Below are 53,994 nucleotides of genomic sequence, written 5' to 3' on the forward strand. Positions count from 1 at the left end.
GAGTCACCGCGGGTTGCCGATACAGGTGATCGTCAAAGCCGACCTCAACGATCTGATCCGCGAAGCCGGGTTCGCCACCACCGCCACCGGCACCCTGATCCCCATCCCCGACCTCATCGACCTCGCCGCCGACGCCCAACACTGGCTGGCCGTGTTCAAAGACGCCACCGCGATACCGCTGTACTTCGGACGCGGCAAACGCCTGGCCACCCGCGAACAACGACTGGTGTCCTTCGCCCGACCCGACGGCGAGGTCTGCTCCACACCCGACTGCGACCTATCCGCAGCACACGTGGAAATGCATCACGCCCAACTCGATTGGGGCCTCGGCGGACTCACCGACATCACCGACCTCGCACCCGCGTGTCCGAAACACAATCGGATGGTCGGAGGGCAACCCGGCCAATACACCACCCGCATGGTCCGCGAGGGCCCCGACGCGGGCCGTTGCGCCTGGCGGCTCAACGCCGAACCCGGCGCGCCTCCGAATCCCGAACGCATCAACCGGCGACCCGACATACCCCGACGCTTCGCCGAGCACCTTGAACAGGTGCGCACCGAAATCCACGGACCCGACCCGGCGTCCGGCGATCAGCCACGCCTGCACCTGCGCCAAGTCATCGACCTGCGCAACGCCTCCGACGCCGAAGCCACCCTCGCCTCGATCCTCCTCGCAACCTTGTGCCCACGACCTGCGGGTACTTGGACCTCAATGATCCCGGAGTAGCTGCGGACGAACATCTCCCGCAGTACCGTGAGGCACATGCCAGCCTATTGGGTCATGTTCGTCGTCGCGCTGATCTCGTGCATCATCATCGGGGTCGGATTCATGGTCGGAATCCCCGGCAACAAGGACTGATTTCCGGTCCCTGATTCCGCGGCCGCGCCCGAGTGCGCGCCGTGATGATCGCGCGCGCAGATAAGTCTCCGCTTCATCGCCACTTCGGGCACACCGGCGCTACTCCCAAGCAGCGCTGTGCCGGAAGTGGCGATTCTACGTGTGTAGCGGGGTGTCGCACCTCACACTTCCCTGTTACTCTCTCGATACTTCAGGTCATCTGACCTGAACATGTGGTCGATACTCTCGCGCCACCAGGAGATCGGGGGATCACATGAGCACACACCTCTCACGCCGGAACTTCCTCGGCGGAACGCTGGCGGTGACCGGCGCGGTGGCGGGGGCTTCGCTCGTCGGTTCCGGACGGGCATCGGCGGCACCGTCGGGGATCGTCGACGTCATCGTCGTCGGAGCAGGACTGTCCGGACTCGCTGCTGCGAAGGCTCTCAAAGCCGCGGGAGCCTCGGTCACCGTGCTGGAAGCCCGGGAACGCGCGGGCGGCCGCGTGCACAACATCGCCTCGCCCAGGCTGGGTGCCACGCTCGACGCCGGGGCCGAATTCATCGGTCCGACACAGGGTCACATCGCCGGACTGGCGCGCGAGTACGACGTCCGAACCCTGCGCACCTACAACGCCGGCGACAGCATCTTCGTCAGCCGCACCGGCACGACGCGCGTACCCGCCGCCCTGCCGGTACCGGCCGTCGCCGACCTCGGACAGGCGGGTGCCGCCCTGGCCCGGGCGCAGGCCGATGCACTGGCCGGATTCCCCGTCGGCGAACCGTGGAAACACCCGAACGCCGCCTACCTGGACTCGATCACGTGGGGGCAGTACACCCACCAGATCGCCGACACCCAGACGGCGCGCGACCTGGTGCAGATCGCGATGTCGGCGCCACTGTCCGTCCGGCCCGACGAGGTGTCCGCGCTCTACTACCTCAACTACATCGCGGCATCCGGTGACGAACAGAATCCCGGGACCCTCGTCCGACTCCTGAGCACCGACGGCGGGGCGCAGGAGCGGCTCTTCGAAGGGGGCGCCGCACTCATCCCGCTGCGGATGGCCCGCGAGCTCGCCGCGAACGTGGTCTACCACGCGCCCGTCCGGTCGATCTCGTATTCCGACGGCATCGCGACCGTCACCGGCGACGCCGGAACCCACCGCGCCCGCCGTGTCATCGTCGCCATGTCCCCCGCCATCGCCGGCCAGATCGACTACCGCCCAGGGCTTCCCGCCGCACGCATCGGGATCCACCGCGGCTACCGGATGGGTGCGGTCAGCAAGTTCGCGGCGATCTACCGTCGACCGTGCTGGCGGGACAAAGGTCTGTCCGGGCAGGTCTACGGGTCCGGACGCCCCATCGATGTCACCTTCGAGAGCTACGCCGACAACCAGCACATCCTGATGGGCTTCATCTCGGCCGACGCGATGCGACGCCTCGACCACGCACCCGAATCCACGCTGGTCAGGGAGTGCATCGCCAACTTCGTCGAGTACTTCGGTCCCGAGGCACGGGATTTCATCGACCACGGTGTGTTCAAGTGGGACCTCGAACCGTGGTCGCGCGGCGGCCCGGTCGCCGTCAGCCGACCGGGGACACTAACCAGATACGGCCCCGCACTCCGCGAGCCCGTCGGCCCCATCCACTGGGCCGGGACGGAGACCTCGGACCACTGGACCGGTTACATGGACGGCGCGGTGCGCTCGGGCCGTCGTGCGGCACGCGAGATCCTCGATGACCTCAGATGACCCAACTGCGGTGACGGTGCCACGACCATGAGGATGCCTGTCGAGGAACGGCGAGAACTACTGCTGGAGTCCGCATTTCGGGTGATCGCCCGACGCGGGGTCGACGGCGCGACCACGCGAGCGATCTGCGCGGAGGCCGGCGTCACGCTGTCGACCTTCCATTACGTGTTCGCCACCCGTGACGAACTCCTCGCCGCACTCGTCGAGCACGGAACCGAGAAGGAGCTCAGCGCCGTGGGTGCGGCGCTCGGCGAGGGCACCCAGGACATCTTGCCGGGACGGGCCGGCGTGCTGGCGATTCTCCAGACCGCGCTCTCTGCCTACATCGACGGAGTGCAGGCCGACCCCGACCGTGAGCAGGCGATGATCTCGCTCAACCAGTACGCCAGGCAGACCGACGGTCTGAGCGACCTCGGCGCACAGATGTACCTCCGGTATTACGAGGCGATCGCCGGAGCACTCGACGGCGTCGCCACGGTCACCGGCACCGGCTGGGACCGGCCCACCACCGAACTGGCACCGCTCATCCTCGCCGCCACCGACGGAATCACCCTGTCGTACCTCAACATCCGCGACCGCACCGTCTGCGACCTCATCGCCGACGCCACGGTCACCAACCTGTCGACTCACATCGTCGACGCCCCAGAGAACGCCGGAAAGGGACCCACTACGTGAACGTGACACGGAGACAACTGATCGCCGGTGCGGCGGTGACCGCCGCGGGCGCCGGCCTGGCGCTGAACACGGGCCGGGCCGGTAAGGCGTCGGCGGCTCCGGCCGATTCGACGGACTACCTCGTCGGCTGCGGCATCGGCGACGTCACGGGTGCCGTCGCCGGACAGGGCATGATGGGCTACTCCAACCCCGAGCAGGTCGCGGCCGGACTTCTCCAACGATGCTGGGCGCGTGCCTACATCATCGTCGACCAGGCGACCGGCAAGCGCGTGGTCTTCCTGACCGCCGACATCGCCTGCCTTTTCCAGTCGCACCACATGGGGCTGATGGAGAAGCTGAGCAAGCGTTTCGGCTCGATCTACACCGAGGCGAACGTCAACCTCAACGCGCAGCATTCGCACGCCTCCTGCGGCGGAACCGCCTGGGACCACGCGTATTCGCTCGCCGCCTTCGGCTTCAAGAAGAACTCCTACGACGCCGAGGTCAACGGTATGTTCGCCGCCATCGTGCGGGCGCACGAGAACCTGGCCCCCGGTACGATCACCATCGGCCGCGAGGAACTACACAACGCCAGCGCGAACCGGTCCAAGGTCGCCTTCGACGCCAACCCGTCGTCGGAGAAGAAGCTGTTCCCCAATGCGATCGATCCGCAGGTCACCGTCCTGCGCCTGCGGCACACCAGCGGCAAGGACGTCGGGGCCATCACCTGGTTCTCGACCCATGGCACCTCGCTGGCCGACCACAACGTGCTGATCGCCGGCGACAACAAGGGGTACGCCAGCTACCTGTGGGAGCGCACCCGACCGGGCTTCGTCGCGGCTTTCCCACAGACGAACTCGGGTGACATGACGCCGAACCTCTCCCTCAAGTGGTTCACGCCGAGTGGGCCGACCACGGACAACAAGCGCAACTGCGAACTGATCGGTGAGCGCCAGTACATCGCCGGGCGACGCGCCTTCGACGCCAGCCGTCCGATGACGCGCGGCGGCGTCGACTCGGTCACCCGCTATGTCGACATGTCCGCGGTGCGGGTGTCCGGAACCTTCACACCCGACGGGAAACCGGCGTCGACGACGCCGGCGATGATGGGTGCAGCCGCCGCGGCGACCAGCAGCGAGGACAACTACGAGCAGCCGCTCCCCCTCCTCGTCGAGGGCATGACCAACCCTCTCGTCACCGCGCTCGGCGGTGACAAGACACCGCCGATCGCCCCGTGGGTGCGGGACATGCAGGCGCCCAAGCTGATTCTCTTCCCGCTCGGACTCATGCCGCCGTCGGGCTGGATTCCGTCCGTGGTCCCGCTGCAGATCATGCGGATCGGCGAGCTCGTGCTCGTCGCGGTCCCGGCCGAGGTGACCGTCGTCGCCGGACTCCGGCTGCGGCGGGTCGTCGCCGATGAACTGCGCGTCGACATCGACAACGTGCTCGTCCAGGGTTACGCGAACGCCTACACCCAGTACGTCACCACCCCGGAGGAATACGACCTCCAGCAGTACGAGGGCGGCGAAACCCAGTACGGCCGTTACACACTGCCGGCGTACATGCAGGAGTTCGCGAAGCTCGCCGGTGCCATGGCATCGGGTAGGGGTCTCGATCGCGGTCCGGCGCCGGTCGACAAGTCCGGCCTACAGCCGGATCTGGTCCCGCCGGTGCCCGCCGACCGGCCCATCGCCGGTCACGCCTACGGCGACGTGCTGAAGCAGCCCGGCGGGTCCCACCGTCCGGAGCAGACCGTGACCGTCGACTTCGTCGGCGCCCATCCCAACAACGACTTCCGCCATGGCGGAACGTATCTGGAGGTCCAGCGGCGCGACGGCGGGACCTGGAAGACGGTTGCCGACGACAACGACTGGTCCACCGAGTTCCGCTGGGCACGTCCGGCCGGCAGCACCGACACCTCGCGCATCACGATCACGTGGCGACCGCCCGCCGGGACATCGGGAACGTACCGGATCAAGTACAACGGCAACAGCCGTGACGGGGGCGGACGCGTCCGGGAGATCAGCGGTACATCGCGGACGTTCGAGGTCGGCTGAGCATCGGTCAGCGGATGCGCGCCCGCATCAATGAGACGTTGTAGTCGGTCCAGGTCGACATGGTGAAGTACAGATCCTCACCGCTCGACCACGGGTGCATGAAGCCACCGTAGAGCTGGGCGTATTTCGACGAGTGGACCAGTTCTGAGGGCTCGGACCAGAGTCCTTGTGGCTCACGGGCCTTGCGCAACATGATCGCCCCGCGGAAGGCATCGAGGTAGGTCAGCTGCCAGCGCTGCGACTTCTCGTCGTACCGGGCCGACACCTCGCCCGCGGGGCCGGCGAAGATCACCGAGGCGACATTGCCGTCCCGGGCCGGAACCCATCTTCCGTCGCGCCAGTACTGGTAGGCGGTCTTGTTCAGCACGTGATCGCGGTGGACCCGCGCCAGGCCCACGGAGCCGATCCGCGAGTTGGGCGTACCGAACATGTACACGTACTCGCCCTGCGGCACCATCGACGACACCTGGAACTGGCTCACGCCGAAGATGTTGTCCCATCGGGCGTACGGGTCCTTCGTCCACGTCGACCCGCCGTCGTCGGAGTAGGCGAGCCCACCGTGGTTGGTGAGCCACACCCCCGGGATCTCGCCCCACGTCCGCACCGACATGTAGGTCATGAACTGCCGGTCACCGACCGCGAAACCGGACGTCGGGATGACGGTCATCTCGTAGCGGTCGATGCGCCGTGCGCTGAGGAGTTCCGCGGCGTGGCATCGGCTGTCCTGGATCATCGTGTCGATGCTCATCCCGTCGGACAGCTTCTTGTCGCTCGAGAACCCGAGCACGTTGGAGCGCCAGTCCCGACCGTTGGCTCCCGGCGGACGGAACCCCTTGCCGAACGTGTCACCGAAGACGACGGCGACCTTGCCCGGCGTCGACTCCCACATGATCCCGAGGTCGGTGCCGTGGATCTGCCAGCGCTTGTCGGTGCGGCTCGTGGAACCCTTGCCGGTGAGCGTGCTGACGAGATCGACGTCGGACACGCGCGGACGCGCCGGCCTGGATGCGACCGGACCGGCGTCGACGCCGGGGGCGATGGCCGCGGGCGGTGGCGGGACCGGCGGCGGATTCGGGTTGGGCACCGGGACCGGGATGTCCTTCGGCGCCGGATCGAAGGTGATCTTCGGGAACTCGATGCTCAGGGCGGGCCCGCCGGTGCCGGGCTTCGGCTTGGGCGGGTCGGTGATGTCCGGGCACGGATCCGAGCACGGATCCTTCGGCGGTTTCTCCGACGGGATGCGCACCACCGGCTTCTCCGGGGCCGGCTCGGGCACCGGCACGATTCGCGGATACGGGAGCGGGATGCTGAACCGGTCGGGCAAGCGCGGGATCAGATCACGCGGATCGACCGGGCCCATCTTCGGCTTCGGTGGCAGGTCCGCCTCGCACCCCGAGCTCGGCAACACGATCGACGGTGCTGCGTGAACCACTGCAACCGAACCCCCGAGCGCGGTGCCGGCAACCGCCACCGCACAGGCCGGGACGATCCACCGGAGCCCTCCGCTCCTCAGCAGGCCCATGCGAGATCCCGGCGAGCGGGCCCCGGACAGACGAATCATGGATCAGGAGTCGTCCGCGTTGCCCTTGCGCCACTCCGACCACGGGATGTTCCAGTCACCGAGCCCGTCGGTGCCCGAGAGGGTGCCGCCCGTGGTGTTCTTGACGACCACCGGGTCGCCGCGCAACGTGTTGTTCATGACCCACAGCGCGTTCTCCGGGCTGAGGTTGAGGCAGCCGTGGCTGGTGTTGGTGTTGCCCTGGGCCCACACCGACCACGGCGCCGAGTGGAAGAAGATGCCGCTGTAGGACATCCGCGTCGCATAGTCGACGGGTGTGCGGTAGCCGTTGGACGAGGTGATCGGCACACCGTAGGTCGACGAGTCCATGATGATGTGGTCGTGCTTGTCGGCGATCAGGTAGACACCGTTGTCGGTCTCGTCACCCGGCTTGCCCATCGACGTCGGCATGCTCTTGATGACCTGGCCGTCACGCTCGAAGACAACCTGCTTGGTGTTGTCGTCGGCGGTGATGATCATCCTGCGGCCCACCGTGAAGTTGGTGCGTACGTTCTCCTGGCCGTACAGGCCGTCGCCGAGGTCGATGCCGTAGGTGTTGACGGCGACCCGCACCTTGGTACCGGGCTTCCAGTACTCCTTGGGACGCCACCGGACCTCGCTGTCGCTGATCCAGTAGAACGCGCCCTCGACCGGCGGATCGGTGGTGACCCGGATGGCCTTCTGCGCGGCGCGACGGTTCGGGATCGGCTCGTCGAACTTCACCGCGATCGGCTGACCGACGCCGACGGTCTCACCCGGGTTGGGGGTCAGGTAGGCCTGCGTCAGGTTGTTGGGGCTGCTGGTCGTGAAGGTGACCTTCTTGGTGACCGCGCCGCCGATGCCGACCGCGTCGGTCTCCAGCGTGTAGGTGCGGTTGTAGCCGAGCGCCTCGTTGCTGACCCAGACGGTGTCGTTGTCGCTGAAGGAGCCCTTGAGCGGGGTCCCGTCCGACTTGGTGATGAGCACGCGACTGAGAGTGCCCTCGCTCGTGGTGACCTTGATCGGGGCACCCGGCTGCACGCCGACCGTGTTGTCACTCAGCGGCTGATTGTTCAGTTCGGTGATGTCCACAGCGGGCTTGAGCAGGTCGTCGAAGAGGCTCGAGCTGGTCACGTTGTCGGAGTACGACGCCTCCTGTGAGCACGACGTCACGAGCGCGATGATCGCGAGCAGCACACCACTGATGATCAGCGGCATCCGTCGAGAAGAACGACCGATCCCCATCTCTCTCCCACCTGTCTCGACCGACTCCGATGACCGGACGGCCGAATGCGTCCCGAATCTCGCACCAGTGTACGAGAACCCGCCTGCAGAACTCCGTCTGTGTCGTCCGTTCGGCGGCGTGTCCTGCACGGTCCGGGCGACGATGCCCGGGAAATACTCGGCACGCCACAGACCCCGACGTCCCGCCGACCCGGGATACCACAAAACGCCCCGCAGCTTCTGCGAGGCGTCTTGTGAGACTCTGTGCGCCATCAGGGACTCGAACCCCGAACCCGCTGATTAAGAGTCAGCTGCTCTGCCAATTGAGCTAATGGCGCTTGCCGGTTTCGCCTCCGGTTTGCCTCCCGGCGGCGAGAAGGAACATTACAGGACACCGTCGCCAGTTGTGAAATCGCCTGGTCGGAACGGGTTTGTACGTGTCGTCGAGACTCTTGTTCCCGGCGGGCCGGCAGCGGCGTGGATCAGCTCGCGATCTTGCGGACCACAAAGACGAGCACGAGCGCGCCCACACCGGCGATCGAGTACATCACCGCGGGCTTCTGCAGCGTCGCCAGCGCTTTGGATTTGGCGTCGTCGGCGAGGCGCTGCGGGTTGGCACGTTCGGCGAGCGCGTCGAGCGTGTTGGCAAGGTCCTCACGGGCCCTGGCGATGTCCTGCTCGATACGTTCGGTGTCTCCGGCCACGTTGCATCCTTCCGGCGCTTCTCGCTCTGTCACGCGTCGTCACTGCTCACGCGTTGTCATTGACTTCCAGATCGCCGCCAGACGGCGGCGATTCGATGCTACGACATCCCCGCCTCGTGACATGTGACCATGCACTAGCCTGGCTCTCATGGCAGAGGTCACTCCCCCCGCGGAGGCACAGCGTTTGTCCGTCGGTGATCGCGCTCCCGCGTTCACCCTGCCCGATGCGAACGGGAATCCGGTGTCGTTGTCCGATTACGCCGGCCAGAAGGTCATCGTCTACTTCTACCCGGCGGCGTCGACGCCCGGTTGCACCAAGCAGGCGTGCGATTTTCGCGACAACCTCGCCGAGCTCGACGATGCGGGCCTCACGGTGCTCGGCATCTCCCCCGACAAGCCGGCCAAGCTGGCCAAGTTCGTCGAGGCGGAGGGACTCACCTTCCCGCTGCTGAGCGACCCCGAGAAAAAGGTGCTGACCGAGTGGGGTGCCTTCGGCGAGAAGAAGATGTATGGCAAGACCGTCACCGGTGTCATCCGCTCCACGTTCCTCGTCGACACCGACGGGACCATCGCCCTCGCTCAGTACAACGTCCGGGCGACCGGGCACGTCGCCAAGCTGCGCCGCGACCTGTCCGTGTGAGACATCGCGATGACCGAGTCCGCCCAGCCGCTGGTGCCGCGTAAGCGGCCCACCCAGGAACGCAGCAAGCGCAAGTTCCAGGCGATGCTCGAGGCGGCCCGCGAACTGCTGATCGACGTCGGATTCGAATCCCTGACCTGCGAGGAGATCGCGACCCGCGCCGAGGTCCCGATCGGCACGCTGTACCAGTACTTCGCGAACAAATACGTCATCGTCTGCGAGCTCGACCGGCAGGACACCGTCGACGTGCGCGAGGAGCTGACCGCGTTCGCCAGCGAGGTGCCCTCGCTCGAGTGGCCCAGTCTTCTCGAGAAGTTCCTCGACCACCTCGCGGCGCTGTGGCGCACCGATCCGTCGCGGCGTGCGGTGTGGCTGGCGGTCCAGTCGACCCCGGCCACCCGCGCGACGGCGTCGGAGAACGAACGCGTCCTCGCCGAGCAGGTCGCACGAATAATCGCGCCGCTCACGCCTTCTCAGCGTGAACGGCGCGAGATGATGTCGCAGGTGCTGGTGCACACGGCGTACTCGTTGCTCAGTTTCTCGGTGCAGGACGGCCACGACCACGACGAGACCGTTGCCGAGCTCAAGCGCATGCTCGCCGGCTATCTGCTGCTCGAGGAGTCGACGGCGGTCTGAACCCCGGGTCGTCGCGTTCTGCGGGGCGCTATCGGCCCTCGAGGATCGCAACCGCCGCAGCCGTGTCCCCGTCGTGGGTCAACGACACGTGGACGACGGTGTCGCGCAGATGATTACCGATCTCACCGGACAACCGGATCGCCGGCCGGCCCCAGGTGTCGGTGACCACCTCGATGTCGCTGTGCCGGATCAGCGGCAACAGCGGGGAACGCGAGAACCGGCTCACCGACCACGCCTTCACCACGGCCTCCTTGGCCGCCCAGCGCGCGGCGAGATGCCGTGCATCGTCGCCGGTTCCGGCAGCCGAGTCCCGACGCTCGCCGACCGTGAACCGGTCGGCGAACGTCGTACCCGGCTGCCGGAGCTGCTCGGCGAATTCCGGGATCGACACGATGTCGATGCCCACTCCGAGAACGCTCATCTCCCCCGGCTTCGCCTCACTTCCCGAATCCGCTGCGGTCAACGGTTTTCCGGCACCCGACCGGAACCGTACACATCCGCCTCGTCGAGACGCACCGACGGATCGAGCAGCATGCCCGCCTCGGCGTCGTGCTCGTCGACCGACTCGTCGAAGCGGCGGTTCGGCGGACGCTGGTAGGCAGGCTCGCCCCCGCAGATCGACTGCAGGAAGCGCTGGCTGCCCAGACGTGCACGCTCGTCGGCGCGCTGCCGGTAGGTCTCCCGCTCCTCGGGTGCCAGGGAGGCGATGAACGCCTCCGGATGGACGACCGCGATGAGCCCGGACACGTGCCCGAAGCCGAGGCTGGTCAAGAGACCGGCCTTGAGCGGGAACCGCTCGCCCAGCTGCAGGGTCTCGCGCGGCCAGACCAGGTGCGGGTACTCCTTCATCTTCTCGTCGACGCAGTCCAGGCTGCGGTTCGGCGGGATGATGCCGTCACGGAGCATCTGGCACAGACCGATCAGCTGGAAGGCGGCGGCGCCACCCTTGGCGTGACCGGTGAGCGACTTCTGCGACACCACGAACAGCGGGGCGCCCGTACCGCGTCCGATCGCCTCGGCGAGCCGTTCGTGCAGCTCGGACTCGTTGGGATCGTTGGCCTTCGTCGACGTGTCGTGCTTGGAGACCAGCGCGACGTCATCGGCGCCGACCCCGAGCACGCTCAGGGCGTTGGCCAGCGGCGAGGACAGTGCGCCGCGGGCGGCGCCCAGCGCACCGAGTCCCGGAGCCGGGATCGAGGTGTGCACGCCGTCGCCGAAGCTCTGCGCCCACGCCACCACGCCGAGGACCGGCAGACCCATCTGCGCCGCGACATCGCCGCGGGCGAGCAGGATCGTGCCACCACCGGCCGACTCGACGAACCCGCCCCGTCGACGGTCGTTGGCTCGCGAGAACCGGCGGTCGTCGATGCCGCGTGCGGTCATCTTCGCCGAATCGGCGGTCGCCGACATCGCGCCGAAGCCGACGATGCCCTCGATGCCGAGATCGTCGAATCCGCCGGCCACCGCGAAGAGCGCCTTGCCGAGACGGATCTTGTCGACGCCCTCCTCGACCGACACCGCCGCCGTGGCGCACGCCGCGACCGGGTGGATCATCGCGCCGTAGCTGCCCACGTAGGACTGGACGACGTGTGCCGCAACGATGTTCGGCAGCGCCTCCTGCAGGATGTCGTTGGCGTTCGCCTCACCGAGCAGGGTGTTGACGTACAGGTCTCGCATCGACGCCATGCCGCCCATACCGGTGCCCTGGGTGTTGGCCACGAGGCCGGGGTGCACCCACCGCATCAGTTCACTCGGTGTGAAGCCGGACGACAGGAACGCGTCGACGGTGGCGACCAGGTTCCACAACGCGACCCGGTCGATTGCCTCGACCATGTCGGGGCTGACGCCCCAGCGGGTCGGGTCGAAACCGGTCGGGATCTGACCGCCGACGGTGCGGGTCAGCGAGAACTTGCGCGGCACACGGATCTCCGTGCCGGCCAGGCGGGTGACCTGCCAGTCGCCGTCGGGGTTCTGCGTCACCCGGGTCTTCTCGGGGTCGGCACTGGCGAACGCACGGGCCTCGGCCTCCGAGTTGACGGTGAAGGTCAGGTCCTCGTCGAGGAACACCGAGGTGAGCAGCGGCGAGGTGTTGTCGACCATCGCGCCGTCGTCGGCGTAGCGGCGGATGCCGCACCGCGAGACGACCTCGTCGTGGTAGCGCTCGGCGATCTCGCTCTCCGGCACCGGATCACCGGACTCGGTGTCGTACCAGCCCGGCTTCGGAGCCGAATCCCAGTGGATCAGACCGGTGTTCCAGGCCAGCTCGAGAACACCTGCCGCCGAGAGCTTCTCGTCGACCTCCATCTCGAAGCGGGTCCGTGCCGAACCGTACGGTCCGAGCTCGCCGGCACCCACGATGACCACCAGGTCCTCGGGACGCGCGTCGATCGACGGCCATTCCGGACGCATGCCGCGCGGTGCGCGGGCAGGTGCCGGGAGCGCGGCGACGGTGGTCGACGCCGGTGCCTCGTCGGCGTCCTCGGCGGCCTCGGCAGCGGCTGCAGCAGTGGCCGCGAGCGCCTTGAGGTCGGTCGAGGCGTCGAGCCCGCCGGTGAAGTCGGCCAGGACGGGCGCGTCGACCGCGGACGCACGCTGCTCGGGCGTGCACAGCGTCAGCAGGTTGGCGGCCATCTCCTCGGTGCTCCAGGTGCGGACACCGGCGGCTTCGACCGCGTCGACCATGCCGTCGTTGTGGCCCATCAGCCCGGTGCCGCGCACCCAGCCGATGAGAGCGTGGGCCAGGGTGGTCTTCGACCCCCACGACTCCTCCGCCGACCAGCGCGTCACGAGCGCGTCGAGGGCGGCCTTGCTCTCGCCGTAGGCGCCGTCGCCACCGAACATGCCGCGGTTCGGGGAACCGGGCAGGACCACGTGGAGGCGGGCCGCGATGTCGTGGTCGGAGTGGACCTCCGCCAGACCGGCGATGAGCCGCTCGACCGACCAGAGCAGGACCTTCATCTCGAGCTCGGCGCGAGCACCGGCGTCGGTGAGATCTCCGGCCACCCGCGGGGCGGCGAACGGGAACAGCATCGTCGGCTTCATGGCCGGCTTCACCACCGCGGTCGTGCCGCCGAGGTTCTCGGTCTGTTCCGTCGCGACCCACTCGACCAGGTCGTCGACGTCGTTGTACGACGCCATGTTCGCCGGGGCGATCCACAGCGCGGCACCGGTGCGGGCGTTCTCGCGGTAGAGCTTCTTGTAGAAGGCCAGACGTTCGGAGGTCAGTCGCGAGGTCGTCGCGATGACGGTCGCGCCACCGGCGAGGAGGCCCGCCACCACACCCGCGGCGATCGACCCCTTGCTGGCGCCGGTGACGACGGCGATCTCGCGGCTGTAGATGCCCTTCTCCGGGTTCTCGGCAGCGTGCGCGATCGCCCCGAAGACGCGGCCGTGCACGGCGTTTCCGCTCGCGAGGGCCTTGCCCTGCCACCAGGTGGCGTGTTCGGCGACGGTGTCCCCGGCTCCGACGAACCCGCCGACGACCTTCTCGAAGTCGGCGTCGAGCTCGTGCTCGTCGGTCAGCCAGAGACGGACGAGATCCTCACGGGCGGTTGCCCACCGGTCGTCGATCAGGACGATCTTGGCGTCGTCGAACGCCGGTGCGACGGTGCGCGCCCAGTCCGATCCGAGTTCGGCACTGACGAGTTCGGCGAGCTCGGCGTTGGGGTCGGCCGCGGCCTCGGCGAGGTCGGCGACCTCGGCGAGTCCCAGCTTCTCCAACACCGTGTAGGCCGCCGAGGCCAGCGCTCCCGAGCGACCGGTGATCTGCTCGGTGAACTCACCGAGAGCGGCCGCGTCAACCGTTGCGCCGCCGCCGGATTCGCCGGCGGGCTTGCTCACCGCGATACCCTTTTCGGCACCCACGGCGGTGACCGCCTTGTCGATCAGCGTGTCGAGCGCGTCCGCGTTGGCGACCGGGCCGTCGAGCAGGTTGCCCAGTGCCTCGCCGCGGACCGAGGCACCGTCCCGGGTACCGAGGGCGAGCGCCACGGTCGCGTGCAGGCCCCAGCCGGGTCCGAGCTGCCACACGTTGGCGACCCGGTCGGTGATGTAGTTCTGGCGCTTGCCCACTGGGCCGAGGACCTTGCGGATCTGGTCGCTGACGGCGTCGGTCAGGACCGGACCCAGCGGCCGGTAGCCGCGCGCCAGGGTCTCCACGGTCGATGCCAGTGCGACCATGTCGGCCTCGGCCGCACCGTCGATGGCGCCGAGTCCGAGCTCGCCGCCGATGTCGAGCAGGAGCTGGTTGCGACGCGAGGACACACCGTCACACAGCGCCTCGATGGTGTCGGCCGCACCGATCTGGTCGACGCGCATCTTGGTCCACAGCGCGATCACGGACTTCACCGCATCCGATGGGGTGAAGGCGATGTCGTCGGGACGCGGGCCGCCGGCGGGGGCGGCCGGAGCTGCCGCCGGAGCCGGTGCCGCCGCGGCGGGCGCCGCCTCCGCCAGAGCGTCGGCCGACGCTGCGGGGGCGTCGATCTCGTCCTCGTCCGGCTCGTGGCCGGCGTCCTTGGCCAGGATCACGTCGGAGTCGCGTTCGACGTTCACGACCTCGGTGGTGGCCGAGGCGTAGTCGTCGAGCTTGAGGGTGTTGTTCGCCAGACCGGTCAGGGTGGGGGCACCCTTCAAACCGATCTCGACGAAGCGCTGCACGCCGAGACCGTTGCGCTCCGGACCGCTGAACAACAGGTCCTGGGTCTCGATCCAGCGCACCGGGCTCGCGAACTGCCAGGCGAGCAGCTCGATCAGGAGGACACGGGCCAGCTCGGCGGGCTTCGCGGTCCAGGAGTCCCAGTCGGCGAGAACGGCGTTCAGCGGATCGGACGGCACGAGTGCCGCGATCTCCTCGACGAAATCGCGTCCGAGGTTGAACAGGCGCGGCACCAGGTTCGGGATGTAGCGACCGATCAGGATGTCGATGTCGATGTCGGTGGGCAGCAGTTCCTCGAGCTTGCCGCGGAACTCCGGCACACCCGCGCGCAGCACGCTGGAGTGGAACGGGACGTCGATACCCGGGATGACGATGAAGGCCCGCTTGCCGCCGAACTCAGCACGGCGACGGTCGATCTCGGCCTCGAGGTGTTCCAGGCCGCGGACCGTTCCGGCGATCGCGTACTGCGAACCGAGCAGGTTGAGGTTGACGACCTCGAGGAACTCCCCGATCTCCTCGCCGAGGCCGGCCACGAAGCCGGTCACGTCGGCATCGGCGAGTCCGAACTGGCTCGGCCGGATCGCGGCCATGCGGTAGTCGCTGCGGCCCTGCTCATCTCGGGGAACGAGATGGTGCATGGCCTCGCCGCGCTGGAACACGACCTCGAGGACGGCCTCGAGCGGCAGGACTCCGGCACAGGCCGCGAGTGCGTTGTACTCACCGACCGAGTGACCACAGGTGATGGCGCCCTCGACGAACCCGCCGGCTTCCTTGAGCTCGGCGATCTGCGCGACACCGAGGGTCGCCATGGCGACCTGGGTGAACTGCGTCAGGTACAGCACGCCGTCGGGATGGTTGTAGGTGGTGCCGTTGGCGACCAGGGTCGTCGGGTTGTCCCGCACGACGGCCAGGATCGAGAAGCCGAGTGCCTGGCGGGTGTGCTTGTCGGCGCGGTCCCAGATCTTGCGGGCGGCCTTCGAGCGCGACCGTGCGTCGAGGCCCATGCCCTTGCTCTGGATGCCCTGGCCCGGGAACGCGTAGACGGTCCGCGGGGCGGCCAGCAGGCCGGTGGCGCTCATGACCAGGTTGTCCCCGACCTTGGCGCTGACCTCGACGACCTCGCGGCCGTTGTCGAGACCGACGCGGTCGACGCGCACGGTGATGGTGTCGCCGAGGCGCACCATGCCCAGATAACGTGCCGTCCATCCGATCAGCGGACGCGCCGACGGCGTCGGGTTCTTCGAGTCGGTGGCGGTGACGACCTGCTGAGCGGCGGCCGACAGCCACATGCCGTGCACGATCGGCTCACCGAGTCCGGCCAGCTTGGCGGCCGAGGCGTCGGTGTGGATCGGGTTGCGGTCACCGGAGACGACGGCGAAACCGTGCATCCGGTTCGGCGCGGTGATGGTGGCCGAGCGGAGCAGTTTGCGGGTGGCCGACTGCTCGGCCGTCGGTGCACCGCCCGCCCGGAGTGGGTCGGTGAGCTCGGCCGCACCGAGGCGTCCGCGGATCGCGAACCGCTCCTCGAGGGTGGCGATCGGTCCGGCCGGTCCGGCGATCTCGACCGAGACCTCGACGACACGCCCCACCTCGGAGTCGCGCACCGCTCCGGTCCGCGCGGTGATCGTCAGTTCGGCGGTCTCCGTGGGGATTTCACCGGTGAGGGCGATCGCATGGTCGAGGTGGACCAGGTCGAGCAGGCCCTCGACGACCGGTGCGCCGGTCTCCGTGCGGGCCGCACCGATGACACTGAACACGCTCGGCCAGCAGGCGCCGACCAGGGTGTCGGGGACGGCGAAGCCGAAGGGTTCCGTCGGCGTGGTCGGGCGCAGGTTCGCGGGCAGGGAGAAGCCGGTCACCGACGCGTGGTCGGCCACCGAGTCCGGCTGCCAGGTGATGGAGGTGGTCGCGGTGCCGTCGGTCACCTCGGCGAGGTCGCCGCCCGCGGCGACGGTGAGGATCTCGGTCATCGCGCCGGCGGCGTCGTCGAGTCCGACGACGGGCGAGCCCCCGTCCCGCACACCGAGGCCGGCGAGCAGCGGGATACGCACAGCCGCACCGGAGATCGGGACCACGAGATCGAAGCGGGTCACGCCGTGCTCCGAACCGACCTGCTCGATCACCGCACCGGTGGGCTCGTGCTCGGCACGTTCGGGGGCGACCACCGACCAGGCGTCGCGGTCACCGAGGAGCGCGACCGGGCTCGGGACGATCCGCCCCGCCCAGCTCACGTCATCGGACTCCAGGACCGCGGTCAGGACACCGGCGTCGGGGACCAGTCCCGCGCGATGTCGGGAGGCGACCTGCGCCGAACGCACCCCTGCGGTCAGCAGATCGGTGACGACTCGGGCCTCGAAGCGGTCCAGCAGTTCGCCGACCGGCTCGTCGACGCGGGTGATGCCGGCGACGGCGACCGGGCCCGGGATGACGCAGACGGCATCGGCGCCGTAGCGCGCGTCGTGGGCCTGCCACAGCGAGTCGCTACGCCACCAGCGGCGCACGTCCTTGTCGATGACCGGCACGAAGTTGACCGGCTTGCCCGGGGTGCGGCAGAGCTCGAGGAAGAACGCGACGTCGGCGGGATGCAGGATGTCGGTGTCGATCTCGCGGTAGACGCTGCCCAGCGCGTCGATCGCGGCGTGCGGATCGTCGGTGGCGGACAGGTCGGCGAACATCGTCGGGATCGGGCCCGAGTCCTGCGGGTGCATGCGGGCCTCGGTGCGCTGCAGCATCTCGACGAAACGCTGCTGCCAGGTGATGTCGGCCCACGGATGCTGATCGCCGTGTGCATCGCCGACCGCGAGGGTGGCGTAGCGTTCGAGCCATTCGCGGTAGGTCATCGTGGCGACGTCGCCGAAGTACGGCTTGGCGGTGTCCGCCATCGCCGCGATGATCTCGTCGCGGCGGGCGGCGACGGCCTCGGCGTCACCGGCGACCTCGTCGAGCAGACGGCCACAACGCGAGGCGGTGTTGTCGACCTCGTGGATGTCGGCGCCGAGCTGCGAACGGCCGGAAGCCATTCCGGCGGTGGCGTGGCCCGCTCCGATCCACTCGTCGATACCGGCGGTCTCGACCAGCAGCTGCTTGACCTCGGGCGTGGTGGTGGCCTCCTTGGTGGCCATCGCCGCGGTGCCGACGAGGATGCCGTCGAGCGGCATCAGCGGGTAGCCGTAACCGGTCGACCAGACGCCGGTCAGGTATTCGCTGGCCCGCTCCGGGGTGCCGATGCCACCGCCGACGCAGATGACGACGTTGGGCCGGGCACGGAGTTCGCCGTAGGTGGCCAGCAGCAGGTCGTCGAGGTCCTCCCACGAGTGGTGGCCACCGGCGCGGCCGCCCTCGATCTGGACGATGATCGGGTGGTGCGGGACCTCCGCGGCGATCCGGACGACCGAGCGGATCTGCTCCACGGTGCCCGGCTTGAAGGCGACGAAGCGGAGTCCGGCCTCGACGAACTCATCGACCAGGGCGACCGCATCCTCGAGCTCGGGGATGCCGGCCGAGACGATGACGCCGTCGAGCGGTGCGCCCTGGGCGCGGGCCTTCTGCACCAGGCGCTTGCCGCCGAGCTGCAGCTTCCACAGGTAGGGGTCGAGGAACAGCGCGTTGAACTGTGCCTCCCGGCCCGGCTCGAGCAGATCGGTGAGGGTGGCGATGTTGCGGGCGAAGATGTCCTCGGTGACCTGCCCACCGCCGGCGAGCTCGGCCCAGTGGCCGGCGTTGGCGGCGGCGGCGACGATCGCCGGGTCGACGGTGGTCGGGGTCATGCCCGCGAGCAGCATCGGCGAACGACCGGTGAGACGCGTGAACGCGGTCTCGACGACGGTGCGACCGTCGGGCAGCTCGACGAGGGTGGGGGTGAACTGCGACCACGGGGCGGCGACCTCGGGAACGCCGCCCGGGCTGAAGAGGTTGCGCTGCCCGACGCGCAGCGCCGCGGGGACGAGGCCGACGCCCTGACCGCGGACGAGCGAGGAGGTGAGACGGGTCGCGATGTCGGCGGGACCGAAGTCGAGGATCCACTTGGCGCCGCCGGCGACGACCTCGTCGACGGAGGAGACCCAGTCGACGTGCGCGACGAGGATGTCGTGGGCGTGGCGGGTGGCGAGCTCGCGGTCGATGCCGCAGCGGTCGGCCCACTCACCGACGAGTTCGACGGCCTCGGCCATGTTGGGGTGATGGAAGGCGACCGACACCTGCAGGTGGTCGAACTTCGGGGCGAACGGCGCGCCGCCGGTCAGCTTGCGCTTGCGCTCGTCTGCCTCGGCGGCGGCGATGCGCTCGCAGAGGGCGACGAAGCCGGCGAGGTGACGGGGGGCGCCGGAGAGCACGAGTGCATTGCGGCTGTTCTTGATCGACACCACGGGCGCCGTGGCCAGGTCGCTCTCGGCCAGACCGGCGCGGTACTGGTCGAGGATCTCGTCGACGCGCGCCGGGGTGACGTTGTTGACCGCGAGCATCGGCGCGCCGTCGGTGGTGACACCGAGTCCGCGGCGGCGCGCGATCAGTGAACCTGCGGCGCCGATGAGGTGGGCGACGGCGAGCAGCAGGCCCTGTCCGGCCTCCGCGGCGCTTCCCTCGGCTCCGACCGCGTCGGTGGCCAGGGAGCCTTGCGAATGTCCGATGACGGCGTTGGGCGGGAGGGTGGCGGTGTCGAGCCCCTGCTTGCGCAGCGCCTCGATGGCGGCGAGCTGGGTCAGCAGCACTCCCGGACCCGAGAGCGTGAAGTCGGCGAGTGCGGCCTCGGTCGGCACCTCTTCGCCTGCGTCGTGTGCGTGAACCCACGCGAGCGGGTGGAAGCCCTCGGCGCGGGCGACGACGAGGTCGTCGGCGACCGGCGCGACGAGCTGTTCCGCGGCCTCCACGATGGCGGCGATCCGGTGTTCGAGGTCGGCGTCTACGACCAGCTCGGCCAGCGTCGGCAGCCACGCGCCGCCCTGACCGCCGAAACTGATCGCGTAGGGCTCACCCTGGGCGAGCCGGTCGATGAGGGTGGTGGTGGGGCGCTCGGCGTTGGCGGCGCCCTGCGAGCCGGTACGGAACTGGTCGACGGTCACGAGTACTCCTCTGTGGTGGTCGGTCTCGGTGGTCGGCGGAGTGTTGGGTGCAGGCGGGAGCGCCGGCGAATTCCTCGTCGATGAGAACGGGGTCGTCCACGACACCGGGGGCATCGCAGGCGACAACGACCTCGGCAGCCCTGCCTGATCGGAACTAACGGGTACAACGGATGGACACGCCTGCCACACATGGACATTGACAATCCCCGGCTCGTTGAGGAGTCGTCTGGGACGTGAACGTGACACCCATGATGACACACGAAAGTGAGGGATTCCTCATGTTTCCGGGTGACCTACCGGTATACCCATCAGTAACCCCGTGGGTAACTTGAAACACCATGTCAACGACCATCCGAAGGGTTGCGAAACCGCCAGGCCAGGCAACGTACCCGGCGGCGGGTCGACGGCCGAGCGCGCGCTCGGTCAACCGTTATGAAACCGTGATGTGATCCGGGCCACGCCGGCGTTCCGTCGGTGAGTCTGCGTCCGTCGCGAGGTGCCCCGGCACACATCGCCCGTGCCCTAGAGTCGGGCGCATGAGCAGTTGCATCTTCTGCGCCATCGTCGCGGGCACGGCTCCGGGCCGGATCGTCTACTCCGACGACGATGTCGTCGGTTTCCTCGACATCCGGCCGATCACACGCGGGCACACCCTGCTGGTCCCCCGCGTCCACTCGTCCGGCCTCGACGACCTCGACCCGTCCCTCGGGGCGGCCCTCTTCGCCGCCGGCCAGCGGGTCGGGTCGGCCATGAGGTCCGGACCGATGGCCGCGGACGGGGTCAACCTGGCCCTCAACGACGGCCGGGCCGCCTTCCAGACCGTCCTCCACACCCATCTGCACGTCGTGCCCCGCCGCGACGGCGACAAGCTCAGCTTCGCCAAGGGGCTCGTCGTGCGCCGCGACCCGAACCCCGACGAGACCGCCGACCTCGTCCGCGCATCCCTCGAGGCCACGGGATGACCGGCCTGATCATCCCCGAGGCGGTGATCGATCTCGTCCGGGACGCCGAGTGGATCACCGTCTTCAGCGGGGCCGGCATGTCCGCCGAGAGCGGGATCGCGACCTTCCGCGACGCGCAGACCGGACTGTGGGAGACCTTCGATCCGGCCGAACTCGCCACCCCGGAGGCGTGGGAACGAGACCCCGCCCTCGTCTGGGGCTGGTACCGCTGGCGCGCCCGCGAGGTCCTTGCCGCCGAACCGAACGCCGGACACCGCGCACTCGCCGAACTCGGCGCCTCCCGCACCGTCATGGTCGTCACCCAGAACGTCGACGACCTGCACGAGCGCGCCGGAAGCGACGTGGTCAGCCACCTCCACGGAAGCCTCTTCGCGCCGCGCTGCTCGGTGTGCCACACCCCCTACGACGGCCCGGACGCACGGCCCTCACCGACCGATCCCGACACCGAACACGTGCAACCCCGGGTGACGCCGCCGACCTGTCCGCGCTGCGGCGGCGACGTCCGCCCCGGTGTCGTCTGGTTCGGCGAGGCACTGCCGACCGACGACTGGCAGCGCGCCGATCAGGCGTTCCGCGCGGGTGAGGTGGTGATCGTCGTCGGCACGAGCGGCATCGTCTACCCGGCCGCGTCACTACCCGAACGTGCTGTACGCGAAGGCATCCCGGTCATCGAGTTCAATCCCGCCGAATCGTCGGTGTCCGAGTTGGTCACCCACAGTCTGCGGGTCCCGGCCGCCGCGGGGCTGCCGGCCCTGCTCCGCGCGCTGGACTGACGACCCGCGTCACTTCCCGCGTTCAATCACCCACGGTCAGGTCGATCGGGGTCCACGTCGGCGCGTCCTCCGCGGCCGGCCGCTCGGTGAGCGAACCGGGCTTGCAGCCGCGCGCCTCGAGGGCCGCGGCCACCGCGTCGATCACCCGGTCCGGATCGAGTTCGAACTCCGACTCGCGGACCCGCGCGAATTCCCATCCGCAGCGCCGCAATTCACGCTCGCGCTCCAGATCCGAACGGGCCTGACGCCCGGTCCCCGGGAACGCGTCGGGATCGCATTCGACGGCCATCCGCGCGTCGGCGCCGAGTACCACCAGGTCGATGATGCGGTTGTTGACGGTCACCTTCGGGGTGACGTGATAGCCGAGTGCCGCGAGGCGGTTGAACACCCGCTGTTCGAGCAGGTTGTCGAAGGGTTCGACACGACGATCGTCGGGCACGTCGGTCGGCATCGGGCTGATCGCGAGACCCTCGTGGGCGGTGAAGTACGACAGCAACGAGTACCGGAGATCGTTGTGCCGCAGGTCGTCCAGGCCGATCGAGTGGAACAGCCAGACCTGGTCCATGGCCCGGGTGGCCGCGACGTTGATCCGTCGCTGCGACTCGGCGCGGGTCAGTGCCGAGATCGCCGATGGGTCGGAGACCACCATCGACAGGAAGACGACGTGGCGCTCGTCGCCCTGGAAGTCGGGCGGGGTGCCCACCCGGATGCGCCGGGTGCGCCACGCCTGCGCGTCGAGTCCCTCACGCAGGGCCCGTTCGAGCGCCTCGACCTGCTTGGTGCCCTGCAGTGCGATCACGCCGAAATCCCGGTCGTCGTAGGCAGGATCGCCCAGACACCGCCGGAGGGCCTCGACGATCGCCTCCACCTCGGCGTCGTTGACCAGTCCGGATCCGCTTCCGGTGGCCTGACCGTCGACGGCGACTGTCCGCAACGGCTCGAGTCGGTCCGAACCGTACTGCCGCACCGGGATCAACGGCGCGTTGCCGTAGAACTGCTGCGACGAGAACTCGATGATCTCCGGCATCGACCGGAAATGCTCGCGCAGCCCGACCACGTTGCCGAACCGGCTGCGGAGCAACGAGAACAGACTCGACCGCGGGGTGAGTCCGTCACGAAGGTAGGTCGGCAGATCCGGGAGCGCCGCATCGAGTTCGGCGAAGGCGTCGTCGAGCGTGGTGCCCGCGAGTCCCACCGGCGCACACTGCTTGTCGTCGCCGACGACGATGATCCGAGGCGCGAGCCACAGCAGGAAGGAACTCGTGATGTCGGCCTGCGACGCCTCGTCGACGATGACGACGTCGAAGGAGTGCCGCCGCGGCGGAAGCGTCTCCGCCACCTGGCTGATCGACATGATCCAGGCCGGGATCGCGTTCTGCGCCACCGACATCGCCTCGCGCGCCGCACGCCGGAAGCGGTTCGCGTGCTTACCCGATCCCTTGCCGAGGTTGATCATGTGGTCGCGGTAGGACTGCAGCGCCTGGATCTCGCCGGTCGTGGTGCGCACCAGCAACTCCCGCCAGGCACGTGCCGAGGCGAGCCGGGTGGTCAACTGGGCGATGTCGACCTCGATGGCATCCAGGTCGGCCTGTATCCGGGCTTCGGAATGCGGATCGCTGCGCTCGGACACCCAGGTGTGGGCGTACCTCCACGCCCAGGCGGCGGACATCTCCCGCGCACGATCCGACCAGACCGGATCGGAGGGCGTCGCCCACATCGTCCGGGCCAGTTCCGGGGCGCGACTCTTCAGACGCAGTTCGAGCAGATCGAGGGCGGTCTCGGCGTTCGCCTGCTCCTGGGCCCGGAGGAATGCCCTGCGCGCCGAACGGATCGCGTCGGCATCGGCGCTACCGAGCGCGGCGAGCAGCGCGTCCCCCTCGGGCGAGGGACCTTTCTCCAGCTCGGCGGCGAGCCCGTAGGCGCAGTCGGCGAGCTCACGTTCGGCCAGGGCGGCGTCGTTGGCGGCCGCGATCGACCCGGCCTGCTTGGCCACCTCGGCGATCTCGGCGACGCTGCGGGGTCGCGGGCCGCCGGGGCTGATGGCCTCGAGTTCGTGGACGAGGCGGTCACGGCCGGTGACCAGCCGTGAGATCCACGCCAGCTGGGAGTCGAGCCGGACGAGCTGATCGACCTGCGCGGACCGGGACCCGGAGGCGTCGACGGGTACATGGAGATCGGCCAGGATGCGATGGACCTGATGGACGGCGTCGACGACCGTCAGGTGGTCGGCGACCCGCCGCAACGATGCCTCGTCGGTCGGGACACGACCGTCGACCGTCGCCCGCACCGGCGATTCCTCGACCGCTCGCTGCTGCGGAGATCGACGTAGCCGGCCCCGCCACTGGCCGCCGTCCGCCAGATGGTCGGCCGCCGCGTCGAACAACGCCGCATCGCCCGGTCGGTCTCCGTCGACGAGGACCGTGTGTGCGCCCAGCTCGCGGTCGCGCCGAGCGGCTTCGGCGATCACCGGGGACAGGGTCGTCACCCGCGACCACAGGTGGGCTGCGCGGCCTGCCAGCAGACGGTCGGCCATGTCGACCATCGGAGCGGGGAACGACGACACCTCACCGGCGGCCACACCCAGCTCCTCGCAGAGCTGCTTGATGGAGAGCAGTCGTTCGCTGTCGACGCCGTCGAGAGACGGGAGCAACGATTCTGCGCCGTGATGGGGTTCGTGCGGGCGGGCGGCGATCCGCGCGCAGATGGTGTCCATCTCGGTGGGCTCCGGCAGACGGCCGGCGAGGTCGGGGAACCGCTGGGTCAGCCGCCCGGTGTCGCCGCCGGTCACCTTCAGCAGTTCGACGAGCCGGGAGAACTCCGCGGAGTCGAGCGGCGGGACCGCACCGTCGAGTCCCGGTGGCATCCAGTCATAGCGCTCGGCGTCGCGCTTGACCTGGCGGACGATCTCCGCCGGGGTGCCGCGGTAGTCCCCCGCCACCCACTCGTGGACCTCGGTCTCACCCGCCCGGAGATCCCAGAGCGCACGCATGATCTGGTCGCGCTGGTGCAGGGCGTGGTCGCGGCGGGCCTCGAGGTCGGCGATCTCGGCGTCGGCGACGGACATCGAGAACGCCGACTTGCGTGCGGCGAGGTTCTCGACCACCGACACGATGGTCTCGGCACGGTCCTGGGAGATGTCGGCGATCGACACCGTGAGTTCCCGCAGCGCGGGCGGGAGCATGTCCCGCAGCACGTGGAGCGCGTGCGCCTTCTCACTGACGACCAGCACGCGCTGACCCTTCGCCAGCAGCGCCGACGTCACGTTGGCGATGGTGTGCGTCTTGCCCGTCCCGGGCGGTCCCTCGACCACCACGCCGCTGTCGTTGCCCAGCCGGACCAGCACGTCCCGCTGCTCGACGTTCGACGGCAGCGGGAAGAGCGCGTCGGCGATGAGACGTTGGGGCGAGAGCACATCGGGGTCGTCCAGGGCGGCGAGCCGGTCCTCGGCGTCGATCGGCTTGACGAGCTGGGCCAGACCGACGGGCACGCTCGAGTCCTCGTCGCGCAGGTCGTCGATGATCTCGTCGTAGAAGGCGAGCGAGTTCTCGACGCCGCGGCGCCGCAGGACGATCGCCGGCCGCATGTCGAGCGCGAGGGTGGCGCGGTCCGCGTCGATCTCGATCTCGCCCAGCCACTCACCCACGAGGTCGGTGACCTTCTTCGCGACCACGGACGGCTGCTCGGCGAGTCTGGTCCGGGTCTTCACCGCTCCCGCGAGTTCCAGTCCGTCGACCGCGGCGAGGAGATGGGTGTCGTGCATCGTCGGCGCGGATCCCGCGCCGAGTGACAGCCGGATGGCGCCGGACCCGTCGCGGTCGGCGACCACGGCCTGGGTGAGCAGATGCTCGCGGACCAGGGGTTCGGCGCCGGCATCGTCGTGGACCGTGACCAGAGCGTTGGCCAGGACGAGTTCGAGCGTCTCGGGACTCGCGGACAGTTCGTCGACGAGGCGTGCGACATCGGCGTGGACCGCGTCGGCGGAACCGATCTCGACGACGACCTGACCCGGTGCGGCCGCGGGCCGTACCGGGACCGGCGTCGAGGCGCCGACCCAGACGTGGCCGGCGTGGTCGTCGATGTCCCGGACATCCCCGGAGCGCGAGCGGACGACGTCCCGCAGGAACGCCATCAGCCGGGTGACCTGGTCTCGCAGCGTCTCGCGAGTGTCATCCTGCATCCGATGGGTTCCTCTCGTAGCCGGCGTTCCTACGCTACCAAGCCGCTGGTCAGAGGAACGGTGGTGGAACCTCTCAGGTGGTCGAGCGGAGTGCCCGGTACCCGCCGTCGACGTAGCGGACGTTGGTGTACCCCAGGTCGGCGATCTGCTCGGCGATCCGCGGCGCCTCCGAACTCACCGACACCACGGCGATCTCCGTGTCTCGCGCGATCTTTTTGCGTCGCGCCTCACCGGCGTCCCGGATGACCGGGAAGGTTCCGGTCGGGGTGGGACTCAGGAGGTCGGGAAGCTCGCTGGGTTCGACCACGAAGGCACCGGGAAGACTGCCCTGGTGGCGCACCACCTGCGGGCGGGCATCCACCATGACCGCGTTCCCTGCGCGGCTGTGGTCAATTGCTTCGGCTGCTGAAATTGCACTCACCACTGACACTGGTGACTCACCAATCCTGTGCTCACTCGTAATCGTCTGTCACATCCACCGGCGTATCCGCCGATCGGGATGGACACCTTGAAGACCCCCGCTTCAAGGTTACGGAATGATCTCGGTTTGACAAGTTCCGTCACTGTCATTGCGGAACGCTGAGCGAAAACCCCCGCTCAGCTCAGCGCGGTATCAGGACCGGCGACCGCGACCCGCGACCCGCGGCGACGGCCGCTTGCCCCAGTTGTCACGCCCACCCTGCGGTCCACCGCGCTTGCCGCCGCGGGTGCGCGGGGAGCCGAGGTCCTTCCGGATGTCGATCGGGTTCTTACCGATCTTGGTGTGGCGGAGCGACGACAGGGTCTCGTTGTCGAGGTCGTCGGGCAGCTCGACGAGACTGAAGTCGTCGCGGATGCTGATGTTGCCGAAGTCCGCGCGGGTCAGGCCGCCCTCGTTCGCGATCGCGCCGACGATCGCACCCGGGGACACCTTGTGCTTGCGGCCGACCGCGATGCGGTAGGTGGCGAAGTTCGCACCGGGCCGGCGCGGGGTGCGCTCCCGTTCACGGTTCGCCCGCTTCTCCGACTCCGGCGGATCGGGCGACAGGAGGAATCCGCCGTCGCGTGTCTCGAGGGCCAGCGCGGCAGCGATGTCGGCCATCGCCACGTCGTTGTCGCGGGCATAGTTCTCGATGAGTCCGCGGAACAGGTCCAGATTGTCCGAGGAGAGGTTCTGGGTGATCGACTCACCGAACTTCGCGACGCGCTGCGCGTTGACGTCGTCGACGCTGGGCAGGCCGATCTCGGTCAGTTCCTGACGCGTCGCCCGTTCGATGGCGCGCAGCAGGTGGCGCTCACGCGGCGAGACGAAGAGCAGCGCGTTGCCCGAACGTCCGGCGCGGCCGGTGCGTCCGATGCGGTGCACATACGACTCGGTGTCGTGCGGGATGTCGTAGTTGACGACGTGCGAGATGCGGTCGACGTCGAGACCACGGGCTGCCACGTCGGTGGCCACGAGGATGTCGATCGAGCCGTTCTTGAGCTGGTTTATGGTCCGCTCGCGCTGCGCCTGAGCGAGGTCGCCGTTGATAGCGACCGCCGACAGTCCGCGCGAACGGAGCTTCTCCGCGAGTTCCTCGGTCGCCTGCTTGGTGCGGACGAACACGATCATCGCGTCGAATTCCTCGACCTCGAGGAATCGGGTCAGCGCGTCGAGTTTGCGCTGGTGGGACACCTGCAGATAGCGCTGCGTGATGTTCTGCGCGGTCGCCGTCTTGGACTTGACGGTGATCTCCTGCGGCGACTTCAGGTAGCGCTGGGCGAGCCGGCGGATCGAGCTGGGCATGGTCGCGGAGAACAGAGCGACCTGCTTGGTGTCCGGAGTCTCGGCGAGGATGCGCTCGACGTCCTCGGCGAAGCCCATCGTGAGCATCTCGTCGGCCTCGTCGAGCACGAGGAACTCGAGTCCGGAGATGTCGAGGGTCTTCTTGTCGAGGTGGTCGATGACACGACCGGGCGTGCCGACGATCACCTGCGCGCCGCGCCGCAGGCCCGCGAGCTGCACACCGTAGGACTGTCCGCCGTAGATCGGCAGGACCTTCACCTCGGGCATGTGCGCGGAGTAGCGACCGAAGGCCTCGGACACCTGCAGAGCCAGTTCACGCGTGGGCGCGAGGATCAGTGCCTGGGGCGTGCGGGCGGAGGTGTCGAGCCGCGAGAGGATCGGGATCGCGAAGGCGGCGGTCTTGCCGGTGCCGGTCTGCGCCAGGCCGACGACGTCGCGGCCGTCCATCAGCGGCGGGATCGTCGCCGCCTGGATCGGCGAGGGGGTCTCGTAGCCGACGTCGGTGATCGCGGCGCGGACTCGCGGCTCGATGCCGAGATCGTCGAACGAACCACCAGGGGCGTCTTGTGCGGAGGTGTCAGCCGGCGCGCTGTGCTCGCCTTGTTCGGAAGTGCTCATGCGCGGGTCTCATTCATCGGACTCAACTGTAATCGCACCACCCCGGAATGTCGGCATCGTGCCACGATCGCGTCACATAGCGCAGCTGAACAGCGAGTAAGGCACTATTGGCGGCACGTGTGATGCATCACACCGATACTGGTACTGTCAGTGCCACTCAAACGGCGTAGTGCCCGGTCACCGCGGAACTGACGCCGGAAATGTCCAGATATAGTTGCCGTCACAGGAGTGCCATGCAGCAGCAGTACGCCACCCCGTCTGATCTCACGATCGACGAGAAGGCGAACCTCGTCGACTCGATCCTTCGTTATCGGACCGAGCGGCCCACGATGCCTCTCTTCCGCAAGCGCTCCCACAATCAGTGGATCAACGTCACCGCGAAGCACTTCGCCGACGAGGTCGACGCGGTCGCCAAGGGACTCGTCGCGTCGGGCATCGAGCCCGGCGACCGCGTGGCGATCCTGTCGTCGACGCGGTACGAGTGGACCGTTCTCGACTACGCCATCTGGCGCGCGGGCGCGTGCACCGTCGCCATCTACGAGACCTCGGCCCCCGATCAGGTGCAATGGATCCTCGAGGACTCCGGAGCCAAGCTCCTCTTCGTCGAGGACCAAGGCCATTACACCAAGCACATCCGGGTGATCGACGAGACGCCGACACTCAAGGAAACCCTGGTCATCGACGAGCACGCGCTGCCGACGATCACCAAGCGCGGCGCGAAGACGGCCGACGACGAACTCGACCGCCGCTACGCGAATTCGCTGTCGTCCGATGCCGCGACCCTCATCTACACCTCGGGCACCACCGGTCGTCCGAAGGGTGTCCTGCTCACCCACGCCAACTTCATGGCCGAGTGCGCCGCCACCCGCGACGCCGTCGGCGCCGGTCTGGCGGAGGGCAAGACCACTCTGCTGTTCCTCCCGCTCGCCCACGTCTTCGCACGCGTCATCGCGGTGGCCAGCGTGGAGAACGGGGTCATCCTGGGCCACACCAACGACATCGCCAATCTCGTCAACGATTTCGCGGTCTTCAAGCCGCACTACGTGCTGTCGGTGCCGCGCGTGTTCGAGAAGGTCTACAACTCGGCCAAGCAGAAGGCCTACGACGGCGGCAAGGGCTCCATCTTCGAGAAGGCAACCGACACCGCCATCGAGTACAGCAAGGCCACCGAGGACGGCAAGGTCGGCCTCGGCCTGAAGCTCCGCCACGCCTTGTTCGACAAGCTCGTCTACGGCAAGCTCCGTGCAGCTCTCGGCGGCCAGTGTGAGGGTGCGATCTCCGGTGGTGCACCGCTCGGCGCCCGCCTCGGCCACTTCTTCCGCGGCGTCGGCATCCCGGTCTACGAGGGCTACGGCCTGTCGGAGACCACGGCCGCGGTCACCGCGAACAACGAGGAACACCAGAAGGTCGGCTCGGTGGGCCGCCCGGTTCCCGGTGTGACGGTCGCCATCGCCGACGACGGCGAGATCCTCCTCAAGGGGCCGGTCGTCTTCGGCGGCTACTGGCGCAACGAGGCCGCGAGCGCCGACGCGATCCGCGACGGCTGGTTCCACACCGGTGACATCGGCACCCTCGACGACGGCTACCTCTTCATCACCGGCCGCAAGAAGGAGCTGATCGTCACCGCGGGCGGCAAGAACGTCTCCCCTGCTCAGCTCGAGGACTCGATCCGCGCCCATCCGATGATCAGCCAGTGCCTGGTGGTCGGCGACAACAAGCCGTTCATCGCCGCACTGATCACCATCGACCCGGAGGCCGTGCCGGGCTGGCTGGAGCGTCACCATCTGCCCGCCGACACCCCGCTGTCGGAGCTGATCGAGAATCCGGACCTGAAGGCCGAGATCGACGCCGCGGTGAAGGACGCCAACAGCAAGGTCTCCAACGCCGAGGCGATCAAGAAGTTCACCATCCTCGACACCGACTTCTCGATCGAGACCGGTGAGCTGACGCCGACGCTGAAGCTCAAGCGCAACGTCATCCACGACGCGCACAAGCAGGCGATCGCCGACCTCTACACGTAGGCGCCCGCGTCGGATACACGCAGGCGTCCACTCGTCAGCGATTTCCGTCACGACTCACCGCGGCCCGGGATGACTCCGGGCCGCGGTGAGTTCTATCTTCAGATCAATGTCTCAAGAACGAGGGTCTGGGAACCGAGATCTCGCCATCGACGCCACCCGCGGGGTGGCGATCTGGAGCATGGTCACCGCACACTTCGCCACCGACGCCCCGCTGGCGTCTCCCACGCACGCGTTTCCCTACGTCGACGGCATGTCGGCATTCGTCATGCTCTCGGGCATCGTGCTGGGCCTCGTGTACCAGCGCTGGGCGACGCGCCACGGGTTGCGGTACGCCTACGTCCGGCTGGCCAAACGGATCGCGGTCCTCTATGTGTGTCAGCTGGTCATCGCGCTGGTCGCCGTCGCGGCAGCACTCGCGGGGCACCGCTGGCTGACGCTCCTGCTCCCGGTCGACGGCTGGATCGACGGCATCTGGCTCTCGGTGACGATGCAGTACCTGCCGAGCGGCGGGAACATCCTGCTCCTCTACATGGTGCTGATGGTCTCGGCGTTCGCCCTGTTCCCTCTCCTCCAGCGTGGCTGGTGGGCGTGGACCGTCGCCGTTTCCCTGGCGTTGTACGTACTCTCGCTCGTCTGGTCCCCGGACTGGTTCTACGTCAGCGCCTACCAGGCGGCCCCCCACATCCAGAACGTGGCGGGATGGCAGATCATGTTCATCCCGTCGGTGGTGATCGGCTGGAACTGGTCCCGCTGGCGTGTCCCGGAGTTCATCGACCGCTGGCTCGTCGTCATCGTCGCGGTCGCGGTGACGGTCGCGCTGTTCTTCCACTACGGAGTCGACGTCGGGCCATGGGCGCACCTCGAGCCCACCATCGCCGACAAGCTGGACTTCCGGCCCGCGCGTGCCATCGGCGCCTATCTGGCGATCCCGGCCATCTACGGAGTCTTCCGGCTGCTGCTCCGGTGGTGGCATCACGACTGGCTGCGTCCGCTGGTGATGACCGGGACCCGGAGCCTCGACTCGTACGTCATCCAGGCGATCGCGCTGGTCGTCGTACCCATTCACATCGCTCACCGCCCGTGGGACACGATCACGATGCAGGCCGTCGCGCTACTGGTCTTCGGCATCTGCTGGGCGTGGGCCGAGTTCCGGTACTTCACCCACATCGACAAACTGCACAAGGTCCCCGGACGAGTCGTGCGTGGCGTCCTGCCACACCGTGACGCAGCCGAGCCGGGTCCCGTCACCGACGACGCCCCTGGTGTCGAGACCTATCTCGAACCCGGAGTGCCGGCCGACGATCAGCCGCAACCGACAGGAGCACATGCATGACCAGCGAGACCATCCCCGGTGACATGACACGCAGCGTGCATTCCGGGAACGACTCGTCGGGTCCGTCGGTCCGCACGCCCATCACGATGGCGAACTCGTATCACCTGCCGCCCGAACCGGAACAGATGAGCTGGTCGGGTACCGAGCAGCTGTTCTACACGCGCAACACCGGCGCGAACCAGGTCGCGCTTCAGGAGAAGCTCGCCGCACTCGAGGAGGCCGACGACGCGGTGGTCCTGGCGTCCGGCGTCGCGGCGCTGCACGCGGTGTTCTTCACCTTTCTCTCGACCGGCGACCACGTCGTCGTCTCGGACACGACCTACGAGGCGACGTGGAAGCTGTGGGCGGAGCTGTTGCCGGACAAGTACGGGATCGAGGCGACCTTCGTCGACATCACCGATCCCGACAACGTCCGGGCGGCACTGCGTCCCACCACGCGGCTGGTGGCGGTCGAGACGATCGCGAATCCGACGACGAAGGTCGGGGACATCGCGGCGCTCGCCGACATCGCGCACTCCGCCGACGCCCTGCTGCTCGTCGACTCGACCTTCACCCCACCTCCCCTGTACCGGCCGCTCGCCGACGGCGCCGACCTCGTCGTGCATTCGCTGACCAAGTACATCAACGGTCACGGTGACGCGATGGGCGGCGCGGTGCTCGGTCGGTCCGAACTGATCGGCCGGATCAGAGAGCAGGCGATGGTCGACGTCGGCGGCGTGATCTCTCCGTTCAACGCGTGGCTGATCGCCCGTGGTGCCATCACCCTGCCGCTGCGACTGGCCCAACATCAGCGCAACGCCGAACGCGTCGCCGCCTTCCTCGACGCCGATCCGCGCATCGCCTTCGTGCGCTATCCCGGTCTCACCTCCCATCCCGAACACGAGCTGGCGGCACGCCAGTTCGGCGGACGCGGGTTCGGCGCGATGATGGCCTTCGCCGTCCGCGGGGACTCGGCGACCCAGAACCGTTTCGTCGGAGCCCTGAAGGTGATCACGTCGGCGGTGTCGCTCGGCCACGACGAGTCGCTCATCGTCCACGTCGGACCCGAAGGCCCTCGCGTCGCCGTCTATCCCGAGCCGTTTCGGCAATGGGGGCACCTGAGATTCTCCGTCGGCCTGGAAGACGCCGACGATCTGATCGCCGACCTCGCCCAGGCTCTCGACGCAACCTTCCCGAGCGCCGGCTGAGCGCGCGTATCGTTCGAGGCGCCGGCCTCTCGTTCACCCCCCGGCGAAAGGCGGCGGCGATGTCAGGCAACCCGGTCATCGGCGCGGTCGATCGCGCCACCGAGAGCCCGTGGTTCGAGCATGTGGCGCGTGCCGGCCACGCCCTCAGCGGGCTCCTCCACCTGCTCATCGCCTACATCATCGTGCGACTCGCATTCGGTGACACCGGGACGGCCGACCAGTCCGGGGCGCTGGGGATCTTCGCCGGCAACCCCGGGGGCCGGCTCGCGCTGTGGGTGGCCGCCGCGGCTTTCGCCGGCCTCGCCCTGTGGCGCATCGCGGAGGCGATCCTCGGGCCGCACCCGACGGAGCCCGGCAAGGAGAACGACGGTGCCCAGGACTGGCTGGACCGCGGGAAAGCACTGTCGCTGGCCGTCGTCTACGTCGGATTCGCCTGGACGGCCGTGCGATTCGCTCTGGGTAACGGCCAGTCGAGCGGAAAGCAGAACGCCGGACTCACCGCACGCCTGATGGAATCCGGCGGTGGGAAGTTCGTGGTGGTGGTGGCCGGCCTGATCATCATCGGCGTCGGCGTCTACCACGTGTACAAGGGCGCGAGCCGCTCGTTCCTCGATGACCTCAAACCCCCCATCGGTCGCTCGACCTCCGATGACGTCACGACATCCCGGGCCGGGGCGTCCGGCGACCGGGCCGCGACCATCGCCGGGGTGGTCGGATACTGCGGCAAGGGGCTCGTGCTGATCGGTACCGGCATCCTGGTGATCGTCGCGGTGGCGACCGCCGACCCGTCGAAGGCGAGCGGGATCGACGGGACGGTCAAATCACTGGCCGGGCTGCCCGCCGGACAGGTGCTGATGATCCTCGCTGCGATCGGTATCGCCGCCTACGGCGTGTACTGCTACTGGCTCACCCGTTACGCACGGATGTGACCGACCCCGGCAGCTCTCCGTCGGCCTCGTAGAGAATCCCGCGTCCGATCGCCTCGCGGACCACCGGCAGTGCCGCGGTGGCCAACGCATCGGCGTCGACACCGTGGAAGCCGGCGAGCAGCTCGATCAGGGCGTGGAGCGGAACCTGCCCGCGACATCCGGCGAGCAGTGCGCGTGACACCTCGTCGACGCCGAGAACCGCGGCGGGACCGCCGGGGCGGCGGACGGCGGCCCCGACCTGTTGCCACCCGTCCTCGCCGGGCAACGAGTGTTCCTCGAGCATCACCGGCGCGACCGAGAGTCGCTTGTCCAGAAGTTCCGCGTCGGAGGTCTCGCGCAGGTATCGCCTGCGGGCCAGGAACGCCTGTGCCTCCGGGCCGGTGACCTCTTCACCGGCACCGGTGATCTCCTCGATCACGACGTCGGGTTCCCGGTCCTCCCCCGCCTCCGGTGCGCGGACGGTGATGGAACCCATGCCGATGGCCACGATGTCGTTGTCGTCGAACCACTCGAGCCACTGCTCCCCGCGGCGGGCCGCGGCCTGTTCGTCCTCCCCGGCGTCGGAGAGCCACAGGGACACGTAGCTGATCGGATCGGCAGCCTCCCGCTGGACGACCCAGGCATCGAGGCCGGTTCCGTCGAGCCATCCGCGGACCCGGTCACGCCAGTCCGCACCGTCGCGGATGATCCAGTTGGCCAGGATCTGGGCGGTGCCGCCCGGGTTGAGGTGCGCCGGCAGCTCGCGGATGAGCTGCTCGCACAGCGCATCTCCGACGACGCCGGAGTCCCGGTAGATGTAGTCCTGACTGCCGGTCCCGACGACGAACGGCGGGTTGGAGACGATGAGGTCGAAGCGCTCCCCGGCCACGGGTTGGAACATGCTGCCGGCGCGCAGATCCCACGACATCCCGTTGAGGCGGGCGGTCGCCCGCGCCAGTGCCAGCGCCCGTTCGTTGGTGTCGGTGGCGACGATCTCCTCGCAGTGCGAGTTCAGGTGCAGCGCCTGGATGCCGCACCCGGTGCCGATGTCGAGGGCCCGTCGCGCCGGTTCGCGAATGATCGCGCGCGCCAGGGACATCGAGGCCCCACCGATGCCGAGCACGTGGTCGCGGGCCACGGGACCGGGCCGCATGGCGGCGTCCTGATCCGCTACGACGAGGAAGTCGTGGGTCTCGTCGGCGTGCGGGCGGATGTCGAGGCTCGCGCGTATCGCTCCGCCGTCGAGCCGGGTGAGGACGCCCTGGGCGACGAGTGCGTCGACGCCGGCGGACGGGAACGCTTGGGCGACGACGTCTTCCGCTTCGTCCGAACCGAGCAGGAAGAGCCGGATGACGGTCGCGAGGCGCGACTCACCGGCACCGCCGTCGCGCTGTTCCGCCGCGGTCGCGGCCACCGCGGGCCACCACACCCCGCGCAGCAGTGCGGCGTGGACATCCTCACCGAGGAGTTCGGTCACGCCGTCGGTCGTGTAGCCCGCAGCGCGGAGGTCGGCACCCAGGGCGTCGACGACCGTGTCGTCGGTGAGCGGGTGGACGACCGTGTCGTCGACGAGCGGATGAGGGGAGGGATGTCGCGCTGTCACCTCGTCGAGGCTACTCATCGTCCGACAATCGACGATCGTGGAGACCCTCGTCGTCAGCAGCCGGACCCCACGCCTGGATCCACCGTCCGGGACCGGTGGATCTCGGCTCGACGTGCAGACTTCGATCGAGGTCTGCAGGTCGAGCCGACGTCGACCTGTCACGGCTTGGGGGTCTGCTCCGAGAAGAGCCGGGCCCGGCACCGATCCGGCAGAGGCAAGAATTCCGGAGCGGCAACGATTCGGTCCCATTCGGGATGACAACGCCTGTATTCAGTATGATCACCCCTACGGCCTGGTCAAACGTGCCATTTCGGTGCGTTCGGCCACCCGGAGAGCACATTCCCTGACCGGAAGGACGGCAACGCGATGAGCGCACCGGAGAGCAGCGGCGATCGCGCGAGCGACGCGGTGGACACGGAGAAGGATGTCGTCGACGCCGATCTGCCGACCGATGACGAGGACGCAACGGTGGAGATCGCCCCGGAGGTGCTCCTCGCCGAAGACAGCAGCACCGACGACGCCGCCCCGGTCGAGGAGGCCCCGGTCGAGGAGGCCCCGGTCGAGGAGGCCACGGCCGAGGACACCCCGCTCGACGCTCCGGTTGACGAAGCGACCACCGAGCAGTCCGAGGAGTCCGGCGCGGACGACCTCGCCGACGCCGCGGATCTGGAGGGTGTGCACGTGTCGTCGCGGGTGCGCGTGACGCTGGAGGACGGCACGACGCGCGAGGGTGAGATCGTCGACGACTTCGCCGACCTCGCTCCCGGCGACCAGACCGTCGAGGCGCGCATTGACGAGGATCACACCGCCCGGCTGCGGCGCTGGGCGATCTCGACCGACGACCACGACATCGTCTTCGCCGACGACGACGCCGTCGAACTCCTGAACGTCTCGTAGCAGCAATGCGCGCCATCGGCGCACATCTTCTACGAAATCCGGTGCGCGAGGGGGGACTTGAACCCCCACGTCCGTAGACACTGGAACCTAAATCCAGCGCGTCTGCCAATTCCGCCACTCGCGCTCGGTGCGTTCCCGGCGTAGAACCGGGCTCTGCACTGTAACCGCGACCACCCTACCGGCCGCGTTCTGATCATCGCAGGCCAGGTACCTTGAAAGGTATGTCCTCGTCCCCCCGTCGCACGCACCGGCCGGCTCTCGTGGTGCTGACCGTGGTCGCCGCGGCGGCGTGTCTGATCCTCGCCTGGTGGCAGTGGTCGCGCTTCGAGTCGTCATCCGGCAGCGGCCAGAACCTCGGTTACGCATTGCAGTGGCCCGCCTTCGCGATCGCCGTGATCTACGCCTACCGACGATTCGTCGTCCTCGAAAGGGACCCGGAGGAAGCACGTAAGGCCGCGGCGGACGCGCGTGCCGCGGCCGAGATCCCCGAGGGCATCCTCCCCGAGCGCCCGACCACGCCGAGCGCATCGTCTCTCGCGACCGACCACGATCCGGTCAAGGACGCAGCACTCATCGAATACAACCGCTACCTGGCCGAGCTCAGATCGGCCGACACCACCGACGCCCCGTCATCGAAAGGCCCGCAGTGACCGAGACCGCATCCACCGCTTCTGCCCGCACCGCCCCGGTGGAGAAGGTCCGTGGGGCCCTGTTGAGGTACCGCGTCCTGGCCTGGATCACCGGCGTCTGGCTGCTTCTGCTCGTCGCCGAACTGATCCTGGCGTACGGCTTCGACAACAAGGCGCTCGACTTCGTGCCGATCGTCCACGGGTGGGTCTACTTCGTCTACCTGATCATGGCGATCGACCTGGCGATCAAGGTGCGTTGGCCCGCGGGCAAGACGATCATCACCGCGATCGCCGGCACCATTCCGTTCCTGTCGTTCTGGTTCGAGCACAAGCGCACCCGGGAAGTGAAGGCGCAGTTCAACCTCTGACCCTTCGAGGCTCGTCGCTACGCTCCTCGCGCCTCAGGGAGCGGGGACGGCGAGCGCCTCAGGGAGCAGTGGCGGCGAGCGCCTCAGGGAGCAGTGGCGGCGAGCGCCTCAGGGAGCGGTGGCGGCGAGGGTACCGGCCCAGCTCAGGAGTTCGCGAGCGCCCGCAGGGCCGGGACCAGCTGTGCCAGCGCCTTGCCACGGTGACTCAGCGAGTCCTTCTCCTCCGGGGTGAGTTCGGCCGACGACCGGCCCGCGGCCGGCTCGTCATCGGGCGCGAACAGCGGGTCGTAGCCGAAACCGTTCGGTCCGCGCTCGGCCCGCAGCACCCGCCCGCGCCACTCCCCGCGCACGACCGTCTCGGTCCCGTCCGGCAGCACCAGCGCGCATGCCGACACGAACGCCGCACCGCGTCGTTCGTCCGGGGTGTCCGACAGCTGGGCCAGTAGCAGGGCATTGTTGGCATGGTCGTCGCCGTGCCTGCCCGACCAGCGCGCCGACAGCACTCCGGGCATACCGTTCAGTGCGTCCACCGAGATCCCGGAATCGTCCGCGAGACAGGGCAATCCGGTGGCACGCACACCCGAGCGCGCTTTGATCAGCGCGTTCTCCTCGAAGGTCGCACCGTCCTCGGGTTCCTCGGGGTACTCGGGCACATCGTCGAGACCGAGGATCTGCAATCCGGTGATCCCCGCGGCGTCGACGACGCGCTGCAGCTCGGCGAGCTTCTTGCGGTTACGGCTCGCGAGCAGGACCTTCGACATCAGGCGTTGCCCGGAAGCTGACCCGGGTACGGCTCGGCGAGCACCGCACGCTGAGCCTCGAAGAGCTTCTGTGTCCCGACCGCGGCGACGTCGAGGAGCGCATCGAGTGTCGACCGTGCGAAGGTCGCTCCCTCTCCGGTGCCCTGTACCTCGACGAGGGTACCGGCGTCGGTGGCGACGACGTTCATGTCGACCTCGGCCCGGGAGTCCTCTTCGTAGGGCAGGTCCAGACGGACACGGCCGTCGACGACACCCACACTCACCGCGGCGATGGCACACGAAAGCGGTTGGGGGTCAGACAGTTTGCCGGCTGCACGGAGATAGGTGACGGCGTCGGCGAGGGCCACGTAGGCACCGGTGATCGCGGCGGTGCGGGTGCCGCCGTCGGCCTGCAGGACGTCGCAGTCGAGGGCGATGGTGTTCTCCCCCAGGGCGGCGAGATCGATGCAGGCCCGCAGGGACCGCCCGACGAGTCGGCTGATCTCGTGGGTGCGGCCGCCGATCGAGCCCTTGACCGATTCGCGCTTGTTCCGCTCGTGCGTGGCCGCCGGGAGCATCGAGTACTCGGCGGTCAGCCAGCCGAGGCCCGATCCGCGGCGCCACGGCGGCACGCCCTCGGTCACGCTCGCGGTGCACATCACGCGGGTCTGCCCGAACTCCACCAGCACCGATCCCGCGGGATGGCTGGTGAAGCCGCGGGTGAAGGAGATGGGACGCAGTTCGTCGTCGGCTCGGCCGTCAGCTCGTGTGGTCACGGGTCCAACTGTAACGACCACGGTCGGACGCCTCATGACCCACTCGACTGTGACCCACTGACGCAGGGCGCCCTAGAGCAGGTCGATGACCTGTCCCTGCCGGACCAGATCGACCGGCCCGGAGAACGTACGGCGCGCCTCGGCGAGGATCTCCGCCGAATCCGTCCACGGCGCCACGTGAGTGATCGCCAGCGCCCGCACATTCGCCTTCGTCGCGGCCTCCCCCGCCTCGATCCCCGACAGATGGAGATCCGGTGGGCGTTCCGATGGCGAGTGCGTCCACGACGCCTCGCACAGGAACAGGTCGGCGTCGGCGGCGAGGTCGATGAGTTCGTCGCAGGGAGCGGTGTCACCGCTGTAGGCGATGACCTGACCCTCCGGCCCGGTGATGCGCAGCCCGAATGTGGACGGGGGGTGGTTGACGTTCATCGCCTTGATCCGCATGCCCCCGAGGGTCACCTCGAGACCGTCGTGCCACTCCTGGACGTCGAAGGTGTCGGTGATGTCGTCGACCTGGCCGGGATACTCCGACGAGCCGTAACCGATCCGTAGCGCGGTGCCCGGTGGGCCGTAGAGAGGCGCACGTTCCTTCGCCGGCGACGGTGCATAGCGTCGCCAGACGAGCATCGCCGGCAGGTCCAGACAATGGTCGGCGTGCAGGTGGCTGAGCACCACCGCGACGCTGTTCGGATCGGTGACCCGCTGCAGCTCGCCGAACACCCCCGGTCCGCAGTCCAGCAGCACCGGCTGCTCGCCGGGGACGGAGAGCAGGTAGCCCGAGCACGCCGCCCCCGGACCGCCCACACTGCCCGAACATCCGAGGACCGTGAGACGCATACGCCCTACTGTGCCATGCCCGCGCCTTCTGCTGTCGGGTTACCGGGTCACAAGTGAGCCGCGAAGATTGCCCGAGTCGGCTAAAGGTGCTGCACGGCACCGACGACCGGCCCGAGGAACCGTCGCGACAATCTCGCGAACATCTCCGGGTCGCCGGTCGCCTGGAATACGCGCGACGCCTCCCGGCCGGTGTGCGGATGCAGCAGGTCTTTCTCGGTGAGGACGCGGAAGAGGTCCTTGGCCGTCTCCTCGGCGCTGGACACCAGCGTCACCTCGTCGCCCATCGCGAGCTGCAGGACCCCGGTCAGCAGCGGGTAGTGGGTGCAGCCGAGTACGACCGTGTCGACGCCGGCCTGCTGGAGGGGTTCGAGGTAGCCCTGCGCCAGACCCAGGATCTGCCGCCCGCTGGTGATCCCGCGTTCGACGAAGTCGACGAAGCGCGGGCAGGGTACGGCGGTGATCACCGCGTCACGGGCGGCGGCGAACGAATCCTCGTATGCGCGTGAGGCGATCGTCGCCTCGGTGCCGAGCACACCGATCCGGCCGTTCTTGGTGGCGACCACCGCACGACGCACCGCGGGGAGCACGACCTCGATCACCGGGATCGGCGCGTATCGCTCACGCGCGTCGCGTAGGCATGCGGCCGATGCGGTGTTGCAGGCGATGACGATCGCCTTGACACCCCGCTCGGCCAGATCGTCGCCGATCGCGAGGGCGTGCTTGCGGATCTCGGGGATCGTCAGCGGCCCGTATGGGCCGTTCGCGGTGTCGCCGATGTAGACGATGTCCTCGTCGGGCAGCAGGTCCATGATGGCGCGGGCGACGGTCAGACCGCCTACGCCGGAGTCGAAGATCCCGATGGGTGCCTCGGGATCGGCGGCCCAGACGGGCGCCGTGGGTTGTGCGGCTATGACGCCACCCCCGGGGTCACGGTGCGCTGCCGCTTCTTGCGGTCACGCGCGGCGAGGAACCAGGCGGCGAGCACGCCGGCGATCGCGCCGAACAGATGCGCCTGCCACGAGACGAGCGGATTCGTCGGCAGCACGCCCCAGAGGATCGAGCCGTAGATCAGGAAAAGCACCACGCCGCCGAGGATCTGCCACAGGTCGCGGTTGAACAGTCCGCGCACGACGAGGAAGGTGAGCCAGCCGAAGATGATGCCCGACGCGCCCACGGTGATCGAGTAGGGCGCGGCGAAGAGCCACACTCCCAGACCGGAGATCACCCAGATGATGCCGGTGACGACGAGGAACCGCTGGGTCATCAGCACCAGGAAACAGAGCACCGCCCCGGGCATGAGGTTGGCGAACAGGTGCTCCCAGTCGGCGTGCAGCATCGGCGCCCAGAGGATGCCGTCGAGTCCGTCGACCTGGCGGGGCTCGATCCCGTTGGAGTCGAGGTCGTACCGGGTGGCCGCGTCGATCAGCTCGATGACGAACAGCGCCGCGATGATGCACACGGTGGTGATCAACGAACGCAACCAGAGCGGGCGGGAGCGCCGCTGCGGCTCCTGCCCGACCGGTGAGGTGTACGACGTCATGGCCATTTTCTCTTCGGGTCTCGACTCTTGTGGATGGCGTCCCGGGGGCCGGTCACGCCCAGAGCTGACCTTCGAGTGCCTGCTCCGCGTCGTCCAGGCTACCTTCGTAGACCCCGGTCGACAGATACTTCCACCCCGCGTCGGGCACCACGAAGCCGATGTCGGCGCGCGAGCCCTCCTTCATGGCCCGCCGGCCGATACCGCGCGCGGCCTGCAGGATCGCGCCGGTGGAGATGCCCGCGAAGATTCCCTCGAGGTCGATCAGTTCACGCACCCGGGCGACCGCGTCGACGCCGGTGACCGAGAACCGGCGCGTCAACACCGATTCGTCGTAGAGCTCCGGGATGAATCCCTCGTCGATGTTGCGCAGGCCGTACACCTCGTCGCCGTAGCGGGGTTCGGCCGCGACGATCTCGATCTCCGGATTGCGTTCACGCAGAAAGCGTCCGACGCCCATCAGCGTCCCGGTGGTGCCCAGTCCCGCGACGAAGTGGGTGATCTCCGGGAGGTCGGCGAAGAGCTCCGGGCCGGTCCCCTCGTAGTGGGCGGCGATGTTCGCGACGTTGCCGTACTGGTACAGCATCACCCAGTCGGGGTTCTCCGATGCCAGCTTCTTGGCCACGGCCACCGCGGTGTTCGATCCGCCCGCGGCCGGCGAGGAGATCACCTTCGCGCCGAACATGCGCAACAGCGACCGACGCTCCTCGGAGGTGTTCTCGGGCATCACGCAGATCAGTTGGTAGCCCTTGAGTTTCGCGGCCATCGCCAGCGAGATCCCGGTGTTGCCACTGGTGGGTTCGAGGATCGTCGAACCCTCGTGCAGCAGCCCGTCGCGTTCGGCCTGCTCGATCATGCGCAGCGCGGGGCGGTCCTTGATGGAGCCGGTCGGGTTGCGGTCCTCGAGTTTGGCCCAGAGTCGCACGTGGGGCCCGTCGGCCGAGTCGTCCCAGCGCGGGGACAGCCGCGGGAGGCCGATCAGCGGGGTGTTGCCGACCGAGTCGATGAGCGAGTCGTAGCGGGTCACGCTCAGCAGCCGCCGGCGACCGCGGGCAGGATGGTCACCTCGTCACCGTCGTCGATGGAGGTGTCGAGACCACCGGAGAACCGGACGTCCTCGTCGTTGACGTAGATGTTGACGAAGCGGTGCAGTTTCGCGGTGCCGTTCTCAGCCGGGGCGACGAGTCGCTCCTTGAGCCCGGGGTTGCCCGACTCCAGGTCGTCGATCAGCGTGGCGAGCGTCGTCCCGGACCCCTCGACGCGCTTGGCGCCGTTGGTGTGGGTCCGCAGGATCGTCGGGATGGACACGGTGACGGGCATATTCAGCTCCTGATCTCGATCTCTTCTTCGGTGACCGTGCCGTCGACGATGCGATAGCTACGGATCTCGGCGGTCTCCGGGTCCCGGGTGGACACCAGCACATAGTGCGCGCCGGGCTCGCCGGCGTAGGAGATGTCGGTGCGGCTCGGGTAGGCCTCGGTCGCGGTGTGCGAGTGGTAGATCACCACCGGTTCCTCGTCGCGACGGTCCATCTCGCGCCACACGGACAGCTGCTCGGCCGAATCGAACCGGTAGAACGTGGGCGACCGTTCCGCGTTGATCATCGGGATGAATCGCTGCGGGTCCTCGGAACCCTCCGGCCCCGCGATCACCCCGCACGCCTCGTCCGGATGATCGGCGCGCGCATGCGCGACCATCGCGTCGACGAGTTCCTGATCGATCTTGAGCATCGGTGTCCCGTTCTCCTTCGCAGACGCGGGCCCCGGTGGGCAGGGCACGGAGGGGTCGGCGACAGGTCGTCGCACATGTCCCGAGAGGGAACGCCGCGGCGCGAACGCCTATTCCGCATTCACCTATGACCGGTGTCACCGTCGGTGAGTCCGGGGCGGGCCGTTCAGACGAACGCCGACGGCGCAGCCTGCGCGTAGGTGGGGATGGACGCCACCGTCTCGGCGGCGAGTACGGCGTCGACGATGGCTCGCTGAACGACGCCGGCCGCGCATCGGCAGATCTCGGCGATGACCGCCGCGTCCGGATGCATGCCGGGCGGTGAGGCGAACGCCGGGTCGATCGACTCCGGCCGCACCGCACCGGTGGAGACGGCGAAGATGGTGTCGCCGTCGAGCGGTGAGTGGGCCGGGCGGATGGCGCGGCCGAGACCGTCGTGGCCGGCCATGGCGATTCGCTGGGTCATCGCGGCATCGAGTGCGGCATCGGTGGCGACGACTCCGATCGTCGTGTTGAGCACGGTGTGTTTCTCCGCGAGGTCGGCCAGCCGTGCGATGTCGCCGGCCTCCGGACGCCTCAGGCCCAGGCGGTCGAGGTCATCCTCACCGAGATCCCACGGCAGGCCGCTCTGCGGGTCGATGACGGCGCCGACCGGGTTGGCGACCATCAGCGCGCCGACGGTGACACCTGCGGCCGGACCCGTCGGGATCGTCACCGATGCGCTGCCCACACCACCTTTCAGCGCGCCGGCACGTGCACCGGCGCCGGCCCCCACACTGCCGACCGCGAAATCGGTACCGGCGGCGCGGACCGCCTCGGCGCCGAAGTCGGCGTCGGGCCGGTGATCCCACGCGCCGACCGGGAGATCGAAGATGACCGCCGCGGGCACGATGGGCACCACATGTCCTCGGGTGTCCATCGGCAGGCCGACCCCCTCGGCCTCGAGGGCGCGCATCGCGCCGTCGGCGGTTGCGAGACCGTAGGCGCTGCCGCCGCTGAGCACGATGGCGTGCGCGGTCTGCACGGTGTTCGACGGATCGAGGAGGTCGGTCTCGCGGGTGCCCGGACCACCGCCCCGCACGTCGACGGCGGCGATCGCAGCGGGTCCCGAGATCCGCACGACCGTCGTCCCGGTCGCCCAGCCGTGGCCGTCGGGTGCGTCGGCGGTGCCGGAGACCTGCGCGTCGGCGTCGACACGATGACGGTGCCCGACGGTGATCCCGGCGACGTCGGTGATGCGGTCGCCCGGGCGGGCGGGTCGTCCGATGGTGGTCACGTACACCTCTGCTCTCATCTGTCCCGACCCGCACCACGAAGAACTCGGACAAAGCTCCCGAATGGAGCGGTGTCACCGTGGATCGTAGGTCACATCACCGCTTCGACGAGCAGATCCTGCATCACCGTCAGCCAGTGATAGACGTCGAGATGCGCGGCGTGCGGATGATCGGCCGGCAACCGGTCGGGGGTGTCCTCGGAGATCCCGAGCATCGCCCCGAGGGCGAGGCGGACGTCGTTGAGGGCGGTCAACCAGGCGGTCGCCTGCTCGACGGTGAGTGTGAGGTCGCCGCCCCCGTCGGGCAGGGTGTCGAGAAGGACCTGCGCCGCAGCGAGTTTGGCGTCGATGATCTTCGGCTCGTTGACGCTGCGCAGCGCCGAGTTGAGGCGACCGTTCACCACCTCGGCGGAGAGTTCCCGGTCCTGATCGGGGCGATGGAAGTCCGGCAGGAGACGCCCGAGCGTGGCGTCGTCGGGTGTGTCGGCATGGCCGACCCGGATACCGGTGACATCCGACAGCGCATCGCGCGGTGCGGTCTCGGCGCGTTCGGTCAGCAGCTCGCACATCGAGGAGACCAGCGACGCGAGCAGCTCGGCCTCGTGCGCGTCGAGCTGGGAGGTGATCCGAATCGACTCACCGCGGCCCTTACGTTTCCAGGTGCGCACGCCTCAGTGTCTCCCCACCGTCGACATCGTCGACCCCGTCGGCACCGTCGATCCCGGTCCGCGCTCGGGCGGCAGAAATGCGAACCCGGTCATGAATCGCGCTGCATGGTGGCCCACAGGCCGGCCGCGTGCAGTTTGCGCACGTCACCCTCGACCTTGTCGCGGTCGCCGCTGGAGACCACGGCCTTGCCCTCGGTGTGCACCTGCATCATCAGCTGATTGGCACGTGACTCCGAGTAGCCGAAGATCTTCTGGAAGACGAACGTCACATACCGCATCAGATTGACGGGATCGTCCCACACGACGGTCATCCAGGGTTTGTCGAGATCCGCCGCGCCGTCCGCCACCGCGGGTTCGGCAACCGCGGTACCGCCGGGGGTAGCCTCGTGCGCACGAGTTTCGTCAGGCGCCATGGAGACAAGGGTAACGCGACAGTGAGCATCGACAACACCGCGCTGCTGACCGATCAGTACGAACTGACCATGGTCGCAGCGGCTCTCCGCCACCCGGTCGCACACCGGTCGTGCGTGTTCGAGGTGTTCGCCCGACGACTCCCCGACGGCCGCCGGTACGGCGTCGTCGCAGGCACCGGACGCGTCCTCGCCGAGCTCGCCGAGTTCCGTTTCGGCGACGAGGAGATCGCCGTCGTGGAGAAGTTCCTCGACGCCGAGACCGTCGCGTGGCTGCGCGACTACCGGTTCTCCGGGGACATCGACGGCTACCGCGAGGGCGAGCTCTACTTCCCCGGCTCTCCGATCCTCACCGTCCGTGCGCCCTTCGCCGAGGCCGTACTGCTCGAGACGCTGATCCTGTCGATCCTCAACCACGACAGCGCGATCGCCTCGGCCGCCGCCCGGATGGTCAGCGCCGCCGGGTCCCGGCCGATCATCGAGATGGGTTCCCGACGCACCCATGAGCGCGCCGCGGTCGCGAGCGCCCGTGCCGCGTACCTGGCCGGCGTCGCCGCGACGTCGAATCTCGAGGCGAACCGTCGTTTCGGCGTCCCCAGCGCGGGAACCGCCGCGCACGCGTTCACCCTCGGCTTCTCCGGACCGGACGGTCCCGACGAGAAGGCCGCGTTCACCGCACAGATCGATGCGCTCGGCGTCGGCACCACCTTGCTGGTCGACACCTACGACATCACCCAGGGCGTGCGCAACGCGATCGAGGTCGCCGGCCCCGGCCTCGGCGCGGTGCGCATCGACTCCGGCGATCTCGGTGTGCTCGCGCGTCAGGTGCGCACACAGCTCGATGACCTCGGCGCGACGAACACCAAGATCGTGGTGTCCGGCGACCTCGACGAGTACGCGATCGCCTCGCTGCGCGCCGAGCCGGTGGACACCTACGGTGTCGGGACCTCGCTGGTCACCGGTAGCGGCGCACCGACCGCGGGCATGGTCTACAAGCTCGTCGAGGTGGACGGACTACCCGTCGCCAAGCGGTCGAGCCACAAGGAATCGCGCGGCGGGGCCAAGGCGGCCGTGCGGGCCGCACGGGGCAGTGGGACGATCGTGGAGGAGATCGTCTACCGAGCCGACGGGCCGCGCCCCGAGGCCGACGGTGGTCTCCACCTCCGGGATCTGCAGATACCGCTGGTCCGCGACGGGGAGCCGGTGGCATCGCTGCCATCGCTGACCGACGCGCGCGCCCACCTTGCGGCGGGGCTGGTGAGCCTGCCGTGGGAGGGCCTCGGCCTCTCTCACGGGGACCCAGCGGTGCCGACCCGCTACCAGCTCGGCTGACGAGCACACCCTTCGATCCGCCAGGGAGTACCTGATGAGCAGCGAACGCAACGACGGCACCAAGCCGGCCGACGCGTTGGTCGTCGTCGACGTCCAGAACGATTTCTGCGAGGGCGGTTCCCTCGCGGTCAACGGTGGTGCGGCGGTGGCCCGGGCGATCACCAAGATCCTCGACGAGTACCGGACGGTCGTCGCGACACGCGATCACCACATCGATCCCGGTGATCACTTCTCCGACGAACCCGACTACGTCGACACCTGGCCGCCGCATTGCGTGGTCGGCACCGACGGCGTTGCCTTCCACCCCGAATTCGATTCCACCGCAGCGCAAGAGACCTTCTCGAAAGGTGAGTACGCCGCTGCGTACTCCGGCTTCGAGGGTGTCACGGACGACGGCACGAGCCTCGAACAGTGGCTGCGCGACCACAAGATCTCCAGCATCGACATCGCGGGACTGACCACCGATCACTGTGTCCGCGCGACGGCACTCGATGCGGTGGCCGCCGGCTTCACGACGCGGGTGCTGCTCAACTTCACCGCGGGCGTCGGGGCGGCGACCACCTCCGACGCGCTGAAGAGCATGCGCGAGGCGGGGGTCGAGCTGGTGGGCGACCTGCTCTACGACGGCTCGTGCGGCACGGGTTAGTCCCGAGGGAACCGTAGAGCCCGCGGATCCGTCTGAAACTCACACACCCCATCTCGCACCATCTCGAACGAGGACCCCGGAACACCACATGTCGAACACTCCCCCGGTGACCGAACTGCTCGACACCGCGGTCTCCGCGCTCGGCGGTCGTCGCCGTGACGGTCAGGTAGCCATGGCCTCGGCCGTCGCGCACGCCATCGACACCGGCGAACATCTCGCCGTACAGGCCGGGACCGGCACCGGAAAGTCGCTGGCGTACCTCGTGCCGGCCATCCGCCATGCGGTCGAGACCGGACGGACCGTGGTGGTGTCGACGGCGACGATCGCGCTGCAGCGGCAGCTGATCGAGCGCGACCTCCCCCGTCTCGCCGGCGCCCTCGCGAAGCCCGTCGGCCGCAAACCCACCTTCGCGATCCTCAAAGGTCGCGGAAACTACTTGTGCCTCAACAAGATCCATTCAGGAGCCGCCGACGAGCCGGACACCGAGCTGTTCGATCCGTTCGAGTTGTCCCGCACCGGACGCGAGGTCACCCGGCTGCGCGAGTGGAGCAGCGACACCGAGACCGGTGACCGCGACGACCTCGTGCCCGGTGTCGCCGACCGCGCCTGGCGACAGGTCAGTGTGTCCGCGCGTGAATGCCTCGGTGCCGCCAACTGTTCCTACGGCGAGGACTGCTTCGCCGAACAGGCCCGCCGCCGGTCCGGCAAGGTCGACGTGGTGGTCACCAACCACGCCCTGCTGGCGATCGACGCGACGAGCCCGGCCAACGTTCTGCCCGAGCACGACGTCGTGATCATCGACGAGGCCCACGAACTCGTCGACCGGATGACCTCGGTGGCGACCGACGAACTGTCGGCGGCCTCGATCGCCCTCGTCTCCCGGCGCGTCGGCAAACTCGTCGACGAGGAGACCGCCGACGCCCTCCTCGGTGCCGGTGAGCAACTCGGGAAACTCCTGGAGACGGCGCCGAAGACACAGTGGACGCAGCTGCCGCCCGACGCCACGTCCGTTCTGGTGATGCTGCGTGACCGGTTGTGGCAGACCCGGACCGCGATCGGGCCGGTGCGCGCGCCCGGTGCCGGCGACGACGGCGCAGCCGCAGCCCGGTCGGCGGCCCTCACCTCGCTCGACGACATGCACGACACGGTCGTCCGCGTCCTCGGCGCCTTCGACGAACCCGACGAGTCCAAACGCCGCGACGTGGTGTGGGTCGGCCTCGACACCTCCCGACGCGGCGCCGAACCCCGTCCGGTGCTGCACATCGCGCCGCTGTCGGTCGGCGGACTGCTCCGCGCGTCGCTGTTCGCCAATTCGACGGTCGTCCTGACGTCCGCGACCCTGACCATCGGCGGTTCCTTCGACGCCCTTGCCGCGACCTGGGGTCTGCCCGCCTCCGGGCGGGGCACCGACCGTCCCGCCGCCGACGAGCCGGGCGACGAACCGGGCCCCGACCCGACGGCCGCCCGCAACGTCACGGCCAGTGGTAAGGCGGTTCCCTCCGATTCGGGCTCGGCGCGCTGGACCGGTCTCGACGCGGGCTCCCCGTTCGACTATCCGAAGTCGGCGATCCTCTACGTGGCCCGGCACCTGCCCCGGCCCGATCGCTCGGGTATCGCTCCGCGGACGATGGACGAGATCGCCCAGCTCGTGGATGCCGCCGGCGGGCGCACGCTGGGGTTGTTCTCGTCGATGCGCGCTGCCCGCGAGGCGGCCGAGGCGATCCGGGAACGCTGCGAGTACCCGGTGCTGTGTCAGGGCGACGACACCACCTCGACCCTGGTCAGACGCTTCGCCGAGGATCCCGAGACCTGCTTGTTCGGCACACTGTCGCTCTGGCAGGGCGTCGACGTGCCGGGGCCGTCGCTGAGCCTCGTGCTCATCGACCGCATTCCGTTCCCCCGCCCTGACGATCCGCTGCTGACCGCACGGCAGCGCGCGGTCGACGCCCGGGGCGGCAACGGCTTCTTGTCCGTGGCGGCGAATCACGCCGCGCTGCTGCTCGCGCAGGGCGCCGGCCGACTGCTGCGTTCGGTCGACGACCGCGGCGTCGTCGCGGTGCTCGACTCCCGGCTGGCGACGGCCGGATACGGGGGCTACTTACTCGCCTCGCTGCCTCCGATGTGGCGGACCACCGATCCCGCCGTCGTCCGGTCCGCCCTCAGCCGGCTCACCGCCGCACCGCGTCCGGTGGGCTGAGCACGCCTGACGCGAGACGACCGGCACGGCGACCGTGTACGACGAGACAATCGCCCACGCGGGGCACTAGGTTGGGTAGCGGTGATTCCAACGCAGGCGAGACCGACAACGCACCCTGACCAATCGCGGGAGCTGACGAGAGGAGGCTTCGAGTGATCGGGCGCATGGGTATCGATGACATCGCACCCCTGGTCTCGGCCGGGCAGCAGCCCGCGAAAGCCGTTGTGGGAGAGTTCTTCCCGATCAGCACCACGGCGTGGCGCGAAGGGCACGACGCGATCGGCGTCACGCTCCATGTCGAGGCACCGCGTCGCGGCGTCCTCGACATCCGGATGACCCCGTCGCCCGAACCGGACACCTTCAACGCGGCGTTCGTCCCCGACGCGGTCGGCTTCTGGTCGTATCGCATCGAGGCCTGGAGCGATCCGTACACCACCTGGCGTTCGGCGGTCACCAAGAAGCTCGACGCCGGTCAGGGCGCCGCCGACCTCGCCAACGACCTGGAGACCGGCGCCCGAATCCTCACCCGCGCCGCCGAGGACATCGCCGACGAGAACCGCGAACTCCTGCTCGACGCCGCGCGTCTGCTCCGCGCACGACGCCGCCGGGTCGAGAACCGGGTGAGTCTGGCGATCTCCGAGGAGGTCGTCGAACTGCTCCACGACAATCCCGTCCGGGAACTGGTCACCAAGAGTCGCACCTACCGCGTGTGGGTGGACCGCACCCGCGCGCTCTTCGGGTCCTGGTACGAGTTCTTCCCCCGCTCCACCGGCGGTTGGGACGGCGAGGGCAACCCGGTGCACGGCACCTTCCTCACCGCCGCCGAGGACCTCCCGCGGATCGCGGGGATGGGCTTCGACGTCGTCTACCTCCCGCCGATCCACCCGATCGGCGAGGTCAATCGCAAGGGCCGCAACAACACCCTGGTCGCCGGTCCCGACGACGTCGGCTCGCCGTGGGCCATCGGGTCGAAGGACGGCGGCCACGACGCGATCCACCCGCAGCTGGGCTCCGAGGAGGACTTCGAGTACTTCGTCGGGCGGGCGCGTGAGCTGGGACTGGAGGTCGCCCTCGACCTCGCACTGCAGTGCGCACCCGACCATCCCTGGGCGACCGAACACCCCGACTGGTTCATCATCCAGCCCGACGGCACGATCGCCTACGCGGAGAACCCGCCGAAGAAGTACCAGGACATCTACCCGCTGAACTTCGACGAGGACCGCAACGGCATCTATCGGGCCGTGCTGCAGGTGGTCCTGCACTGGGTCGGCCTGGGCGTGAACATCTTCCGCGTCGACAACCCGCACACCAAGCCGCCGAACTTCTGGGAGTGGCTGATCGGCGAGGTCAAGAAGCGGAACCCGGATGTGCTGTTCCTGTCCGAGTCGTTCACCCGCCCGGCGCGTCTGTACGGTCTCGCCCGCCTCGGATTCACCCAGTCCTACACGTACTTCACGTGGAAGACGGCCAAGTGGGAACTCGAGCAGTTCGGTCGCGAACTGGCCGATCATGCCGATGAGGCGCGTCCCAACCTGTTCGTCAACACCCCCGACATCCTGCACGCCAGCCTGCAGCACGGCGGCCCGGGCATGTTCGCACTGCGCGCCGCCCTGGCCGCGACCCTGGCCCCGACCTGGGGCGTCTACAGCGGCTACGAACTCTACGAACACGTCGCGGTCGCCGAGGGCAGCGAGGAATACCAGGACTCCGAGAAGTACGAGCTGCGTCCCCGCGACTACAAGGCGGCGACGAGCCGCGGTGAGTCGCTGGAACCGTGGATCACCTCGCTCAACGAGATCCGCCGCCGGCATCCGGCGCTGCAGCAGCTGCGGAACATCCACTTCCACCACGTCGAGAACCCGTCGCTGATCGCCTATTCGAAAATCGATCCGGTCTCCGGCGACCGCGTCGTGGTGGTGGTCAACCTCAACCCGTTCGCCGCCGAGGACTCCACCGTCTGGCTCGACCTGCCCACACTCGGATTCGAGTGGTACGACCACTTCCCGGTCCGCGACGAGGTCACCGGGGAGGAGTACTGGTGGGGACAGGACAACTACGTCCGGCTGGAGCCGTGGCGCGCGGTCGCCCACATCCTGGCCCTCCCGCCGCTCGACCCCGCCACCGCAACGCGACTCGCCTACCGAATCCAGTGAGGTGCCCGTGACCGATCGTCGAGATCCCGAGTCCCCCACGACCCCCGGCACCGCCGCGCCGGGAAGCCCCCTCGCCGCCGGTTCCCTCCCCGCCCCCGAGGCGTCCGATCACGACCTACGCCGGCTCGACGCGCTGACCCATCCCGACCCGCATGCGTTCCTCGGGGCGCACGACGCCCCGGGGGGCAGCACGATCCTGCGCACACTACGACCCGACGCCCTGTCGGTGTCGGCGGTCATCGGCGGCGTCGACCACCCCATGACCCGTCAGACCGACGACCTGTGGGTCGTCACGGTGCCGATCGCCGACCTGATGGACTACCGCTACCGGATCGTCTACCCCGACGGTGCGGGCACCGCCGAGTTCGTCGTCGCCGACGGCTATCGATTCCTGCCGAGCCTTGGCGACATCGACATCCACCTGTTCAGTGAGGGCCGGCACGAGACGCTGTGGGAGGCCCTCGGGGCCCGCGTCGTCTCGTACACGACCGCCGACGGCGAGGTCTCCGGCACGGCGTTCTCGGTCTGGGCGCCCAACGCCCACGGCGTGGCCGTCATCGGGGATTTCGACCGATGGACCGGCCGCGTGGCTCCCATGCGCAAGGTCGGGGTCAGCGGTGTCTGGGAAGTGTTCATCCCCGACGTCGGCGACGGCGCGCACTACAAGTTCCGGGTGCACGGCGCCGACGGCGTGATCCGTGACAAGGCCGATCCGATGGCTTACCGGACCACACCCCCACCGTCGACGGCGTCGGTCGTCACGCGATCGCAGCACGTCTGGTCCGACGACGCCTGGATCGCGCGCCGGGAGCGCTCCGCGCCCGAGCGCGAACCGATGAGCATCTACGAGGTGCACCTGGCGTCGTGGCGTCAGGGCCTGGGCTACCGCGAACTCGCCCACCAGCTCGCCGACTACGTCGTGGAAAAGGGCTTCACGCACGTCGAGTTCCTCCCGGTGGCCGAGCATCCCTTCGGCGGTTCGTGGGGCTACCAGGTGACGTCGTACTACGCGCCGACCGCCCGGTTCGGCACTCCCGACGACTTCCGGTACCTCGTCGACCATCTGCATTCGCGTGGCATCGCGGTGATCGTCGACTGGGTGCCCGCGCACTTCCCGAAGGACGAGTGGGCTCTCGCCCGCTTCGACGGCACCCCGCTCTACGAGCACGCCGACCCGATGCGCGGCGAGCAACTCGACTGGGGCACCTACGTCTTCGATTTCGGACGCCACGAGGTACGCAATTTCCTGGTCGCCAACGCATTGTTCTGGTTCGGCGAGTTCCACATCGACGGACTGCGCGTCGACGCCGTTGCCTCGATGCTGTATCTGGACTACTCACGTCCCGACGGGCAGTGGCGGCCCAACATCCACGGTGGCCGCGAGAACCTCGAAGCGGTGCAGTTCCTGCAGGAGACCAACGCGACGGTCCACAAACACTTCCCCGGCGTCATCACCGTCGCCGAGGAATCCACCGCATGGCCGGGTGTCACCCGGATGACCGATCTCGGCGGCCTCGGTTTCAGCTTCAAGTGGAACATGGGCTGGATGCACGACAGCCTCGACTACCTGTCGCGGGATCAGGTGCACCGCAGCTTCCATCACCACGAGATCACCTTCTCGCTGATGTACGCGTGGAGCGAGAATTTCGTGCTGCCGCTGTCGCACGACGAGGTGGTCCACGGCAAGGGCACGCTCTGGACGCGGATGCCGGGCGATTCCTTCACCAAGGCGGCCGGCGCCCGCGTGTACCTCGCGTACATGTGGTCGCACCCCGGTAAACAGCTGCTGTTCATGGGCCAGGAGTTCGGTCAGACCGGCGAATGGGCCGACAACCGCAGCCTCGACTGGCACCAGCTCGAGGGCTGGGAGGGCGAACTGCACTCCGGCATATCGACGCTGGTCACGGACCTCAACCGGATCTACCGGTCATCCCCTGCGCTGTACACGCAGGACATCACCCCCCTCGGCTACGAGTGGATAGATGCCAACGACACCGCGAACAACGTGATCAGCTTCCTGCGGTTCGGGGAGGACGGATCGGTCGTCGCCTGCATCTTCAATTTCTCCGGATCGGACCGCGTCGACTACCAGGTCGGACTGCCGCAGGGCGGGGTGTGGGAGGAGATCCTCAACACCGACGCCGACGCCTACAGCGGCGCGGGCAAGGGGAATCTGGGAGCGGTGACCGCCGATGGGCCGTCGTATCACGGACGCCCCGCCTCGGCGCGGGTCATGCTGCCGGCCAATTCCGCCATCTGGCTCGCGCCCCGCTAGCGCGCAAACCCACCCTTTTTCGGCAGAGTCACCACCTCGGAGCGGAATTTCTCAACCTGTCTGAGACAGGACTTGGTTGGTTGTTCTTCTGTGGTTGATCCCGACGGTGGTCGGGATTTCCGGGGCCCGGGGTGGGCGCCGGAAGCGTTGCGGGTGGGCCAGGTAGTGGCGGTTGAGCAGTGTTTGGCGGTGCTGCCGCTGCTGGGTGGCAGTACCGTCGAACACCGAGGCCGGGGTGTGCCAGGCCAACCCGCTGTGGCGATGCTCGTCGGCATAGGTGGCGAGGAAGGTGGCGGTCCAGGCGCGGGCGTGGTCGATGTGGTCGAACCGGTCGGGACACTGCAGGTCGTATTTGATGGTCTTGAACAGCGATTCGGAGAACGGGTTGTCGTCACTGACTCGGGGCCGGGAGAACGAGGCTTCGATC

41 protein-coding genes and 2 tRNA genes are annotated in these 53,994 nt (G+C 68.6%); 20 read left to right on the forward strand and 23 right to left on the reverse strand.

Going from position 1 to position 53,994, the window contains the following annotated elements; translation table 11 throughout:
• The 4 genes from NWF34_RS21580 to NWF34_RS21595 all read left to right on the forward strand — a co-directional run.
• Nucleotides 1–727: 13E12 repeat family protein (locus NWF34_RS21580; protein ID WP_258326027.1), on the forward strand; the 727-nt coding region annotated here is incomplete at its 5' end.
• A gap of 385 nt (nt 728–1,112) precedes the next feature.
• Nucleotides 1,113–2,588 carry an FAD-dependent oxidoreductase gene (locus NWF34_RS21585; protein ID WP_024498979.1) on the forward strand — a complete coding sequence of 492 codons (1,476 nt, stop codon included), beginning with the start codon at nt 1,113–1,115 and terminating at the stop codon, nt 2,586–2,588.
• A gap of 33 nt (nt 2,589–2,621) precedes the next feature.
• Entirely contained in the window at nt 2,622–3,263 is a 642-nt protein-coding gene (locus tag NWF34_RS21590) for a TetR/AcrR family transcriptional regulator (protein WP_024498980.1), read from the forward strand.
• Nucleotides 3,260–5,299, forward strand: coding sequence for a neutral/alkaline ceramidase (locus tag NWF34_RS21595; protein WP_258326028.1), 2,040 nt, complete (start codon nt 3,260–3,262; stop codon nt 5,297–5,299). The genes NWF34_RS21590 and NWF34_RS21595 overlap by 4 nt, the downstream gene beginning before the upstream one ends.
• Nucleotides 5,300–5,306: 7 nt before the next feature.
• On the opposite strand, the gene NWF34_RS21600 is transcribed toward NWF34_RS21595, so the two are convergent.
• The 4 genes from NWF34_RS21600 to NWF34_RS21615 form a co-directional block, all read right to left on the reverse strand.
• Nucleotides 5,307–6,821 (reverse strand): DUF4185 domain-containing protein, encoded by a 1,515-nt coding sequence (locus NWF34_RS21600; protein ID WP_024498982.1) that lies wholly within the window; start codon nt 6,819–6,821, stop codon nt 5,307–5,309.
• A 42-nt stretch (nt 6,822–6,863) separates the two neighbouring features.
• Nucleotides 6,864–8,054 (reverse strand): Ig-like domain-containing protein, encoded by a 1,191-nt coding sequence (locus NWF34_RS21605; protein WP_024498983.1) that lies wholly within the window; start codon nt 8,052–8,054, stop codon nt 6,864–6,866.
• Between the two features lie 271 nt (nt 8,055–8,325).
• Nucleotides 8,326–8,398: transfer RNA gene (locus NWF34_RS21610), tRNA-Lys, on the reverse strand.
• 144 nt (nt 8,399–8,542) lie between these two features.
• Nucleotides 8,543–8,764: a DUF3618 domain-containing protein gene (locus NWF34_RS21615; protein ID WP_024498984.1), complete on the reverse strand. Its 222-nt coding sequence runs from the start codon at nt 8,762–8,764 to the stop codon at nt 8,543–8,545.
• 148 nt (nt 8,765–8,912) lie between these two features.
• Here NWF34_RS21615 and bcp point away from each other — a divergent pair, with 148 nt between their 5' ends.
• Nucleotides 8,913–9,404 carry a thioredoxin-dependent thiol peroxidase gene (gene bcp / locus NWF34_RS21620; protein ID WP_006437918.1) on the forward strand — a complete coding sequence of 164 codons (492 nt, stop codon included), beginning with the start codon at nt 8,913–8,915 and terminating at the stop codon, nt 9,402–9,404.
• A gap of 9 nt (nt 9,405–9,413) precedes the next feature.
• Nucleotides 9,414–10,040: a TetR/AcrR family transcriptional regulator gene (locus NWF34_RS21625; protein ID WP_024498184.1), complete on the forward strand. Its 627-nt coding sequence runs from the start codon at nt 9,414–9,416 to the stop codon at nt 10,038–10,040.
• A gap of 28 nt (nt 10,041–10,068) precedes the next feature.
• On the opposite strand, the gene NWF34_RS21630 is transcribed toward NWF34_RS21625, so the two are convergent.
• A complete protein-coding gene (locus tag NWF34_RS21630) occupies nt 10,069–10,461 on the reverse strand; it encodes a holo-ACP synthase (protein WP_006437916.1) in 393 nt (130 codons plus the stop codon).
• 38 nt (nt 10,462–10,499) lie between these two features.
• Nucleotides 10,500–19,754: a type I polyketide synthase gene (locus tag NWF34_RS21635; protein ID WP_258326029.1), complete on the reverse strand. Its 9,255-nt coding sequence runs from the start codon at nt 19,752–19,754 to the stop codon at nt 10,500–10,502.
• Between the two features lie 536 nt (nt 19,755–20,290).
• Here NWF34_RS21635 and NWF34_RS21640 point away from each other — a divergent pair.
• Entirely contained in the window at nt 20,291–20,716 is a 426-nt protein-coding gene (locus NWF34_RS21640; protein WP_024498182.1) for an HIT family protein, read from the forward strand.
• Nucleotides 20,713–21,489, forward strand: coding sequence for an NAD-dependent deacylase (locus NWF34_RS21645; RefSeq protein ID WP_024498181.1), 777 nt, complete (start codon nt 20,713–20,715; stop codon nt 21,487–21,489). The genes NWF34_RS21640 and NWF34_RS21645 overlap by 4 nt, the downstream gene beginning before the upstream one ends.
• 22 nt (nt 21,490–21,511) lie before the next feature.
• Here the strand turns inward: NWF34_RS21645 and NWF34_RS21650 are convergent, their stop codons facing one another.
• From NWF34_RS21650 to NWF34_RS21660, 3 genes are all read right to left on the reverse strand, one after another.
• The gene (locus NWF34_RS21650) at nt 21,512–25,666 is read right to left on the reverse strand and encodes an AAA domain-containing protein (protein ID WP_024498180.1); all 4,155 of its coding nucleotides are present in this window, start codon (nt 25,664–25,666) and stop codon (nt 21,512–21,514) included.
• Nucleotides 25,667–25,739: 73 nt separating this feature from the next.
• The gene (locus NWF34_RS21655) at nt 25,740–26,030 is read right to left on the reverse strand and encodes a rhodanese-like domain-containing protein (RefSeq protein WP_006437908.1); all 291 of its coding nucleotides are present in this window, start codon (nt 26,028–26,030) and stop codon (nt 25,740–25,742) included.
• 249 nt (nt 26,031–26,279) lie between these two features.
• On the reverse strand, nt 26,280–28,049 hold the full coding sequence (locus tag NWF34_RS21660; RefSeq protein ID WP_024498178.1) for a DEAD/DEAH box helicase: 1,770 nt from the start codon (nt 28,047–28,049) through the stop codon (nt 26,280–26,282).
• 233 nt (nt 28,050–28,282) lie between these two features.
• On the opposite strand from NWF34_RS21660, the gene NWF34_RS21665 reads away from it, so the two are divergent.
• The 4 genes from NWF34_RS21665 (at nt 28,283) to NWF34_RS21680 (ending at nt 33,519) form a co-directional block, all read left to right on the forward strand.
• Entirely contained in the window at nt 28,283–30,070 is a 1,788-nt protein-coding gene (locus NWF34_RS21665; protein WP_024498177.1) for a long-chain fatty acid--CoA ligase, read from the forward strand.
• Between the two features lie 106 nt (nt 30,071–30,176).
• Nucleotides 30,177–31,403 (forward strand): OpgC domain-containing protein, encoded by a 1,227-nt coding sequence (gene opgC / locus NWF34_RS21670; RefSeq protein ID WP_024498176.1) that lies wholly within the window; start codon nt 30,177–30,179, stop codon nt 31,401–31,403.
• Entirely contained in the window at nt 31,400–32,590 is a 1,191-nt protein-coding gene (locus tag NWF34_RS21675; protein ID WP_024498175.1) for a PLP-dependent aspartate aminotransferase family protein, read from the forward strand. The genes opgC and NWF34_RS21675 overlap by 4 nt, the downstream gene beginning before the upstream one ends.
• Before the next feature lie 59 nt (nt 32,591–32,649).
• Entirely contained in the window at nt 32,650–33,519 is an 870-nt protein-coding gene (locus NWF34_RS21680; protein WP_024498174.1) for a DUF1206 domain-containing protein, read from the forward strand.
• On the opposite strand, the gene NWF34_RS21685 is transcribed toward NWF34_RS21680, so the two are convergent.
• The gene (locus NWF34_RS21685) at nt 33,497–35,119 is read right to left on the reverse strand and encodes a methyltransferase (protein WP_191834908.1); all 1,623 of its coding nucleotides are present in this window, start codon (nt 35,117–35,119) and stop codon (nt 33,497–33,499) included. The two genes, NWF34_RS21680 and NWF34_RS21685, sit on opposite strands and share 23 nt — an antisense overlap.
• Nucleotides 35,120–35,467: 348 nt before the next feature.
• Between NWF34_RS21685 and NWF34_RS21690 the strand changes: the two genes are divergently transcribed.
• The gene (locus NWF34_RS21690) at nt 35,468–35,998 is read left to right on the forward strand and encodes a hypothetical protein (RefSeq protein ID WP_191834907.1); all 531 of its coding nucleotides are present in this window, start codon (nt 35,468–35,470) and stop codon (nt 35,996–35,998) included.
• 42 nt (nt 35,999–36,040) lie between these two features.
• Here NWF34_RS21690 and NWF34_RS21695 read toward each other — a convergent pair.
• Nucleotides 36,041–36,122: transfer RNA gene (locus NWF34_RS21695), tRNA-Leu, on the reverse strand.
• A 97-nt stretch (nt 36,123–36,219) separates the two neighbouring features.
• On the opposite strand from NWF34_RS21695, the gene NWF34_RS21700 reads away from it, so the two are divergent.
• Both NWF34_RS21700 and NWF34_RS21705 read left to right on the forward strand, forming a co-directional pair.
• On the forward strand, nt 36,220–36,648 hold the full coding sequence (locus NWF34_RS21700) for a transcriptional regulator (RefSeq protein ID WP_191834906.1): 429 nt from the start codon (nt 36,220–36,222) through the stop codon (nt 36,646–36,648).
• The gene (locus tag NWF34_RS21705; protein ID WP_191834905.1) at nt 36,645–36,995 is read left to right on the forward strand and encodes a DUF3817 domain-containing protein; all 351 of its coding nucleotides are present in this window, start codon (nt 36,645–36,647) and stop codon (nt 36,993–36,995) included. Before NWF34_RS21700 ends, NWF34_RS21705 begins: the two co-directional genes overlap by 4 nt.
• A 143-nt stretch (nt 36,996–37,138) precedes the next feature.
• On the opposite strand, the gene rdgB is transcribed toward NWF34_RS21705, so the two are convergent.
• The 11 genes from rdgB to clpS form a co-directional block, all read right to left on the reverse strand.
• A complete protein-coding gene (gene rdgB, locus NWF34_RS21710) occupies nt 37,139–37,756 on the reverse strand; it encodes an RdgB/HAM1 family non-canonical purine NTP pyrophosphatase (RefSeq protein WP_191834904.1) in 618 nt (205 codons plus the stop codon).
• Nucleotides 37,756–38,511 (reverse strand): ribonuclease PH, encoded by a 756-nt coding sequence (gene rph, locus NWF34_RS21715; protein WP_006437895.1) that lies wholly within the window; start codon nt 38,509–38,511, stop codon nt 37,756–37,758. The genes rdgB and rph overlap by 1 nt, the downstream gene beginning before the upstream one ends.
• Before the next feature lie 72 nt (nt 38,512–38,583).
• Nucleotides 38,584–39,348 (reverse strand): cyclic nucleotide-degrading phosphodiesterase, encoded by a 765-nt coding sequence (locus tag NWF34_RS21720; RefSeq protein ID WP_006437894.1) that lies wholly within the window; start codon nt 39,346–39,348, stop codon nt 38,584–38,586.
• Nucleotides 39,349–39,428: 80 nt separating this feature from the next.
• Nucleotides 39,429–40,259 (reverse strand): glutamate racemase, encoded by an 831-nt coding sequence (murI, locus tag NWF34_RS21725; RefSeq protein WP_035760327.1) that lies wholly within the window; start codon nt 40,257–40,259, stop codon nt 39,429–39,431.
• Entirely contained in the window at nt 40,256–40,888 is a 633-nt protein-coding gene (locus NWF34_RS21730; protein WP_024498172.1) for a rhomboid family intramembrane serine protease, read from the reverse strand. The genes murI and NWF34_RS21730 overlap by 4 nt, the downstream gene beginning before the upstream one ends.
• A 52-nt stretch (nt 40,889–40,940) precedes the next feature.
• Complete coding sequence (locus NWF34_RS21735) at nt 40,941–41,912, reverse strand: PLP-dependent cysteine synthase family protein (protein WP_006437891.1); 972 nt, start codon at nt 41,910–41,912, stop codon at nt 40,941–40,943.
• A 2-nt stretch (nt 41,913–41,914) separates the two neighbouring features.
• Nucleotides 41,915–42,205 carry a MoaD/ThiS family protein gene (locus NWF34_RS21740; protein WP_006437890.1) on the reverse strand — a complete coding sequence of 97 codons (291 nt, stop codon included), beginning with the start codon at nt 42,203–42,205 and terminating at the stop codon, nt 41,915–41,917.
• Between the two features lie 2 nt (nt 42,206–42,207).
• On the reverse strand, nt 42,208–42,615 hold the full coding sequence (locus NWF34_RS21745; RefSeq protein ID WP_006437889.1) for a Mov34/MPN/PAD-1 family protein: 408 nt from the start codon (nt 42,613–42,615) through the stop codon (nt 42,208–42,210).
• 164 nt (nt 42,616–42,779) lie between these two features.
• Nucleotides 42,780–43,889, reverse strand: a complete 1,110-nt coding sequence (locus tag NWF34_RS21750) for a P1 family peptidase (RefSeq protein ID WP_024498171.1) — start codon at nt 43,887–43,889, stop codon at nt 42,780–42,782.
• A gap of 89 nt (nt 43,890–43,978) precedes the next feature.
• Entirely contained in the window at nt 43,979–44,554 is a 576-nt protein-coding gene (locus NWF34_RS21755) for a DUF2017 domain-containing protein (RefSeq protein WP_024498170.1), read from the reverse strand.
• A gap of 89 nt (nt 44,555–44,643) precedes the next feature.
• Entirely contained in the window at nt 44,644–44,967 is a 324-nt protein-coding gene (gene clpS / locus NWF34_RS21760) for an ATP-dependent Clp protease adapter ClpS (protein ID WP_006437886.1), read from the reverse strand.
• Nucleotides 44,968–44,988: 21 nt separating this feature from the next.
• Between clpS and NWF34_RS21765 the strand changes: the two genes are divergently transcribed.
• The 5 genes from NWF34_RS21765 to glgB all read left to right on the forward strand — a co-directional run bounded on the left by NWF34_RS21765 (nt 44,989) and on the right by glgB (nt 53,567).
• Nucleotides 44,989–46,296 carry a nicotinate phosphoribosyltransferase gene (locus NWF34_RS21765; RefSeq protein ID WP_024498169.1) on the forward strand — a complete coding sequence of 436 codons (1,308 nt, stop codon included), beginning with the start codon at nt 44,989–44,991 and terminating at the stop codon, nt 46,294–46,296.
• Between the two features lie 34 nt (nt 46,297–46,330).
• Complete coding sequence (locus NWF34_RS21770) at nt 46,331–46,942, forward strand: isochorismatase family protein (RefSeq protein ID WP_024498168.1); 612 nt, start codon at nt 46,331–46,333, stop codon at nt 46,940–46,942.
• An 88-nt stretch (nt 46,943–47,030) separates the two neighbouring features.
• Nucleotides 47,031–49,139: an ATP-dependent DNA helicase gene (locus NWF34_RS21775; RefSeq protein ID WP_191834901.1), complete on the forward strand. Its 2,109-nt coding sequence runs from the start codon at nt 47,031–47,033 to the stop codon at nt 49,137–49,139.
• Nucleotides 49,140–49,291: 152 nt separating this feature from the next.
• Nucleotides 49,292–51,292: a maltotransferase domain-containing protein gene (locus tag NWF34_RS21780; protein WP_258326030.1), complete on the forward strand. Its 2,001-nt coding sequence runs from the start codon at nt 49,292–49,294 to the stop codon at nt 51,290–51,292.
• A 7-nt stretch (nt 51,293–51,299) separates the two neighbouring features.
• A complete protein-coding gene (gene glgB, locus NWF34_RS21785) occupies nt 51,300–53,567 on the forward strand; it encodes a 1,4-alpha-glucan branching protein GlgB (protein ID WP_375295698.1) in 2,268 nt (755 codons plus the stop codon).
• 51 nt (nt 53,568–53,618) lie between these two features.
• Here the strand turns inward: glgB and NWF34_RS21790 are convergent.
• The coding region (locus NWF34_RS21790; RefSeq protein ID WP_258326031.1) for an integrase core domain-containing protein at nt 53,619–53,994 on the reverse strand (376 nt) is incomplete at its 5' end.

The sequence above is a fragment of the Gordonia sp. GONU genome (assembly GCF_024733855.1).
Taxonomy (GTDB): domain Bacteria; phylum Actinomycetota; class Actinomycetes; order Mycobacteriales; family Mycobacteriaceae; genus Gordonia; species Gordonia amicalis.

Bases quoted from the DNA above. Each gene is read 5' to 3' on its own strand.
- NWF34_RS21690 (WP_191834907.1), top strand. From the start codon at position 35,468: ATGAGCGCACCGGAGAGCAGCGGCGATCGCGCGAGCGACGCGGTGGAC.
- NWF34_RS21660 (WP_024498178.1), bottom strand. From the start codon at position 28,049: ATGAGCACTTCCGAACAAGGCGAGCACAGCGCGCCGGCTGACACCTCC.
- NWF34_RS21645 (WP_024498181.1), top strand. From the start codon at position 20,713: ATGACCGGCCTGATCATCCCCGAGGCGGTGATCGATCTCGTCCGGGAC.
- NWF34_RS21655 (WP_006437908.1), bottom strand. From the start codon at position 26,030: ATGGTGGATGCCCGCCCGCAGGTGGTGCGCCACCAGGGCAGTCTTCCC.
- NWF34_RS21730 (WP_024498172.1), bottom strand. From the start codon at position 40,888: ATGACGTCGTACACCTCACCGGTCGGGCAGGAGCCGCAGCGGCGCTCC.
- clpS (WP_006437886.1), bottom strand. From the start codon at position 44,967: ATGGCGCCTGACGAAACTCGTGCGCACGAGGCTACCCCCGGCGGTACC.
- NWF34_RS21640 (WP_024498182.1), top strand. From the start codon at position 20,291: ATGAGCAGTTGCATCTTCTGCGCCATCGTCGCGGGCACGGCTCCGGGC.
- NWF34_RS21770 (WP_024498168.1), top strand. From the start codon at position 46,331: ATGAGCAGCGAACGCAACGACGGCACCAAGCCGGCCGACGCGTTGGTC.
- NWF34_RS21585 (WP_024498979.1), top strand. From the start codon at position 1,113: ATGAGCACACACCTCTCACGCCGGAACTTCCTCGGCGGAACGCTGGCG.
- opgC (WP_024498176.1), top strand. From the start codon at position 30,177: ATGTCTCAAGAACGAGGGTCTGGGAACCGAGATCTCGCCATCGACGCC.
- NWF34_RS21630 (WP_006437916.1), bottom strand. From the start codon at position 10,461: ATGAGCGTTCTCGGAGTGGGCATCGACATCGTGTCGATCCCGGAATTC.
- NWF34_RS21625 (WP_024498184.1), top strand. From the start codon at position 9,414: ATGACCGAGTCCGCCCAGCCGCTGGTGCCGCGTAAGCGGCCCACCCAG.
- NWF34_RS21700 (WP_191834906.1), top strand. From the start codon at position 36,220: ATGTCCTCGTCCCCCCGTCGCACGCACCGGCCGGCTCTCGTGGTGCTG.
- NWF34_RS21775 (WP_191834901.1), top strand. From the start codon at position 47,031: ATGTCGAACACTCCCCCGGTGACCGAACTGCTCGACACCGCGGTCTCC.
- NWF34_RS21675 (WP_024498175.1), top strand. From the start codon at position 31,400: ATGACCAGCGAGACCATCCCCGGTGACATGACACGCAGCGTGCATTCC.
- NWF34_RS21720 (WP_006437894.1), bottom strand. From the start codon at position 39,348: ATGCGTCTCACGGTCCTCGGATGTTCGGGCAGTGTGGGCGGTCCGGGG.
- NWF34_RS21600 (WP_024498982.1), bottom strand. From the start codon at position 6,821: ATGGGCCTGCTGAGGAGCGGAGGGCTCCGGTGGATCGTCCCGGCCTGT.
- NWF34_RS21590 (WP_024498980.1), top strand. From the start codon at position 2,622: ATGCCTGTCGAGGAACGGCGAGAACTACTGCTGGAGTCCGCATTTCGG.
- NWF34_RS21745 (WP_006437889.1), bottom strand. From the start codon at position 42,615: ATGCTCAAGATCGATCAGGAACTCGTCGACGCGATGGTCGCGCATGCG.
- NWF34_RS21650 (WP_024498180.1), bottom strand. From the start codon at position 25,666: ATGCAGGATGACACTCGCGAGACGCTGCGAGACCAGGTCACCCGGCTG.
- NWF34_RS21605 (WP_024498983.1), bottom strand. From the start codon at position 8,054: ATGCCGCTGATCATCAGTGGTGTGCTGCTCGCGATCATCGCGCTCGTG.
- NWF34_RS21685 (WP_191834908.1), bottom strand. From the start codon at position 35,119: ATGAGTAGCCTCGACGAGGTGACAGCGCGACATCCCTCCCCTCATCCG.
- NWF34_RS21665 (WP_024498177.1), top strand. From the start codon at position 28,283: ATGCAGCAGCAGTACGCCACCCCGTCTGATCTCACGATCGACGAGAAG.
- rdgB (WP_191834904.1), bottom strand. From the start codon at position 37,756: ATGTCGAAGGTCCTGCTCGCGAGCCGTAACCGCAAGAAGCTCGCCGAG.
- NWF34_RS21740 (WP_006437890.1), bottom strand. From the start codon at position 42,205: ATGCCCGTCACCGTGTCCATCCCGACGATCCTGCGGACCCACACCAAC.
- bcp (WP_006437918.1), top strand. From the start codon at position 8,913: ATGGCAGAGGTCACTCCCCCCGCGGAGGCACAGCGTTTGTCCGTCGGT.
- NWF34_RS21680 (WP_024498174.1), top strand. From the start codon at position 32,650: ATGTCAGGCAACCCGGTCATCGGCGCGGTCGATCGCGCCACCGAGAGC.